The following is a 56864-nucleotide window of genomic DNA, read 5'->3' on the forward strand; positions in this document are numbered from 1 at the left end:
CGCATCCAGGCGTGGTTCAGGTACCGCTGGTTCTTGCAGGCCCGGCCGCGGCCCGCGTAGTAGACGCCGATGGCGCGGTAGCTGGACTCCCGCCAGCGCCGCATCGTGTCGGTGGACGGGGTGATGCAGGTGTCGAAGGCCCGGCCGTCGAACGTCGACACCTTGGCGGACGCCTGTGCTCCGGGCCGCGCGGGCCGCTCGGCCGCGGTGCCCGGGAGCGACGCCGACAGGTCCGCGGTCAGGGCGGTCAGGACGAGGACAAGTCCAATGATCAGCTTTCTGAGACGCATAGGGCGAGTGAACGGCCCCGACCGTGCGACACGGCCGGGACACGCGACGCGTTCAGCCGTCCGACCCCAGAATCAGCCCCGATGTGGGGACACCGGTGCCCGCCGTGACCAAGATGCGCGCGGCGCCTGGTATTTGGTTCACGGACGTGCCTCGCACCTGCCGGACGGCTTCCGCTATGCCGTTCATCCCGTGCAGATAGGCCTCTCCCAGCTGTCCGCCGTGCGTGTTCAGGGGGAGCCGCTCCTCGGCGACGAAGCCCGCGCCCTCCCCGGGCGGGCAGAAACCGAACTCCTCCAGCTGCATCAGCACGAACGGCGTGAAGTGGTCGTAGAGGATCGCGACGTCGATGTCGGCCGGGGCCAGCCCCGAGGTGCGCCACAGCTGCCGGGCCACCACACCCATCTCGGGCAGCCCGCTCAGGTCGTCGCGGTAGAAGCTGGTCATCTGCTCCTGCGCCCGGCCCGCGCCCTGGGCCGCCGCCGTGATCACGGCGGGTGGATGGGCGAGGTCGCGGGCCCGCTCCACGCTCGTCACGACGATCGCCTGGCCGCCGTCCGTCTCCTGGCAGCAGTCCAGGAGCCGCAGCGGTTCGACGATCCAGCGCGAGGCGGCGTGGTCCTGGAGCGTGATCGGTTTGCCGTGGAAGTACGCGGCGGGGTTGGTCGCCGCGTACTTCCGGTCGGTGACGGCCACGTGGCCGAAGACGTCCGGCGTCAGGGCGTACGTATGGAGATAGCGCTGGGCGGCCATCGCCACCCAGGAGGCCGGGGTCAGCAGGCCGAACGGCAGCGCCCAGCCGAGCGCGGCCCCCTCGGCGGACGGCTCGCGGCGCTGCACCCCGGAGCCGAACCTGCGGCCCGAACGTTCATTGAAGGCGCGGTAGCAGACGACGACTTCGGCCACACCCGTCGCCACCGCGAGGGCCGCCTGCTGGACGGTGGCGCAGGCCGCCCCGCCGCCGTAGTGGACGCGGGAGAAGAAGGACAGCTCGCCTATGCCGGCCGCCTGGGCGACGGTGATCTCCGGGCTGGTGTCCATGGTGAACGTGACCATGCCGTCGACGTCGGCGGGGGTGAGCCCGGCGTCGTCGAGGGCGGCGCCCACCGCCTCCACGGCCAGCTTGAGCTCGCTGCGCCCGGAGTCCTTGGAGAACTCCGTCGCGCCGATGCCGACGACGGCGGCCCGGCCGCCGAGACTGTCGCGCGTCCGGACACTCATGCGGCGCCTCCCGCGGGGACGGTCACCGTGACGGTGCCGGTGACGTGGTTGCCGATGCCGTTGGCGCCGACGATCCTGACGATGGCCGTCTCGCCGCCGGCCGTGGCCTCTACCCGCTCGACGGCCCCGGTCAGCACCATGGTGTCGCCCGGGTAGTTGGGCGCACCGAGTCTGATCGCCACCTTGCGCAGGACGGCGGTGGGGCCGAAGTGGTCGGTGACGTACCGGCCGACGAGACCGTTGGTCGTGAGGATGTTCATGAAGATGTCGGGGGAGCCCTTGGCCTTGGCCAGCTCCGTGTCGTGGTGCACGTCCTGGTAGTCGCGGGACGCGATGGCCCCGGCGACGATCAGGGTGCGGGTGATCGGGATCTCCAGCGGCGGCAGCTCCTCGCCCTCTGTCATGCCGTCTCCCCCTCGGCGATCAACTCGCCAAGCTCTTCGAGGACTTCGCTTCCACAGCCCAGATACGCGTCCAACTGCCGCCCCCACAGGAAGTGCCGGTGTACGGGATGGTCGAGGTCGGCGCCGGTGCCGCCGTGCAGATGCTGGCCGGTGTGCACCACGCGGGTGCCCGCCTCCGACGCCCACCAGGCGGCGGTGAGCGCGTGCGTGCCGTACGGCAGGCCGGTGTCGCGGCGCCAGGCGGCCTCGTACGCCGTGACGCGGATGGCCTCGGTGTCCATGTGGGCGTCGGCCGCGCGCAGTTGGACGCCCTGCTTGGCGGCGAGGGGGCGGCCGAACTGCTCCCGCTCGTTCGTATGGGCCACCGCCCTCGCCAGGGACCCCGCGCACACGCCGGCCTGCAACCCGGCGAAGGCCGTGCGTGCACCGGCCAGCACGTCCTCGTACGCGCCGGGCCCGCCCAGCCGCTCCCCGGGGGTCCGGTCGAGGACGAGCCGTCCCGCCGACCAGGGCGCGGTCAGCTCGACCGGCTCCACCCGCGCGTCCGCCACCCGCACCAGCCACAGGCTCCGGTCGGCCGCCGCCACCAGGACCCATGTGGCATCCCGCAGCCAGGGCACCCACGGCACCGTGCCGCTCAGCTCCCCCACGAGGGAGGAGGCGACCGCGGAGGTAGTGCCCGCTGACGTGGTGCCCGCTGAGGAGTCGACCGCAGAGGGGGCGACCGCAGAGGGGGCGACTGCGGAGACGGTGACCGCTGAGGGGGCGACCGCTGAGCCGGTGACCGCTGAGCCGGTGCCCGCAGAGGTAGTGCCCGCTGAGCCGGTGACCGCAGAGGGGGCGACTGCGGAGACGGTGACCGCTGAGGAGTCGACCGCTGAGCCGGTGGCCGCAGAGCCGGTGACCGCAGAGGAGGCGACCGCAGAGCCGGTGCCCGCAGAGGTAGTGCCCGCTGAGCCGGTGACCGCAGAGGAGGCGACCGCTGAGGCGGTGACCGTGGACCGGGCCGGGAAGGCCCCCGTCGCCACCTCGCTCCCCATGCCGGAGCCCGGGCAGCAGCCGGTCCCGCTGCTCGCGCGTGCCGTGCGCGGCCACCGCGAGCAGGCCGTAGACACAGCTCGCCGCGAACGGGACCTGCGCCGTGGTCCGCCCCTGCTCCTCCAGGAGCAGCACTAGGCCGAGCAGGCCGACGTCCTCCACCGCGCCCGGCAGGCCCGCCGCGCACAGCGCCTTCCACAGCTCGGGGTCCGACCCCGTCCCCGCCGCCGCGAGCCGCGCGGGGGTGGCGAGGTCGGCGAAGATCTCCGCGGCGAGAGCGCGGGCCGCCGCCTGCTCCTCCGTGGGCGTGAAGTCCATGTCAGACCTCGCCCCCCGCCGCGCCGTCGAGGGCCCGGAACACCGGCAGCTCCACCTCCGGGTCCACGCGCTGGAACGCGAGCCGGACCGGCATCCCGATGCGCACCTTGTCGTACGGCACGCCGGTCACATTGCTGATGATCCGCACGCCCTCCGCCAGCTCGACGAGCCCCACGGCATAGGGCGGGTCGAAGGCGGGGAACGGCGGGTGGTGCATCACGACGTACGAATACAGCGTGCCCTCGCCGCTCGCCTCGACCGTGTCCCACTCGGGCGATCCGCAGGCATTGCACCCCGGCAGCCAGGGGAAGCGGAGCCGGCCGCAGCCGGTGCAGCGCTGGATCAGCAGGCGGTGCTGGGCGACGCCCTCCCAGAACCCGGCGTTGTCGCGGTTGACGACGGGGCGGGGGCGGGCGCCCTTCGGTCTCTGCCGGGCCGGGGCGTACTTCAGGATGCGGAAGCGGTGGGTCCCGGCGATCTTCCCGGCGACGCGGACGTCCATCCGCGTCGTGACGAAGTGGCCCGTCCCCAGCTTGGTCGTCTTGCGCTCCGAGACCGACTCGATCACCGCCTCGAAGGTGATCTCGTCGCCGGGCCGCAAAGCCCGCAGATACTCCTGCTCGCAGTCGGTGGCGACCACCGAGGTGTACCCCGCGCCGTCGAGCAGCGCGAACAGCTCGTCGTGGGCGCGGAAACGCCCGCCGTTGGCGGAGAGGCCGCCCATCGTCCAGGCCTGCAGCATCGTCGGGGGCGCCACCGCGTCCGCGCCCGCATACGCGGGGTTCGTGTCGCCCATCGCCTCGCACCAGTGCCTGATCATGGGCCGGTTGACCGGGTCCTTGCCGCGCCCCGCCTCCTCCGCCGCCCGACCCTCGAACGCCTTCAGCTCCTCGTACGGAATGTCCTTCATCGTCGTCCCCTCCGCATGCCGAGCCGCATCGTCGCGACGATCTCGCGCTGCACCTCGCTCACCCCGCCCCCGAACGTGTTGATCTGCGCCGCCCTGTTCATCCGCTCCAGCTCGCCGGAGCCGCACGCCCCCGGTGAACCGGCCCGGACCAGTCCCGCCTCGCCCGTGATCTCCTGACACATTCGGTACACCACCACCGCGGATTCGGTTCCCATGAACTTCACGCCGCTCGCGTCCCCCGGCGGTGGCGCGCCGGCCCCCACATCGCCCACAAGACGCCAGCTCAGCAGGCGTGTCGCCGCCAGCCGGGCGTGCGCCTCGGCCAGCCTCGATCGAATCCACGGCGCGTCAACACGGCGTTCACCCGTCACCGGATCGGGGGTGCGCGCCCGGGCCAGGGCCGCCGCGTAGAAGTCCTCCGCCTGCATGCCGATCGCGGCGAGCGCCACCCGCTCGTGGTTGAGCTGGTCGGTGATGAGGCCCCAGCCGCCGTTCTCCTCCCCGACGAGGTTCGCGGCGGGCACCCGGACGCCGTCGTAATAGGTGGCCGTCGTCGTCAGCCCGCCGACGGTCTCGATCGGCGTCCAGGAGAAACCGGGCGCGTCGGTCGGCACGAGCAGGATCGAGATGCCGCGGTGCTTGGGGGCATCCGGGTCGGTGCGGCAGGCCAGCCAGATCCAGTCGGCGTTCTGCGCGTTCGAGGTGAAGATCTTCTGCCCGTCGATCAGCCAGTCGCCGCCGGGTGGCCGGTCATGGCCGGTGAACCGGTCATCGCCGTCCGCGCCCGCGCCTATGCCCGCACCCGCGCCACCGACCCGTACCGCCCTGGTCCGCAGTGACGCCAGATCGGTCCCGGCGGACGGCTCGCTGTAGCCGATCGCGAAGACGAGGTCGCCGCTGAGGATGCGGGGCAGGAAGGCGGCCTTCTGCTCCTCGGTGCCGTGCTTCATGAGGGTCGGCCCGACGGTGTTCAGGGTGACCATCGAGACCGGGGCGCCGGCCCGGTAGGCCTCGTCGAAGAAGACGAACTGCTCGTCGGGGCCGCGCCCTTGGCCGCCGTACTCGACGGGCCAGCCGAGGCCGAGCATGCCGTCGGCGCCGATGCGCCGCAGCAGACGGCGCTGCCCGGGCCCGTCCGCGCCGTCGGGCGGCCCTTCGGGCATCACGTCGCGGAAGTACGCGCGCAGTTCGGCGCGGAGTCGGCGCTGGCGTTCGGTGGGGGCGAGGTGCACGGGGGCGGCCTCTCCGTCTTCGTACCGACAAGGGTTTCTGACTGTCCGTCAGATGCCGCCACGGTGTCAAGAGATCACCCGGCATCGGCCGCCGCGGTCGACGGCCGGCGGCACGGGCCGACCGCACGGAGCCGCCCCGAACACACCTGTGCGGCGGCGCCGAAGCACCGCCGCACAGAGCGTCACACCCCACGTCCCACGCCCCTTCGAGCCGTCCCGAGCGGCTCAAAGGGCCGCCGGATCACCAGAGTTCGGTGAAGTTGACCGCGATGTTCTCGTTCGACTGGTGGATCGCCGTGAACGCGGACCCGTTCACCTGGGCGGTGTTGCTCTGGTTGGAGGCGCCGTTGCCGACGGCCTGCTGCTGGGTCGTGGACGAGTTGCCGTTGTTGTTGTGGCCCACGCCACTGCCGGTCACCGTCGCCACGCCCGCGTTCGATCCGTTGTCCGCGAAGGAGCCGTTGTCGGCCATCGCCACGCCCGAGAAGAGGGCCGCGGCCAGCGGCACGGCGGCGGCAGCGGCGATGATGCGGGCGGTACGGATGCTTGCCATGTCATTTCCTCCAGAGCAGGAGGTACGCACCGGCATGGGGCCGGCGGGTACCGGAAGTACGGCTTGTCCCAAGGCAGTTGGCCGACCGCCTCGGAGTGCTGCACGACGTCGCGAGTCCAGAGTTGCCCACCGAATCCCCGGCGAACCACCCTGGAAGCCCCGATTCCCCCGCAAGCGTGATGACATGTCGATAAACGCGCTTCACGCCCCCTCGGTCCCGGTTCGGTCCCGCGTGAGCGGCGTCGAAACGCAGCTCAGACCAGGCGCCGCACGGGGTGAAGCGTTCCGCCTGGCCGCCGCGACGACCCCCGCGAAGGGGGGCGCCGCCCCCTTCCGTACCGCACCCCCCACCCCGGCGGGCCGCCCCCTCTTCCCTTCTTCGAACGTGTGTACGAAAATGAAGTCATGGCCCCCACCGACCGCCATGCCCCCGGAGACCACGCCACCGGCGACCACAGCACCGATGACCACAGCACCGGCGACCAGCCCACCTCGAGCCGGACCACTGGTGACCAGCCCACCTCTGGCCGGACCACCTCTGACCGGACCACTGGCGACCAGGCAGCTGGTGACCGGACCGCTGGTGACCCCGTCACCGCCGACCGCCGCGCCGCCGCCCTAGCGCTAGCCCACGCGCTGTCCGCCGCCGAGCGGGGCCTCGCCGTGATCCCGCTCTCCCGCACCAAGCTCCCCGCCGTGCGCTCCCCCCACCACGACGCCCCTCCACCGACCCCCTGCCACGGCGAATGCGGCCGCCCCGGCCACGGCGTGTACGACGCGACGACCGACCCGCGCCGCATCCGGGAGCTCTTCGCCGCCGCCCCCTGGGCCACCGGCTACGGCATCGCCTGCGGGCTGCCCCCGCACCACCTCATCGGCGTCGACCTGGACACCAAGTCCGGTACGAACGCCCCGGCCGCCCTGCGCGAACTCGCGCTGCGCCACCTCTTCACCATCCCCGAGACCGTCGTCGTGACCACCCCGAGCGGCGGCCGCCACATCTGGCTCGCGGGCCCCGCCCACACCGTGATCCCCAACTCGGCCGGGCGGCTCGCCCCCGGCATCGACATCCGCGGCGCGGGCGGCTACCTCGTGGGCCCCGGCTCCCGCACCGAACACGGCGTCTACAGCACCGTGCCCGGCACCGCCCACCTGCCGCCCGCGCCCTGCCCGCCCGCCCTCCTGCGCCTGCTCACACCCCCGCCGCGCGCCCAGCACGCCGCACCGCACCACCCCGCCGGAGGCGCACCGGCCGGCCACCCGGAGGCGGTGGCCCAACGCGGCCAGGGGCTCGTCCAGTTCGTCCTCGCGGCGCACGAGGGCCAGCGCAACACGCGCCTGTTCTGGGCCGCCTGCCGCGCCTACGAGAACGGCATCGGCGAGGCACTGGCCCCGCAACTCGCCGACGCCGCCCTCCGCGTCGGCCTCGGCGAGCACGAGGCCCACTCGACGATCGCATCGGCGGCCCGCCTGACGGGCCACGCCTGATGGGCCGCACCTGACGGGCCACGCCTGACGGGCCACGCCTGGCCGCACCCCGCGCCCCTCCCATCCGCGTCTGCGTCCCCCGAATGGACGGCACGAACGTGTCCGGCGGCAGGGGCGGGCGTTGATCACGCAGGCGCCCGACAGGTGTGCTGCTCCTCTGCCGGAGCGACGTCGTGTTGTGTGTGGCCCGGCGGGGCGCCTTTGACAGGCACGTACTCAAGGAGAACAAGCATGTCCGCAATGAAGAAGACGACCGCTGTCGTACTGGGCACCGGTGCCCTCGTCATGGGCGGCGCCGGCCTGGCCGCCGCCGACGCCGGTTCCCAGGGTGCTGCCCTGAACTCGCCCGGTGTCATCTCGGGCAACGCCATCCAGGTGCCGATCCACATCCCGGTGAACGCCTGCGGCAACACCGTCGACATCATCGGCCTGCTCAACCCGGCCTTCGGCAACACCTGCGCCAACGACTGATCAGGCGCGTCACGCCGTAGGGCAGACCGACAGAGAGGGCGCGATCCCCACCGGGATCGCGCCCTCTCCGCTCATCTCCTCATCTCCGACCACTCCTCGACCAACTACGCCCGCCTCCCCGAAGGCTTCCGGCACCGGCACGTCAATCCGTTCACGAGCCCGCGGCATCGTCCCCTCGTAATACTCGTGCTACTCGTAATCCGTTGTACGAAGGGCCCCGAGATGTCATAACCTGGTCAGGCTTCTGATCCGGGGTCTCGGTGGCAGTCGCCGGACTTTCTGTTCCTTCTGCGTCGATCTTGAGGTGACGTCCTATCAACCAGGCCATGTAGCCGTCCGCGTTCCCCACGTGCTGTCTTGTCGCACGTGTGCGGGGGCGGACGTCGCGCTGGTCTGAGTTGCGTCGCCCCGCAGTTTTCTGTCTCTTTCTGTCTTTCCCGGGTGCAGCTCTGCCGTCTGCCCCGGGTTTCGTGGCTTTCCGGCCCCGGTGCGGCTTTCGGCAGGGCTCCCCCGATTCCTTTGGAACAGGAGTTCCCGTCGTGTCTTCCTCCGCGCTCGATGACGAGCCGCAGCACACCACCAAGTCCCCGGCCCGCCCAGCGCCCGGATCGTCGAAGATGGGCCTGGCCGCCTGGGTCGCCCTCCTGGTGCTCCTGGGCGCCGAGCTGATGGACATGATCGACCAGTCGGTCGTCCTCACCGCCCTGCCCGCCATCCAGGAGTCCACCGGCGCCGGACCGGACATGGTGCAGTGGCTGACCACCGGTTATTCGCTGCCCATCGCCGTCGGGCTGATCACCGGTGGACGCCTCGGCGACCTCTACGGCCGGCGCAGGATCCTGCTCATCGGCACCCTCGTGTTCACCGCGGCCTCGCTGCTGTGCGGCCTCGCCGCCGGACCGGGTGTGCTGATCGCCGCCCGCGCGCTCCAGGGCGTGGGGGTGGCCGTGATGATCCCGCAGATCCTGGCCACCCTTCATGTCACCTTCGAGGGACAGAACCGCAGCAAGGTCTTCGGCCTGTACGGGGCCGTCATGTCGCTCGCCAATGTCCTGGGCCCGGTGATGGGCGGTCTGCTGACCGAGGCGGATGTGTTCGGGATGTCCTGGCGGCCGATCTTCCTGGTCAACGTGCCCGTCGGCCTCGCCGTGATCCTCCTGGGACGCAGGTTCATCCCCGAGTCGACCGGGCAGCGGGCCGACCGGCTCGACCTCACCGGCATGCTGCTGTCCGCGCTGGCCACTGTCCTGATCGTCTTCCCGCTCACCGAGGGGCATCTGCACCACTGGCCGCTGTGGTGCTTCGTCCTGCTCGCCGCGGGCGTTCTCGTCCTCGGCGTCTTCCTGCGCCACCAGCGGCGCAAGCAGGGCAACGGACCCCTCGTGACCCTGTCCCTCTTCCGGAGCCGGCAGTTTTCCGGCGGCATGGCCGCGCAGCTGATGCACGGCCTGCTGTGCGGGCTGTTCTTCATGACCTGGACGCTCTACCTCCAGCGCGGCCTTGGCATGAGCCCCTTCCATGCGGCCCTGGCCTTCGTGCTGCTCTCCCTCGGAGAGCTGGGCGGCGCGACGGTCGTGGCGAAGAGCGGCGGGCGCTTCGCCCGCCGGCTGCCGCAGACGGGCGCTCTCGTCGCGCTCGCCGCGATGGCCGCCTACGCGCTCCAGATCGACGCGGGCCAGGCGGGTCTGACCCTGCCGGCGATGACCGCTCCGGTGGTACTGATCGGGTTCGGCCTCGGCCTGGTCGGCGGCCCGCTCGCCGACATGTCGCTGGCCGGGGTCCCCCACGAGGACGCCGGGTCGGCCTCGGGCCTGTTCAACACCGTCATGCACCTGGGCATCGCCCTCGGTACCGCGCTGACCGCTCTGGTGTTCTTCGCCACCACCGGCGGCTCGTTCGACGCGGGGCTCAACCGCGACGCGTTCATCACCGTGCTGTGGTGGACCGGCGGCCTCCTCGCCCTCCTGTGGGCCCTGATGTTCTGCCTGCCCAGGCGGGCGAACTGACGCGCCAGGCTTCCGCCGGGACGGGGGGCCTGGCCCACCCACGATGCACACATGGCCAGGTCGGCGTGGCGGGGCGACCTGGCCATGATCTGCCGGCAGCAGCCGGGCGGCGGTGGTGGCCGTAGTGGCGGTCCGCCTGGGTGAGCGGGTGTCAGCAGGTGCGTCCGACGTAGTGGGCGCCCTGGATCTTGCTGGCAGATCCCAGCCAGGTCGTGCCCGGGGCCACGCACCGCTCATAGTCGGGTGCCAGGGCGACCCTGACCTGGATGACGACGCGCGAACCGTCCGAGGTGCAGTGGTTGTAGTAGGCGTCGGAGTGGGTCTCGTAGAAGCCACAAGGGCCGGCTGTGGCGGTGCTCGCGTCGGCGGTCGCCGCTCCGAGAGGGGTGAGGAGGAGCGCGGCCGTGCCGAGGGCGCTGGTCACCAGATGGCGCATACGCAAGGGAAACTCCAGGTCACTGAGGAGACGCCCGCCAAGTCCTGATGCCTGTCGGGTCGTCGTGGTGCGATGGGGGGTTGCCCGCCGATCGGCCCTGGCAGTCACCGCGGCGGCCCGGTCACCCAGAGGATCGTTTCTCCACTGAGCCGAACGGGGCGGGGGTGAGGAAGCGGCCCGGTAACGGGAGTTGAGTACCGGCCCACCAGCACGGGCGGTAGGTTCCACAAGGGCGTCGGCCCGACGCATCACCGTGCACCCGACCGCGAAGAAGAGGGTCACCAGCGCCTGTTCAGGATCGGACGGTACGTCGGACCGGTCGCAGTCGACACCGGCCCACGAAAAAGGGTGCCTCTCAGTGAGAGGCACCCTTTTGGCCGGCGTCTGCGCCGGACTGCCGCGGTGGGTGTGGGATTTGAACCCACGGTGACATCGCTGCCACGACGGTTTTCAAGACCGTTCCCTTAGGCCGCTCGGGCAACCCACCCCGCGCCGTCCACCGGAAACGGGATCAGGACGGCGCGGGGACAAGACTAGCGGGTCAGCTGTCGCCCTTGCGCTGGCCCAGGGTCACGTCGACCGTGCGTTCCTTGCCGTCGCGCTCGAAGGTGATCTTGACCGTGTCGCCGGGCTTGTGTGTCCAGATCTGGCCGATCAGGGTCGGGCCGCTGTCGATCGCCATGTCGTCCAGCTTCGTGATGACGTCACCGGGCTTGAGGCCGGCCTTGTCCGCCGGGCCGTTCGGGGTGATCGGCTCGGTGCCGCCCGCGCTGCGCGGGCTGATCGTCGCGCCGGCGCCCTCCTGCTGCAGGGAGACCGAGGCGCCGATCACGGGGTAGACGGGCTTGCCGGTCCTGATCAGCTGCTGGGCGACCTGCTTCGCCTGGTTCACCGGGATCGCGAAGCCCAGGCCGATGGAGCCGGACTGGCCGCCTCCGCCGAGGCCGCCGCCGCTCTCCGCGGGCTTGATCGCGGAGTTGATGCCGATCACCGCGCCGCGCGCGTCGAGGAGCGGGCCGCCGGAGTTGCCTGGGTTGATGGAGGCGTCGGTCTGCAGGGCGCTCATGTACGAGCTCTTGCCGCTCTGGCCGCCGTCGCTCGAGGTCACCGGGCGGTTCTTGGCGCTGATGATGCCGGTGGTGACGGTGTTCGACAGGCCGAAGGGGGCGCCGATGGCGATCGTCGGATCGCCGACGGCCACGCGGTCGGAGTTGCCGAGGGCGAGCGGCTTCAGGCCCTCCGGGGCGTTCTTGAGCTTGATGACCGCCACGTCGTACCCCTCGGCGCGGCCGACGACCTCGGCGGCGTACTTCTTGCCGTTCGAGAACGTCACCTGGAGCTTGCCGCCCTCGGCGGCCGACGCCACCACGTGGTTGTTGGTGAGGATGTGGCCCTGCTTGTCGTAGACGAAGCCGGTGCCCGTGCCGCCCTCGCCGCCGCCGCTCTGCGCGTCGATGGTGACGACGCTCGGCAGCGCGTCGTTCGCGGTCCTCGCGACCGAGCCCGGGTCGCGCTTCAGGTCGGCGGGGGTGTCCGCCGCCGAGACGGTGGTCGAGCCCGTGTCGTTGTCGTCGCGCTCGGCCGCCCAGTAGCCGACGCCGCCGCCGATGCCGCCCGCGAGCAGGGCGGCGGCGAGCACCGCGGCGACCAGGCCGCCGCGCCGGCCGCCCGGCTTCGGCTCCTGCGGGTGGTACGAGGCGCCCCACCCCGACCCGGAGCCGCCGCCCGCGGCGTAGGAGGGGACGGCGGGCGGGGCGGGCGGCGGCCAGTGACCGGCGCCGGAGGCGCTCTGCGGAGCCCCCGCGGAGGCGTGCGCGTGGGCGGGGTGGGCGCCCTCGTGGGCCGGCTGCCCGGGAGAAGCGGGGGTGGCCGAAGAGTCTGGGGCGGCCGCGCCGGGGGCGTTCCCGGCGGCGCTCCCGGAGGTGGGGCCGGTGGCAGTGGATTCGGCAGGAACAGCGGGAGCGTCCACCGGCGCAGGGGGCACGGACGGGGCCTCGGGTACCGCGTTGCCCTCGTTCTCGGTGCTCACAGCTCTTCTCCTCGGTCCATGCTGTCGATGCGGTCGTTGGTGTCTTCGCGGTCGTCGCGTGTGTCGGGGTCGTCGCGTGCGTCGCGTGCGGTGTCGGTCACGGCCCGGCCGTGCCGACCGCGGGTCTGTCGCCTGTGCTCGTCTGTACGCATCTGCCTGCAGTCAGCTTTTCCCATGGGTCGTTAGGGCACCATAAGCCGAGCCTGTGTGTCCGGCCGCCCCGGCGGGCACCGTCCGGCGAGCCGTCGGGTACCCCGTGATGGCACCATGACGCGGTGACCCTCGCACGACAGCACCAGATCCAGGTCGTCGCCCACCGCGGAGCCTCCGAAGACGCTCCCGAGCACACGCTGGCCGCGTACAGGAGAGCGGTCGACGACGGCGCCGACGCCCTCGAATGCGACGTACGGCTCACCGCGGACGGCCACCTCGTGTGCGTACACGACCGGCGCGTCAACCGTACGTCGAACGGCCGCGGAGCCGTCTCCGCCCTCGAACTCGCGGATCTCGCCGCGCTGGACTTCGGCTCCTGGAAGAAGCACCACGGCGAGGCCGAGGAGGGGCCGGACTGGGAGGGGTCGGCGGGTGAGGGGTCGAGGAGGGAGGACACCTCCGTCCTGACCCTGGAGCGGCTGCTCGAGCTGGTGGCCGAAAGTAATGCGTCGGGGCGCCGTGTGCGGCTGGCGATCGAGACGAAACACCCCACCCGCTGGGCGGGTCAGGTGGAGGAGCGGCTGCTGCTGCTCCTCAAGCGCTTCGGTCTGGACGCGCCCTCCTCCGCGGAGGCCTCGCCGGTACGGGTCATGAGCTTCTCGGCGCGTTCGCTGCACCGCGTGCGGGCCGCGTCCCCGACGCTGCCGACCGTCTACCTGATGCAGTTCGTCTCACCGCGCCACCGCGACGGCCGCCTCCCCGAAGGCGTGCGCATCGCAGGCCCCGGCATGCGGATCGTGCGCAGCCACCCCTCGTACATCGCCAAACTGAAACGCGCGGGACACCAGGTGCACGTGTGGACGGTGAACGAACCCGAGGACGTCGAACTCTGCGCCGAACTGGGTGTCGACGCGATCATCACCAACCGCCCCAAGCAGGTTCTGACCCAACTGGATCGTCTGGGACTCCGTTAACAGCCGTTACAGGGTGTGCCCCGGCGCGTTCGGTCCGTATTCGATCGTTACGAGTGCGTCACCGGACGTGGATTGGCCGGTTTCCGGTCCAGTCCATTGGGGCATCCACACCGTGGCGTGGGGCGAAGGAGGTCTCGGGGGTGGCGTTGGTGGTGGCACGGGAGGTGCCCACGTCGTCGAGCATGGCCGTACCCCATGGCCCTGCGGGCGTGGGGGAAGCAAGACACCGGATGCGTGATCAGTTGCGCATGAGCGGAGTCTCGGAGTCGGTCGTCGACGATGCCGTACTGGTCCTGTCCGAGCTGCTCAGCAACGCCTGCCGGCACGGCAGGCCGCTGGGCCGCGGGATGGTCGGCGACGGAGACGTACGGGCGGCATGGCACGTCGACAAGACGGGCCGGCTCACGGTCGAGGTGACGGACGGCGGCGGCCCGACCCGCCCGGTCCCCGCCACCCCATCGGTCACGGCGCACGGCGGCCGCGGCCTCAACATCATCACGGCGCTCGCCGACACCTGGGGCGTCCGCGACGACGTGCACGGCGAGGTCACCGTCTGGGTCGTACTCGAAGCCGGGCACCACCACGAGGATTTCGCTACGCGCGTCGCCGCGCCGTCGGCGGCCGCGATATCCGAGCTCGGCATCGGGGACCCCTTCGACGACCTGGACTGACCGGTGCCCCGGGGCCGGGCCGCCGGGGGACGGGCACGGCGGCCGCGCGGGAACACGTCCCGACCGTCCCCGTGCCAACGGCTAGGCTCGCGCCCGTACGCAAGAGAGCCGCAGCCGGGAGACACCCAAGATGGCCAAGAAGCGCCCGCAGACCAAGGGCAAGCAGCAGCAGCCGCAGCGCGGGAACGGGTCCGGCGCCCAAGGCGCCGACGAGAACTACCCCGTGGTCGGCGCCCGCGAACCCTGCCCCTGCGGCTCGGGCCGCCGTTACAAGGCCTGTCACGGCCGGGCCGCCGCCCACGCGGTGACCGAGCTGGTGCAGCGCCCCTTCGAGGGCCTGCCCGGCGAGTGCGACTGGGTCGCCCTGCGCGAGCTGGTCCCGGCCGCCACGGTCGAGCTGACCCTCAAGGGCGGGCTCCCCGACGGCGTTCCCTCGGTCTCCCTCGCCACGGTGCTGCCGATGGCGTGGCCCGCGCTGCGCCGCGACGACGGCTCTGTCCTGCTCGGCCTGCAGAACGACACCTCATCCGGTGACATCAGCCGGGACCTCGCCGATACCCTGCGGCGCGCGCTGGAGGCCGAGCCGGGTACGCCGGTGAAGGCCCGCCGCGCTCCGGCCGACGGGCCGCGGCTGCAGGATCTGCTCGACCCCGAGGGCCCGTTCGAGCCGGCCGTGCACGAGGGCTTCGAGTTCTGGGTGCCGGACGCGGAGAACGCGACGCCGGAGGTCGCGGCCTCCCTGGAGCGGGCGAACGACGCCGCCATCCCGACCGTGCGGCTGACCGGCGTGGACGCCGCGTACTGGTGCGAGACCCCGGACAAGAACCACCTGCGCTGGGTCATGCCGCACCCCGAGGAGCAGCTCCTCGACGCGCTGGCCCGGCTGCACGCGGCCGGTACGTCGAGTCTCGGCGAGGGCACGCGGCTGGTCGGTTCCTTCCGGGCGCACGGGCTGACCGTGCCGGTGTGGGACCTGCCGAGCGGGGTCGGTGCCGCGGATGTCGAGAAGCCCGCGGCGGAGTTCGCCGAGCGGCTCGCGGCGGCGCTCGCCTCGACCTCCCCGCTCACCCCGGACGAGCGCAGGGCGCGCGGTGGCCTCACCAACCGTCAGGTCACCCTGAGCTGAACCGCGGACGTCGTGCGGGGACGGAGGCTCCCCGCACGCCTGTCCGGATAACTCGGATCGAATTTGCCATGGGCCGATCTCTTGTTACCGTTCAGGTAGCCCGGTTGCTGGTGCATCCCCCGTCGCCAGCAACCGGGCCTTTTCCATGCCCGGACGCCGGTTCGGCGCTCAACTCCCCTGCGGAGACGCGGAGTTGCTGCCCGAGCGCAGCAGCAGTCCGTCCGTCTCGCCCGCCGCGTACTCCGCCACCGCCGAGTACTGGGCCGCACCGCCCGCCGACCGCTCGCGCGGGGTCTCGCAGGTCGCCGGTTCGTCGCCCGCGCCCACCGCACAGCGCATCTGCACGGTGTGCGCGGCCGGGCCCATCAGGGTCAGCACGGCGGCCAGCTCCCTGCCGGTGACATTGCGGTAGTAGGTGCGCGCCCAGGTGTCGCCGCCCAGGCTGAGGACGCACGTCTGGGCCTCGATGCCGTCGGGCGAGGAGAGTTCGGGGCCGCAGTGGGCGGCGGTGGCCGTGCCGGGGCGCCGCAGCGCCGAGGTGTCCCGCACGGCGCCGGCCCGCCGGTGCGCCTCCGAAGGGGCGTTCGACGCGGCGGGCGCGGGGGAGGGGAGGGGCGACTTCGCGTCACCGTCGCCCACCGGCCCCGCGGACGCGCCGGCGAGCGGCAGCAGAACCGTGACGGCCACGACACCCATGAGCACGATGAGGCGGGGTTGCATGAGCCGAAGATAACGACAGCGGGCGCGCGGCCCGGCCGCCGCGCGCCCAATTCCCCTACAACTCGGGCGCGCTCACACCCGTACGAGTGAGGGCGTCGACGACGGCGTCCACCACGGCCTCGACGTCCGGCACCCAGGGGGCCGCCGAGCCGGGCAGCGGCGCGCGCTCCCAGCGGACCGGACCCTGGCCCGTCCCGGACGGGGGAAGGGCGAGGTAGCCGCCCTCGCCGTGGAAGCGCAGGGAGCCGGGGACATAGTCCTTGGTGTAGAGGAGCTCGCCCAACTGGGCCATGGAGTACGGCGCGACGAGCAGGTACAGCCGGGCTTCGGTGGCGACCACCGGGCCGAGCCTGATGCCGGCCTCGTCGAGCGCGGCGAGGGCGCGCGCTCCGGCGTCGGCGGGAAGGCTGACGGCGCACGGCGCGCGGCCGCCGGTGGCGAGCACGACGGGGGCGCACGGCCGGTTGGTCCACCACCAGCGGACCATGCGCGCGTCGGTGGTGGCGGCGAGGAGGCCGGGGTCGAGGGGGTGCGCGCCGGGCACCACGCAGTCGGGGTCGGGGCAGGCGCACCGGCTGCCGTCACGCCGGTCGAGGCCGACTCCGGGCAGGACGGGCCAGCGCCACGCGGTGGCGAAGGTCAGAGCCGCGCCGAGCTGTCCGGCACTCCTGCCGGGCTTTCTTCCGATTCGCCAGGACAGGAGCCTGCGTCGCCTTCCGAGGATCTCGCGCATGAGCGCTCGTTCCTTTCCGTTGCACGCCGGCGTTAGCCGGGGAGACTGCGGGCCACATCACACCATGTGTGGATCTCTTCGCTGTACGTACGAGCTGGCACATCTGACCCCAGCCTGCGGCATGGGGAACCACTCTGAACCGAGCGTTGACGTGGCGAGGGGTGGCGGCGCCTGGCGTTTGCCGTCCCGCGATATTGCTTGCCGCCTCCGCCACGGGAGGATGGGGCACGGTCGTCGTGAGTTAGGACGCCCGGGTCCTTGGTCAGGTTCCGGACGGGTCCCAACTGCCCCTGGCCATCACTGAGTACGTACCCAGCGCGACCCCTGCAACGCTTTACCGAACAACGTCAGTCGACCCCAATATGCCCTAACCCGGCGCTGTTTTCAGCCAACTTTTCAAGATCTTTTTCAATCCCCTCAATTCCCTCGGACACCAGGAATCCCGGCAGGACAATGCTGGACATCCCCTCACCAGTGCGTGTACATCTGGAGACATTGTTAGCGGCGCGGAATGACATGGGGGTTTGCGATGCTATCGAGCATTACGCACCGGCCGGAAAGCCGTCAGCCATGAACGCCCCTCACCTTCCGAAAGTGGCCGGAATCGATTCCACAGTTCCGCCACCGGCCCACACTGTCGCGCCCACCGCGCAGACCCCACCCGCCACGGCGTCCCCGGAGGGCACACCCCTGCCCGCCCCGCCCGGCGCCGTGCTCCAGGACCGCCTGGCCGGCTGGGTCTCCGACCTCACCACGCTGCACGAACTGACCGAGCGGCTCGCCCGCACGGCCACCCTCGACGAGGCCCTCCGGGAACTGCTTCGCGCCGGTGCCGCCCTGGTCGGCGCCCGGCGCGGGCTCGCCGTGGTGGAACCGCCCGACGGGCTCGGCCCCGACACCACCGTCGGCCTCGGCCTCGGCCACGCCGACCTCGGACTCATCGAGACGGTGCCGCGCGGCGCCACCTCGTACGGCAGGATCCTGGACGCCGCGGAGGGCCAGCCGGGTGGTGTGCCCGAGGAGATCGCGCAGCCCGACCTGCTCGCCGGGGACGGCGTCGACCCGCGCCACCGCGAGGTCGCCGCCCGGCTCGGCTACGCCGCCAGCTACGCCCTGCCGCTCGCCGCCGAAACGGCGGGCCGAATCGGCGCGGCGGTCTGGCTCTACGACGAGCCCGCGGAGCCGGCCGAGCGCCGCCGCCACCTCGCCGGGCTCTACGCGCGCCACGCCTCCGAGCACGTGGCGCGACTGCTCGAACTGGACCGGGTCCGCACGGCCGACGCCACCCTGCGCGAGGAGCTGATGCCCCCGCGGCTGCCCCGGGTCGCCGGGGTGCAGCTCGCCGCCCGGCACCGCACCGGGCCCCGCGGCGGCGGCGACTGGCACGACGCGCTGCCGCTGCCGGACGCGGCGCTCGGCCTCGCGGTCGGCTCCGTGACCGGCTCGGGGCCGAGCGCCGTCGCCGCGATGGGACGGCTGCGCGCCTCGCTGCGGGCGTACGCGGTGATGGAGGGCGAGGACCCCGTCGCCGTCCTCTCCGACCTGGAGCTGCTCCTTCGGCTGACCGAGCCCGCGCGCTCGGCGACGGCACTCTTCGCCTACTGCGAGCCCGCCCTGCGCAAGGTCGTCCTCGCCGGGGCCGGGCACAGCCCGCCGCTGATCGTCGGGGAGCGCCGCACCGAGTTCGTGGAGACCTCGCTCTCCGCGCCGCTCGGCATGCTCGCCTGCTGGGAGGCGCCGAGCGTGGAGATCAGCCCGGAGCCCGGAGAAACGGTGCTTCTCTACACCGACGGGCTGCTGCACCGCACCGGCGACCCGATGGACCGGGCCTTCGCGCGGCTGCACGCGGCGGCGGCGAGCGTGCCGCGGGAGATCAGGGACGACCCCGGGGCCATCGCCGACCACGTGCTGCACGCCGTCCTGCCGGACGGCCTGGACGCCGCAGACAGCGACGAGGACGTGGTGCTGCTCGCGGCCCGTTTCGAGTGAGGCGCCGGGCACGCGCTGTAAGTGGCCTTCCGGCTCTGGACCCCTTCCGTACGCCCGTACGATGGAGGGTGGTCCAGTGTCGTACAGAGGAGGCAGATCGTGTCGGAGGCGCTCAACCCGGCGGAGCCCATCGCCGCTACCGCAGCGGGCCCGGAAGAGACCGAAGAAGAGCCGATCAAGCAGCGCAAGAACGGCCTGTACCCGGGTGTCTCCGATGAGCTCGCCGAGAACATGAAGTCCGGCTGGGCCGACACCGAGCTGCACGACCTGCGCCCGATCCCGCAGGCCGAGAACACCGCCGCCCGGCGCGCCGCGCTCTCCGCGCGCTTCCCGGGCGAGCGCCTCGTGATCCCCGCGGGCAACCTGAAGACGCGGTCGAACGACACCGAGTACGCCTTCCGCGCCTCCGTCGAGTACGCGTACCTGACCGGCAACCAGACCGACGACGGCGTCCTGGTCATGGAGCCCACCGCCGACGGCCACGACGCGACCATCTACCTCCTGCCGCGCTCCAACCGCGAGAACGGCGAGTTCTGGCTCAACGGCATGGGCGAGCTCTGGGTGGGCCGCAGGCACTCCCTCGCCGAGGCCGAGAAGCTGCACGGCATCCCCGCGTCCGACGTGCGCGAGCTCGCCGGCAAGCTGCGCGAGGCCACCGGACCGGTCCGCGTCGTGCGCGGCTACGACGCCGGCGTCGAGGAGGCCCTGACCGACAAGGTCACCGCCGAGCGCGACGAGGAGCTGCGCGTCTTCCTCTCCGAGGCCCGCCTGGTCAAGGACGAGTTCGAGATCGGCGAGCTGCAGAAGGCCGTCGACTCGACCGCCCGCGGCTTCGAGGACGTCGTGAAGGTCCTCGACAAGGCCGAGGCCACCAGCGAGCGCTACATCGAGGGAACGTTCTTCCTGCGCGCCCGCGTCGAGGGCAACGACATCGGCTACGGCTCGATCTGCGCCGCCGGCCCGCACGCCACCACCCTGCACTGGGTGCGCAACGACGGCCCGGTGCGCTCCGGCGAGCTGCTGCTGCTCGACGCCGGTGTGGAGACGCACACGTACTACACCGCGGACATCACCCGCACGCTGCCGATCAACGGCCGCTTCGACCCGCTGCAGAAGAAGATCTACGACGCCGTGTACGAGGCGCAGGAGGCGGGCATCGCGGCGGTGAAGCCGGGCGCCAAGTTCCGCGACTTCCACGACGCGTCGCAGCGCGTGCTCGCCGAGAAGCTGGTCGAGTGGGGTCTCGTCGAGGGCCCGGTCGAGCGCGTCCTCGAGCTGGGTCTGCAGCGCCGCTGGACGCTGCACGGCACCGGTCACATGCTCGGCATGGACGTCCACGACTGCGCCGCCGCCCGCACCGAGGCGTACGTGGACGGCACGCTGGAGCCCGGCATGTGCCTGACCGTCGAGCCCGGCCTGTACTTCCAGGCGGACGACCTGACCGTGCCGGAGGAGTACCGCGGCATCGGCGTCCGGATCGAGGACGACATCCTCGTGACGGAGGACGGCAACAGGAACCTGTCGGCCGCCCTGCCGCGCACCTCCGACGACGTCGAGGCGTGGATGGCCCGGCTGAAGGGCTGAGCCGCAGCTCCCCCGCACACGCCTGAGGGCCGGCCTTCCCCGAGCGGGGAGGCCGGCCCTTCGCGTGTGATCAGTGATCGTCCCGCTCGTCCTCGCCCGCGACCTTCGCGGTGCTCAGGGCGATGCGGTTCCAGGTGTTGATGGTGAAGATCAGGGCGAGGACGCGGGCGAGTTCCTCCTCGTCGAAGTGGCGGGCGGCCTCGGCGTACACGTCGTCCGGGACGCTGCCCCGGTCGATGAGCGTGACCGCCTCGGTCAGCGCGAGCGCCGCCTGCTCCTTCGCCGTGAAGAAGTGCCGGGCCTCGCGCCACACGCCGACCATGTGCAGCCGCGCCTCGTCCTCACCCGCCTTGCGGGCGTCGGAGGTGTGCATGTGCAGGCAGTAGGCGCAGCCGTTGAGGAGCGAGGCGCGGATCTGGACCAGCTCGACCAGGGCGGGGTCGAGGCCGTCGCGGGCGGCGGCGTCGAAGCCGATGAGGGCCTTGAACGCCTTGGGCGCGGCCTTGGCGAAATTGAGGCGGGGGGCGGGGGTCTGGGGGGCGGCGGGGGCCGGGGCGGTGAGGGTCGCGTTGTTCGTCATGACCATGAATCTAGGCGCGGGAAAGACCTCGGCTAAGGTGCATTTCCATGCCGGAATCATGGGTCAATTCGGCGGAGCGCGTCGGCAGTGACCTGCATCTGGACCTCTCGGGTCCCGGCAGCCGCCGCTCCGTCCTCATCCGCGCCCTGCGGGACGCCGTACGCGAGGGGCGGCTCCCCCCTGGCACCCGGCTGCCGCCCTACCGTTCGCTCGCCGCCGACCTCGGTCTTGCCCGCAACACCGTCGCCGACGCCTACGCCGAACTGGTCGCCGAGGGCTGGCTGACGGCGCGGCAGGGCTCGGGGACGCGGGTCGCGGAGCGGGCGGCCGCGCCCCGGCCCGCGCGGCGCCCGAAGCCCGCGCCCGCCCGGCCCGCCGCCCCCGCCCACGACCTCCGCCAGGGCACGCCGGACACCGGCTCCTTCCCGCGCACCGCCTGGCTCGCGGCGGCCCGGCGGGCGCTCGGCGCCGCGCCCAACGAGGCGTTCGGGCCCGGCGATCCGCGCGGCCGCGTCGAGCTGCGCCGGGCCCTCGCCGAGTACCTGACGCGGGCCCGCGGGGTGCGCGCCGACCCCGAACGGATCGTGGTCTGCTCCGGGTTCGCGCACGCGCTGCGGCTGCTCTTCGCGGGTGCGCGCGGCGCGGGCGGCGGGGTGCTGCGCGGGCCGCTCGCCGTGGAGTCGTACGGGCTCGGCTTCCACCGGCAGATCCTGGAGGACTCGGGCGTACGGACGGTACCGCTGGGCCTGGACGAACAGGGCGCCCGTGTCGCGGAGTTGGCGGCCGGTCCGGAGCGGGGGCACGGGAGCGGGGCGCGGGTGCGGGGTGTGCTGCTCACGCCCGCGCACCAGTTCCCGACCGGCGGCCCGCTGCACCCTGCCCGGCGCGCGGCGGTCGTCGACTGGGCGCGCGCCGGCGGCGGCGTGGTCCTGGAGGACGACTACGACGGGGAGTTCCGCTACGACCGCGAACCCGTCGGCGCCCTCCAGGGCCTCGACCCCGAACACGTCGTCTACCTCGGCTCGGTCAGCAAGAGCCTCTCCCCCGCGGTGCGCCTCGGCTGGATGGTGCTGCCCGAACGGCTCGTCGACGGCGTGCTCGAGGCCAAGGGGGAGCGCGAGGCGTGGGCGAGCGTCCTCGACCAGCTCACGCTCGCCGACTTCATCGCCGCGGGACAGTACGACCGCCACATCCGGCGGATGCGGCAGCACTACCGGCACCGCCGCGACCGGCTCGTCGCCGCCCTCGCCGAACAGGCCCCGCACATCACGGCCACCGGCATCGCGGCGGGTCTGCACGCGGTGCTGCGGCTGCCGCCCGGCTCGGAGGCGTCCGCGGTCAAGGCCGCGTCCTGGCAGGGGATCGCACTGGACGGCCTGGCCTCGTTCCGGCATCCGCGGGCCACGACGGCGGCCGGGGACGGACTCGTCGTCGGCTACTCGGCACCGGCGGAACACGCGTACGAGGCGGCCGTCGAGGCCCTGCTCCGGGCGCTGCCGCCCGCCGATGAGTCGTACGGCGAGGACTCATGCGGCGAGGACTCATGCGGCGAGGGGGCGCCGGGTGAGGACGAAGGGGCCGGGAAATAGCGGAGGTTCGTTGATCGTTCCGGTTGGTGTGTCAGCAGTCAGCACGGGGAGGACCGGGGCCATGGGCAGCACGATCAGTACGGGTAGTGGGACGGCTGGTGGGAGCAGGACGGGTGGCGGGGGCAGTACGGGCAGCGGCGCCGATGCCGCCGGCGGTGCGGTGGGCGACGGGGTCAACAACTCCAATCCCTTCAACCGCCGCGTGATCGAGGAGTTCCGCGCGAACGGGGGGCGGGTCGGCGGCCCCTTCGAAGGCACGACCCTGCTCCTGCTGACCACCCGGGGCGCGAAGAGCGGGCTGCCCCGGACGACGCCCGCGGTCTATCTGCCCGACCCCCGCCCCGAGGGCGACCGCCTCGTCGTCTTCGCCTCCAACGGTGGCTCGGAGAAGGCTCCCGGCTGGTACCACAACCTCGTGAAGGAGCCCTTGGTCGTCGTCGAGGTCGGCACGGAGCGGTACGAGGCCCGTGCCACGCCCGTCGACCCGGCCGAACACGACGAGCTGTGGCGTCGGCAGATCGAACGGGACCCGAACTTCGCGGAGTTCAGGGCCCGCTCCCCGCGCACGATCCCGGTGATCGCGCTGACCCGCGCGAGCGGCGCGGAGGCGTCCGGTCAGTCCGCCGGGTAGGGCACCCGGCGGAGGCCTCTTGGCCGTCCCTCAGGCCGTCATCAAGGGCGCGTCCTCACGCCACTTGAGGATCTTGTCGAAGCTGATCACCGCGCCGCCCCTGCCCGGCTTGTTGCCGAGGTGGACGTGGTCGGCGAGTTCCTGGATGAGGTACAGGCCCCGGCCGTGTTCGTCCGTGTCGGCGGCGGCCGCGCGGGGCCCGGGACAGTCGTGCGAGGCACCGGGGAAGCCCGGTCCCGAGTCGGTCACCTCGATACGGCACTTCTCGCCGTCGAGGTAGGCCGTGACGCGGTAACCGCCCACACCGCCCGCACAACCCGCTCCACCGGTGTCACACGTATCGCCCGCTCCACCGGTGTCACCCGTATCGCCCACCTCACCGGCATCCCCCGGGATGCTCCCGCTCCCGGGGAGGCCGGTGCCGCCGTGTTCCACGGCGTTGGCGCACGCTTCGCTGAGGGCGACCGACAGGTCGTAGGAGACGTCCGGGTCCACGCCCGCGGTCTCCATCGTGCCGATCAACAGACGGCGGGCGAGCGGGACGCTCGCGGCTTCGCGCCGCAAATGGAGAGACCACCAGATGCTCATGCTCCAGCCTCCTGGCTGCGGCTCGACATACCGATACGTATTGCCACACACGCGCGGGGATAAGCGCACGGTTGACGTGATGCCGCCCATACGGCGGACGCGCGGCCCCCGCCGTCCGGTGTAGGAGGAGGGGGCGCGGGGCTCGCCACGGAGGGGGCGCGGGGCTCGCCACCGGGCGCCCAGACAGCCCCCACTCCGCCCCAACGCCCTGGAACGGGACCTTCCGGACCTGCCGTACACACCGCGTAAGTCCAGTGCGATGATGTCCCGGCCATGACTGCCCCCCACCAGCGCCAGCCGCGCGCCGGAGCCGATCTCCGGCTGCTCAGGGCCGCGATGTTCGCCGCGGTCTGCGTCGTGCTGTCCGCCGGGGGCCATGTGCTCGCCTCCTGCGCCGCCGTCCCGCTGTGGACGCTGGCCGCGGGTTTCGCCGTCGTCCTCGCCGTCGCGCTGCCGCTCGCCGGGCGGGCCCGTTCGCTGCCCGGCATCGCCGCGCTGCTCGCGGCGGGACAGCTCGGCCTGCACACCCTGTTCGGCCTCGGCCAGCACGGCACCACGGTCACCCAGAACGGTGACGGCACTCTGGTGGAGCGGGCCGCGCGCCTGGTCTGCGGGGCGGGCGCCGCGACGATCACGCCCGCGCAGGCCCACCGGATCCTCACCACCGCCGGGTTCGGCCCCGGCGGCACGGGTGCGGCCGGCATGGGCGGCAGGGCCGCCGCAGAAGCGGGGCACTCCGCCGCGCACACGCACGCGCACTCCGCGCTGGATTCGATGCCGGGCGCGGCAGGCGCCGGGGTCCCGACGGGGTCGATGAGGCCGATGGACGCCATGGCGCTCGTCCCCTCCCTGCCCATGCTCGTCGCCCACCTGCTCGCGGCGCTAGCCGCGGGCTGGCTGCTGCGGCGCGGCGACCTCGCGCTGCTGCGCCTCGTCCGCCTCGCCGACGGGGCGCAGGGGGTCGCCGAAGGAGCGCTCGTCCGTTCCCTGCGCTCGGCGCTCACCCTCGTACGCGCCCTGCGGGCGGGCCTGCCCGGCGCGCCCGAGACGGCCGGTCCGCGGGCTCCGCGCACCGCGCTGCTCGCGCCGCCGAAGCCGCGCACGGTCGCGCTGGAGGACGCGGTGATCCGGCGCGGGCCCCCGGCGGGCCACCGCGACGTCGAACTCGCCGCCTGACGCGACACACTCCACCGCTGCACGGAGGGGGTCGCTCGGCGCGCACGCGCGCGTGCCCGCTCGGCCGCGCGCACCCCTTCCGCATCCAGCACCCGGTACGGCGGCCCACCGCGCCGCGTACCGATCAACACTGACGAAAGTGGAGTGTTCCTGTCATGAAGATCTCCCGCATCGCCGCCGCCGGCACCGTCGCTGCCTCCGCCGTCCTCGTCCTCTCGGGGACCGCGTTCGCGCACGTCAGCGTCGCGCCCGAGGGCGAGGCCGCCAAGGGCGGGTACGCGACGGTGAACTTCAAGGTGCCGAACGAGATGGACGACGCCTCGACCAACAAGCTCGAGGTCTCCTTCCCGACCGACCACCCGCTCGCCTCCGTGATGACGGAGCCGGTCCCGGGCTGGAACGTCAAGGTCACCAAGAGCAAGCTCGACAAGCCGCTGGAGATCCACGGCAAGAAGATCGACGAGGCCGTCTCCAAGGTCACCTGGACCGCCGACGGCAAGGGCATCCAGCCGGGCACCTTCCAGAAGTTCCCGGTCTCCATGGGCCAGCTGCCCGAGGACACCGACCAGCTCGTCTTCAAGGCCATCCAGACGTACGACAACAAGGATGTCGTCCGCTGGATCGAGCCGCAGCAGAAGGGCCAGGAGGAGCCGGAGCACCCGGCCCCCGCCCTCACGCTGACCGCCGCGTCCGAGGGCCACGGCGCCGCCGCCGACACGAAGTCGGACGACAAGGCGGGCAAGACCGAGAGCGCCTCCTCCGACTCGTCCGACAGCAGTGACACCACCGCCCGCGTCCTCGGCGTCGTCGGCATCGTCGTCGGTGCCGCGGGCGTCGCGTTCGGCGTGCTCGCGGGCCGCCGCCGCGTCACCGGCTGAGCCGTCGGCCGAGCCACCCACGGGGTGCACCGGCGCGGCACACCGCCGCCCCGGTGCACCCCGGCCCCCTCACATCTGGGACATTTCCATATGCGCACGAAGAGCTCGATGAGCACCCCCAAGAAGGCCGCCGCCGCTGCCCTGCTGACCGCGGCCGCCCTCACGCTGACCGCCTGCGGCGGCGGCGACGAGAAGAAGCCGGTGGCGGAGGTCTCCGCCCAGACCGACTCCGGCAAGGCCGCCACGGTCCTGGACAAGCCGTACGAGAAGCCGAACCTCATCCTCACCGACACGCACGGCAAGAAGTACGACCTGCGCGAGGAGACCAAGGGCAAGCCGACGCTGATCTACTTCGGCTACACGCACTGCCCCGACGTCTGCCCGCTGACGATGAACAACATCGCGGTCGCCAAGAAGGCCCTGCCCAAGGCCGAGCAGGACAAGCTCAAGGTCGTCTTCATCACCACCGACCCCAAGCGCGACACCCCGGCCGAACTCGGCAAGTGGCTCAAGGGCATCGACTCCGACTTCGTCGGCCTGACCGGCGACTTCGCCACCATCCAGGCGGGCGCCCGGCAGCTCGCCATCAGCATCGAGCCGTCCAAGAAGGACAAGAACGGCAAGATCGTCTCGATGCACGGCACGCAGGTCATCGCATTCTCGCCGAAGACCGACGCGGGATACGTCCTGTACAACGAAGGCGCAGGCGCCGGCGACTACACCAAGGACCTCCCCAAGATCATCAAGGGACAGACCCCGTGAACCACCGCACCACCACGCGCCGCGCGCTCACCGCCGGCGCCATGGCGCTCACCGCCGCGCTCGCCCTGACGGCCTGCGGCGGCTCGGACGGCGACAAGGCCTCCGACACCGCCTCCGGCAAGGCTTCCGCGAACTCCGCGAAGGCCCCCGCGATCACGGCCGACGGCGCCTACATCCCCGAACCCACCATGGACGGCATGGCGGCCGGGTTCTTCACGCTCACCAACAAGGGCGGCGCGGACAAGCTCACCTCCGCCACCAGCGACCTCGCGGGCTCGGTCACCCTGCACAGCACCAAGGGCGGCGTGATGAAGGAGCAGAAAGCCTTCGACGTGCCCGCGGGCGGCCACCTCGACTTCGCCAGCGGCGGCAACCACGTGATGCTGGAGAAGCTCCGGCACAAGCCGAAGCAGGGCGAGAAGGTGTCCCTGACGCTGCGCTTCCAGAAGTCGGACCCGATCACGATCGAGGTGCCGGTCAAGTCGGCGACGTACCGGCCCGAGCGGCACGACACGTCACACAACTCGCACTGAGGGACGGACCGTTGATGCAGACCATCGCTCCCCGCTCCAGAGCCACGAACCGGACCGGAGCCGTCCCTCGCGTCTGGCGGCTCCTCCTCGTGCTCCTCGCCGCCACCGGCGCCTTCCTCGCCGGCGCCGCGCCGGCCTCCGCGCACGCCGCGCTGACCGGCAGCGACCCGAAGCAGGGAGCGGTGGTCAAGACGGCCCCCGCCCAGGTGAAGCTCACCTTCTCGGAGAAGGTCGCCATGTCGGACGGCTCCGTGCGGGTGCTCGACCCGGCCGGCAAGCGCGCCGACGCCGGCAAGACGACCGACCTGGGCGCCAACACGTACGGCGTGAAGCTGCGCCCCGGCCTGCCCGACGGCACCTTCACCGTCGCCTACCAGGTCGTCTCCGCCGACAGCCACCCCGTCTCCGGCGCCTTCACCTTCTCCATCGGCGCGCCCTCCGACACGAAGGTCGCGCTGCCCGACCAGGAGGCCGGCGGCGGCCTGGTCGGCGTCCTCTACGACATCACCCGCTACCTCTCGTACGCCGGGTTCATCGTGCTGGTCGGCGGCGCCGCCTTCGTCCTCGGCTGCTGGCCGCGCGGCGCCGGCGTGCGGCCCATGCAGCGCCTTGTGACGTCCGGCTGGGTCGTGCTGACCGCCGCCACCCTCGTCCTGCTGCTCCTGCGCGCCCCCTACACCGGCTCCGGGAAGCTCGCCGACGCCTTCGACATGGGCCTGCTCGGCGACGTCCTCAACACCAAGACAGGGGCGGCCCTCGTCTCGCGGCTGCTGCTCCTGGCCGCCGCCGCGCTCTTCATCGCCGTGCTCTTCGGCGCGTACGCGAAGCGTGAGGGCCTCGACGACACCGACGCCGACGCCGCCGCCGAGCGGAAGGACCTCACCTTCGGGCTCGCCATCGGCGGCACCGTCGTCGCCATCGGCATCGCGGCGACGTGGGCGATGGCCGAGCACGCGTCGACCGGCATCCAGTCGGGCATCGCGATGCCCGTCGACGTACTGCACCTGCTCGCCGTCTGCGCCTGGCTCGGCGGGCTCGCGGCGCTGGCGCTCGCGCTCTTCCGCACGACGGCGGTCGACGCGCGTGCCGTGCGGCGGTTCTCGGCCGTGGCGTTCACCAGCGTCGCCGTCCTGGCCGCCACCGGCATCTACCAGTCGTGGCGGCAGGTCGGCTCGTGGTCGGCGCTGACCGGTACGTCCTACGGGCAGCTGCTCCTCGTCAAGGCCGGCCTCATCGTCGTCCTGGTGGGGGTCGCCTCCGTGTCCCGGCAGTGGGTCGGGCGGATCTCCGCGGGGACGGGCGCCTCGGCCACCGGGACCGCGACCGCCGTCGTCGTCGAACAGCGCGGCAAGCAGACGGCGAAGAAGTCCGTCACCGTGCCCGCCTCCGCCGGGGAGACCGGCGGCGACGCCAAGCGCTCCGCGCAGCTGGCACGCCAGCGGGCCGCCATGGACACCGCCCGCGAGAAGCGCGTCAGGGACGCCGACCCGAACCGCTCGGGCCTGCGCCGCTCGGTGCTCGTCGAGACCTGCGTCGCCGTCGTCGTGCTGGCCGTGACGACGATCCTCACCTCCACCGAGCCCGGCCGCACCGAGGAGGAGGCCGCCAAAGCCACGTCCGCGGCGGCGGCCCAGCGCTCCGGCCCGCTCAGCGTCAAGGTGCCCTTCGACACGGGCGGCACCGACGGCAAGGGGACCGTGCGCCTCGACCTGGACCCGGGCCGTACCGGCAGCAACACCATGCACGTCTACGTCAAGCGCCCCAACGGCAGCGCCTTCGACGTCCCCGAGGTGAAGGTCTCCTTCACCCTCGCCGCCAAGGACGTCGGCCCGCTGCCCGTCGCACCCGACCACATCGCCACCGGACACTGGAGCGCGAACGGCGTGCAGCTCCCGATGGCAGGCAATTGGAAGATCACGGTGACGGTGCGGACCTCCGACATCGACCAGATCACCGTGAAGAAGAACGCGCAGATCGGCTGAACGGAATCACCATGGCGGACAACGGCATTTCCAGGCGGCGGCTGCTGGGCACCGCGGGCGCGACCGGTATCGCGCTCGGCGCGGCGGGCGGCGCCGTCGGGTACGCCGCGGCGCCCTCCGACGCCGCCGCTTCGGGCCCCGCCGGCTCGTCCGCGCTGGCGTCCCTGGGCAAGGACGAGGTGATGTTTCACGGGAAACATCAGCCCGGCATCACCACGCCCATGCAGTCCCGCGGCCATCTGGCCGCCTTCGACCTGGTGGCGGGGGCCGGCCGCAAGGAGGCGGCGGCCCTGCTGCGCCGCTGGTCGGCGACGGCCGCGCGGCTGATGGCGGGCGAGCCTGCCGACGGCGGGGACACGGCGGTCGCCCGCGACGCGGGCCCGTCCTCGCTCTCCGTCACCTTCGGCTTCGGCGCCTCCTTCTTCGCCCGCACGGGTCTGCACAAGCAGCGCCCGGCCGCGCTTGACCCGCTGCCCGACTTCTCCTCCGACCACCTCGACAAGGCCCGCAGCAACGGTGACCTGTGGGTGCAGATCGGCGCGAACGACCCGCTCGTCGCCTTCCACGCGCTGCGCGCCATCCAGCGGGAGGCGGCGGGGACGGCACGGGTCCGCTGGCAGATGAACGGGTTCAACCGTTCGCCGGGCGCCACCGCCCGCCCGCTGACCGCCCGCAACCTCATGGGCCAGATCGACGGCACGAACAACCCCAAGCCGTCGGAGAAGACCTTCGACGGCCGGATCTTCGTCCCCGAGAACGGCGATCCGGCGTGGATGGCGGGCGGTTCCTACGTCGTCGTACGCCGTATCCGCATGCTCCTCGACGACTGGGAGAAGCTCGGCCTGAAGGAGCAGGAGGCGGTGATCGGGCGGCACAAGTCGGACGGCTCCCCGCTGACCGGCGGCACGGAGACGACCGAGCCGAAGCTGGAGGCGACGGGCCCGGACGGCAAGGTCGTCATCCCGCTCAACGCGCACGCCCGCATCACCCGGCCCGACCAGAACGGCGGCGCCGCGATGCTGCGCAGGCCGTTCTCGTACCACGACGGCTTCGACGCCAAGGGCGAACCCGACGCGGGCCTGCTCTTCGTCTGCTGGCAGGCGGACCCGATGCGCGGCTTCATCCCGGTGCAGCGCAAGCTCGACCGGGGCGACGCCCTGTCGGAGTTCATCCGGCACGAGGCGAGCGGGCTCTACGCGGTGCCGGGCGGGGCGGCGAAGGGCGAGTACGTGGGGCAGCGGCTCCTGGAGGCGTGAGAACGCGCGTTCGTGGGGCGGGCGCCGCTTGGTGAGACACGTGAGCCGCGCCACGTCGGGCCCATTAGGGTGACGGTATGTCGGCGACGCGCTATACGTACCTGGGCCCCGAGGGCACCTTCACCGAGGCGGCTCTCCGCACGCTGCCCGAGGCGGCCACCCGGGAGCTGGTCCCGATGGTCTCGGTACCGGCCGCGCTGGACGCGGTCCGCTCCGGTGAGGCGGCGGCCGCGCTGGTGCCGATCGAGAACTCCGTCGAGGGCGGCGTCACCACCACCGTCGACGAGCTCGCCAAGGGCGAGCCCCTGATGATCTACCGCGAGGTCGTGCTGCCGATCGCCTTCGCGCTCCTGGTGCGTCCCGGCACGAAGCTGTCGGAGATCAAGACGGTCACCGGCCACCCCGTGGCCCAGCCCCAGGTCCGCAACTGGCTCTCCGCGCACCTGCCGGACGCGCTGTGGGAGTCGGCGGCCTCGAACGCGGACGGGGCCCGTCTGGTGCAGGAGGGGCGGTACGACGCGGCCTTCGCGGGCGAGTTCGCGGCGGCGACGTACGGGCTCGAACCGCTGGTCAGCGAGATCCACGACGCGGCGAACGCCGAGACCCGGTTCGTCCTGGTCGGCCGCGCCGCCCGGCCCGCCGCGCCGACCGGCGCGGACAAGACGTCCGTCGTCATCTGGCTGGGCGACGACCACCCCGGCGCGCTGCTCGAACTGCTCCAGGAATTCGCCGTGCGCGGCGTCAACCTCATGCGGATCGAGTCGCGGCCGACGGGCCAGGGCATCGGCAACTACTGCTTCTCGGTGGACGCCGAGGGACACATCACGGACCGCCGGGTCGGCGAGGCGCTGATGGGGCTCAAGCGGATCTGCCCGCAGGTGCGCTTCCTCGGGTCGTATCCGCGGGCGGGGGTGGCGACGGAGGACGTCCGGCCGCTGCGGCCCGGCACCACCGACAGCGCATTCATGGCGGCGTCGGACTGGCTTGCGCGCTGCCAGGACGGCCGTTTCTAGCCAGGCGCGACGGCTCCTGACGCTCTTCTCCTGCGGTCCTACCTGCAGATTTACGTTGTCCACAGAAGTTATCCACAGGGCTGGGGCTCGACCTGGGGACAAGTCGACAACGAAGCGCGACATGGTCGACAAATCGGCCCACAGCCCCCAACTCCGTCCACAGTCCCGCACGTCACCCCTCGTCCACTCTTTTCTATTGATCAACTCTTTGGAGCGAGGTATTTCCACTCGAAAGTGGGTGTGCGGGTGGTTTGGGAAGGGAATCCTTCGCCCGGCTTGCCGGTTTCGGAACAGGGCGTTCCGGCGTCCACAGATCTTTCGCACAGGCTGTGGATAACCGTCCGGAGCCGCTGATTCCTGTGGACAACGGCAGTGGACGGCGGGCCCAAGTCCCGCTTCCCACAAGGAGTTCCGGTCAAGGCGGCGGCCGCCATCTGCCCCGTTTCGGGGAATGGTGCCCTATTTATTGACCGAGGGCGAGGCCATGCCCGGCCGGGCTTTTCCGGCCGGGCCGATCTTGTTTCGGCCACCCCGGAGCCCTGAATTCACATCCCGGCAAATCGGGCATAACGCACGGAGTGGAATAGTGAGTCGTGGGCCGGAACCGCGCGACGGTAGCCTTGAGGGGTGATTGACCTTCGCCTGCTCCGTGAGGACCCCGACCGTGTTCGCGCCTCCCAGCGCGCCCGTGGAGAGGACGTCGCGCTCGTCGACGCCCTGCTCTCCGCCGACGAGCGGCGCAGGTCGTCCGGCGTCCGCTTCGACGAGCTGCGCTCCGAGCAGAAGGCGCTCGGCAAGCTGATCCCCAAGGCATCGCCCGAGGAGAAGCAGGAGCTCCTGAAGAAGGCCGGCGAGCTCTCCGCCGCGGTCAAGGCGGCCAACACCGAGCAGGACGAGGCGGACGAGGAGGCCAAGCGCCTCCTGCAGCAGCTGGGCAACATCGTCCACCCGGACGTCCCGGTCGGCGGCGAGGAGGACTTCGTCGTCCTCGACACCATCGGCACCCCGCGCGACTTCGCCGCCGAGGGCTTCGAGCCCAAGGACCACCTGGAGCTCGGCGAGCTGCTCGGCGCCATCGACGTCGAGCGCGGCGCCAAGGTCTCAGGCTCGCGCTTCTACTACCTCACCGGTGTCGGCGCCCTCCTGGAGCTGGCCCTGGTCAACGCCGCGATCGCGCAGGCGACGGAGGCCGGGTTCATCCCGATGCTGACGCCCGCGCTGGTCCGCCCGCGCGCCATGGAGGGCACGGGCTTCCTCGGCCAGGCCGCGGAGAACGTGTACCACCTGGAGAAGGACGACTACTACCTCGTCGGCACCTCCGAGGTCGCGCTCGCCGGCTACCACATGGACGAGATCATCGACGCCGACAAGCTGCCCCTGCGGTACGCGGGCTTCTCGCCCTGCTTCCGCCGCGAGGCCGGCACGTACGGCAAGGACACCCGCGGCATCTTCCGCGTCCACCAGTTCGACAAGGTCGAGATGTTCTCGTACGTCGACCCGGCCGACGCGGAGAACGAGCACAAGCGGCTCCTGGAGTGGGAGAAGCAGTGGCTGACCGGTCTCGGCCTGCCGTTCCAGGTGATCGACGTCGCCACCGGTGACCTCGGCGCCTCGGCCTCGCGCAAGTTCGACTGCGAGGCGTGGATCCCCACCCAGGGCAAGTACCGCGAGCTGACCTCCGCGTCGAACTGCGACGGCTTCCAGGCCCGCCGCCTGTCGATCCGGATGCGCGATAGCCGCGACGGCAAGAAGGTCCTCCAGCCGCTGGCCACGCTGAACGGCACGCTGTGCGCCGTCCCGCGCACCATCGTGGCGATCCTGGAGAATCACCAGCAGGCCGACGGCTCCGTGGTGGTGCCCGAGGTCCTCCGTCCGTACCTGGGGGGACGAGAGATCCTGGAGCCCGTCGCCAAGTGAGCCACCCTGCTCCCGTCACCCCCTCCTTCCCGTACAAGCTGGTCGCCACCGACCTCGACGGGACGCTGCTGCGCCCCGACGACACGGTGTCGGACCGTACGCGCCAGGCGCTCACCGCGGCCACCGCGGTGGGCGCGGCGCACATCATCGTCACCGGCCGCGCGGTGGCCTGGACCCGGCCCATCCTCGACGACCTCGGTTACGACGGGATCGCGGTGTGCGGTCAGGGCGCGCAGGTCTACCACGCGGGGGAGCACCGGCTGCTGACCTCGGTCACGCTCGACCGCCAGCTTGCGGGTCTCGCGCTGGCCAAGATCGAGGCGGAGGTCGGCCCGCTCTTCCTCGCCGCGAGCCGCGACGGCATGGACGGCGAGGTCCTGGTCGGCCCCGGCTACGCGGTCCAGGAGGGGCCGCTGCCGGCCACCCCCATCACCGACGTCTCCGACCTGTGGGCGGCCCCGCTCAACAAGGTGTACGTCCAGCACCCGGGCCTCGGCGACGACGCGCTGGCGGAGGTGGCCCGCCAGGTGGCGGGTGACCTGGTCGGCGTGACGATGGCGGGCGAGGGCATAGTCGAGCTCCTGCCGCTCGGCCTCTCCAAGGCCACGGGCCTCTCCCTGGCGGCGCGCCGCCTCGGCGCGAAGGCCGCGGACACGATCGCCTTCGGCGACATGCCCAACGACATCCCGATGTTCGGCTGGGCGGCCCACGGCGTGGCCATGGCCAACGCTCACGACGAGCTCAAGGCGGTGGCGGACGAGGTGACGGCGTCCAACGCGGACGACGGCATCGCGGTGGTCCTCGAACGGCTGCTGGGCTGACGGCCCCGGGCCGGGCGGGACAGGACCGCTCGGCGCGGTGTGACGTCTCGCGGAGGATGCGCGGATCGAACGCGCGCAGGGTCTCGGCCCTGACGACGGCTTAGCAAGCCGCTGCCTTACCACTCGGCCAATCCTCCAGGGGGAAGGGCGGCCCGCGCAGCGATGCGGATCCTGCGCGCTCGAAGCGGCCGCCCCGGGCAGCTCCCCCGTGTGCGGGACTCCACGAAGCAGGTGACTACTTCGGGGCCTTCCGCAGGCTGCCCTGCCGGGAACTCGGCGGTCTCGTACGGAGTGACACGCCGGCTCCTCTCCCGGACGGTGGGCGCCGGATCAGCGGCGCGGTGACGTCAACCACTCTGCCCGCGCCGCCAGTTGACCGCCACCGAATAAATCCGGCTCACTCCTCCCCGGCCAGCGTCAGCGACCGGAGCCGCTGTCCCGCGTACCAGGCGGCGAGCGCCGTCACGGCCACCAGGAGGACGGTCGCGGCCGGCAGGCCGACGTCCGAGGTGATCAGGTCGCCGTGGCCGACCTTCTGGGCCACGGCCAGGGACCACTGCTGCACGCTGAGCGTGCGCGCCCCTGCGACCAGCGACCCGAAGAGGGCCTCCCAGACCAGGGCGTAGACGAGGCCGAAGACCACGGCGTGCCGGGTGACCGTGCCGAGGAGCAGGAAGATCGCGGCATACGTGACGGACGCGACGAGCGCGGCGATCGTGTAGGCGATGGCGATCTGCTGGCCGTTGCCGTTCAGGATCATCCCCGCGATGAACGTGGGGATCGCGGAGAAGGCCATGGTCACGGCGATGGCGACGATCAGCTTGGTGAAGATGATCGTGGGCCGCTTGACCGGCTTGGAGAGGAGATAGACGACCGAGCCGTCGTCGATCTCCGGGCCGATCGCGCCGGTGCCCGCGATGACGCCGATGATCGGCACCATCGTGGCGAGCGCGAATCCGCCGAGGACGTCGACGGCCACCTGGTCGTCGGCGCCGGCGAAGCCCCGTACGGCCGCCGAGATGACGATCAGCAGCAGGGGCAGGGCGAAGAGGATCAGTGCCCGGCGCCGGCCGAGCAGGGCCCGGTAGGTGAGCCGGGCGACAGTGGGGTTGTACACGGTCACTCCCTTCAGGCCGCGACGAGGTAGGAGAAGACCGACTCGAGGGACTCGTCCGAGGGCGAGACCGTCAGGAGCCGGATGCCGTGCTCGCGGGCGACCCGGGGCAGCAGCGCGGTGAACCGGCCGAAATCGACCGCCTGGATGCGCAGGGCGCCCTCCTGGAGGTCGACTTCGATGCCGGCCGTGGACGGGTCGGCGATCAGCGCGGCGGCCAGTGCGCGGTCGTCGCTGGAGCGGACGAGGTAGCGGTGCGGGCGGTCGGTCATCAGGCGGCGGATCCTGCGGAAGTCACCGCTGGCGGCGTGCCGTCCGGCGACGATCACTTCGATGTGCGAGGCGAGCTGTTCGACCTCTTCGAGGATGTGCGAGGAGAACAGGACGGTGCGGCCCTGGTCGCCCATGGCCCGCAGGAGCTCCATCAGCTGCATGCGCTGACGCGGGTCCATGCCGTTGAAGGGCTCGTCGAGCAGGAGCACGGACGGGTCGTGGACGAGGGCGGAGGCCATCTTCACGCGCTGGCGCATGCCCTTGGAGTACGTGGAGATCTTCCGGTCCTGCGCATACTCCATCTGGACCGTGGCGAGCGCCTTCTTGGCGGCCCGCTCGTCCAGGCCCTGCAACTCGGCGTTGGCGACGACGAATTCGCGTCCCGTGAGGAAGTCGTACATCGCCTCGCGCTCGGGGACGATGCCGATCTCCTCGTAGATGCGTTCATTGCGCCAGATCGGCTTGGTGTCGAGGGTGACGCTGCCCGTGGAGGGGGCGAGGAAACCACCCATCATGTTGATGAGCGTCGACTTTCCGGCGCCGTTGGGACCGAGGAGACCCGTGACGCCGGGGCCGATGTCCATGGTGATGTCGTTGACCGCCACCACGTTGCCGAACCAACGGGAGACATGGTCGATGGTGATGGTGGTCATCAGAGGCCGACCTTCCGGTAGCGGCGCATCATGGCGCCGTAGCAGCCCGCGATGAGGCCGAGGACGACGAGGACGTAGACGAGGCCGAGGCCGGTCGAGGGGCCTTCCCCTCCGGGGAAGGCGGAGGTCGCGCCGAGAAAGGCGCTCTGCACCCCGTCGATGAGCGTGATCGGCGAGAAGAGGCCCAGCCAGGCGATGGCTCCGGTGCTGCCCTGTTCGTAGGCGATCGCCTGGACCGTGGAGACCGCGCCGTAGGTGATGGTCATGACGGCGATGACGGCGGCGATGCCGAAGCCGCGGCGCGGGGTGATCGCCGAGATGACCAGCGCGATCCCGGAGAAGAGCAGGGACAGCAGCACCACGGAGACCAGGCCCTGGCCGAAGCCCTTCGTCTGGTCGGCGAAGTCCAGCTTGGCGAGGAGCGCTCCTACGTAGAGCACGATCAGCGGCGCGGCCGTGAGGACGAAGAGGGCGGAGGCCATGGCGGCGAACTTGGCGAGGACGTAGTCGCCGCGCTGGATGGGGCGCGAGAAGTAGAGCGGCACGGTCTTGAAGCGCAGGTCGCGGGAGACGGTCTGCGGGGCCTGGGCGGCGAGGAAGAGGCTGATGACGGCCTGGAGGAAGAGCGCGTAGCGCGTGTAGTCGACGGGGAGCTCTTTGGCCTTGGTGAAGACGGCGACCGCCACCATGATCGCGGCGGGGACGCACATCACCGCGAAGAGGATCATCGGCAGGACCTTGGACTTGGCGGACCGGCCCAGGCCGTAGGCGCCGCGCAGGCTCTGCGAGAAGAGCGAGCGGCGGGCGTAGGCGCGGCCGAGGCGGGGGCCGTCGTAATTGCGGTACCCGATGTTGTGGATCCGGGTGGCGTCGGTGCGGGCGGGTTCAGTGCTCATCGCGCCGGCCTCCTGTCTGCTGTGCGGCGGCCGCGGGCTCGGGGACGGGCTCCTGGTGCGGCTCGTCCTTGAAGACCTCCGCGATGTGGTGCCTGCGCTGTTCCATCCGGACCAGGCCGAGGCCGAGGTCGGCGACGAGGTCGCGCACGACGTCGTAGGTCTCCTCGCCCTCGGCGGTGAGCAGGATCGTGTGCCCCGCGCCGGGCAGTTCGCCGCCGGTCGTGGTGTCGACGCCGCGGTCCCGGAGCGCGTCGCGCAGCGCGCGGGTGCCGTCGGGGTGGGCGTCGGTGTCCGTGACCTCGACGGCGAGCGTGGTGGTGGTCTGGGTGAAGTCGGTGGTGGAGCTGGACCGCAGGAGCCTGCCGCCGTCGATGACGACGACGTGGTCGCAGGTGCGCTCCAGTTCGCCGAGGAGGTGCGAGGTGACCAGGACCGAGATGCCGAAGTCGGTGTGGATGCGGCGGATCAGGGCGAGCATCTCGTCGCGTCCGACCGGGTCGAGGCCGTTCGTCGGCTCGTCGAGGAAGACCAGGCGGGGGTCGTGGACGAGGGCCTGCGCGAGCTTCACACGCTGCTTCATGCCGGTCGAGTAGCCGCCGATGGGGCGGTAGCGCTCCTCGTAGAGGCCGACGTGGCGCAGGGTGTCCGCGGTGCGCTCGCGGGCCGCGGTGGGCGGGAGCCCGGACATGCGCGCCATGTGGACGACGAACTCGGTGGCCGAGACGTCGGGCGGCAGGCAGTCGTGCTCGGGCATGTATCCCACGAGTTCGCGGATCTCACCGCCGCTGGTGGCGACGTCGAGGCCGAGCACGGCGGCGCGGCCCTCCGTGGCGGGGGACAGACCCAGCAGGATCTTGATCAGTGTGGACTTGCCGGCTCCATTGGCCCCGACGAGTCCGGTCACACCGGGCCCGATGTCCATGGAGAGCCGGTCAAGCGCGGTCACCCGTGGGAACCGCTTGCTCAGGCTTTCGGTCGCGATCACAGTCACGCTTCGACGCTAGTGGCGTGAACCACACGGGTCGTCAGCCCAGGGGCCTGCCCCGGCCTCACTCTCGGGTATTACGGGCCCGTAAGGGTCGTCCGGAAGTCGACCTCTGGGGGTTTCGCCGGAGCCGTCCCCGAGGCGTCGTCGGTCGTTCCCCGAGGTGTCCCGGAGCTGTCCCGCAGGTCGGTCGGAACCCTTGACGTAGCCGCCGGGCATTGTCACATTCATCAGTGTCAAGTTACGACCGCGTACGGCGATGGACCGGACACGGGATGGACCGGACTCGGGACGGACGGTGGCATGACCTCAGCGGTGGCAGGCGAACTCTCGGCGGAACTGCGAGGGTTCAGGGAAGTGCAGACCCTCGCGTATGAATGCGCGGAGGCGGTCGCGGCGCAGCTCAAGCCGGGGGTGACCGAGCGCGAGGCGGCGCGGATGCAGCGGGAGTGGCTGCGCGAGCGGGGTGTGCGGGACTGGTTCCACCTGCCCTTCGCCTGGTTCGGGGACCGCACGGCGTTCGTGAACTTCCGTGTTCCGCTGCAGTTTTTCCCCACCCACCGCAGGCTGGAGCCGGGGATGCCCTTCATCCTCGACATGGCCCCGGTCTACAAGGGCTTCACGGCCGACATCGGCTACTCCGGCTGCCTGGGCCTGAACCCCGTGCACGACAGGCTCCTCGCCGACCTGGAGGCGCACCGCGAGCTGATCCTGCGCGAGGTGCGCGAGCGCCGTCCGCTCCGCGAGATCTATGAGGACGTCGACCGGCTCATGGTCCGCCAGGGCTATGCCAACCGCCACCGCGCGTATCCGTTCGGCGTGATCGCGCACAAGGTCGACCGGGTCAAGGAGCGCCGCCTGACCCCGCACATCTTCGGGTTCGGCACGCAGTCGCTGAAGGGGCTGGCGAGCGACGCCCTGCACGGCCACCGCGACGGCTGGTCGCCGCTGTGGTCGCCGTACAAGTTCTCCGACCACCCGCCCCAGAAGGGGCTCTGGGCGGTCGAGCCGCACCTCGGATTCCGGGGTACGGGCGCGAAGTTCGAGGAGATCCTGGTCGTCACCGACTCCAAGGACCCCGAACAGAGCGCGTTCTGGCTGGACGACGATCTGCCGCATGTGCGGCGCTGGGCTGAGGAGAGGGCCGCCGCATGACGACCGGAGACATCACCGAGGGAACGGGCGCGGGCTCGGGCGCGGGCCGCGGCGCCGGAGGCCTGAAGGGCGCGCGCGAGCGTTGGGTGCGCACGGGCGGGGTGGAGCTGTGTGTCGCCGAGCTGGGCGACCCGGATCGGCCCACGATCGTGCTGGTGCACGGCTATCCGGACTCCAAGGAGGTGTGGAGCGAGGTCGCGGGCCGCCTCGCGGACCGCTTCCACGTCGTGCTGTACGACGTCCGCGGCCACGGCAGGTCGACGGCCCCGCGGCCGCTGCGCGGCGGCTTCACCCTGGAGAAGCTGACCGACGACTTCGTGGCCGTCATCGACGCGGTCAGCCCGGAGAGGCCGGTGCACGTCGTCGGGCACGACTGGGGCTCGGTGCAGTCCTGGGAGTTCGTCACCGTCAAGCGCACGGAGGGCCGCATCGCGTCCTTCACGTCGATGTCGGGGCCCTCGCTCGACCACTTCGGGCACTGGATCAAGCGGCGGATGTCCCGGCCGACGCCCCGCAAGGTCGGCCAGCTCCTCGGCCAGGGCGCCAAGTCCTGGTACGTGTACATGCTGCACACCCCCGTGCTCCCCGAGCTCGCCTGGCGCGGCCCGCTCGCCAAGCAGTGGCCGAAGATCCTCCGCCGTCTGGAGAAGGTCCCGCCGGGCGACTATCCGACGCCGTCGCTGCCCGAGGACGCCGCGCACGGCGCCTGGCTCTACCGCGACAACGTCCGCGCGCGGCTGCGCAGGCCGCGCACCGACGCGTATGCCCACGCGCCCGTGCAGCTCATCACGCCCTCCGGAGACATCTTCCTCTCCGAGCGGCTCTACGACGAGCTGGAGCAGTGGGCCCCGCAGCTGATCCGCCGCACCCTGCCGGCCAAGCACTGGGTGCCCCGCACCCGCCCCCACCAACTGACGGCCTGGATCGGCGAATTCGTCACGACGAACGAGGATGGCATGCCCGTCAACGACAGCGCCGCCACCGGCAGGCACGCCGACCGGTTCGGCGGCCAGCTCGTACTGGTCACCGGAGCGGGCAGCGGGATCGGGCGGGCCACCGCCTTCGCCTTCGCCGAAGCCGGGGCGCGCGTGGTGGCCGTCGACCGGGACGCGGAGAGCGCGGCCCGCACGGCGGAGATGGCCCGGCTGATAGGCGCCCCCGCCGCGTGGGGCGAGACGGTCGACGTCACCGACGAGCAGGCCATGGAGAAGCTCGCCGAGCGCGTCGCCACGGAGTACGGCGTGGTGGACGTCCTGGTGAACAACGCGGGCATCGGCCTCGCCGGCTCCTTCCTCGACACCAGCAGCGAGGACTGGAAGAAGGTCCTCGACGTCAATCTGTGGGGCGTCATCCACGGCTGCCGGCTCTTCGGCAAGCAGATGGCCGAGCGCGGCCAGGGTGGCCACATCGTCAACACCGCTTCCGCGGCGGCGTATCAGCCCTCCAGGACCCTGCCGGCGTACAGCACCTCCAAGGCGGCCGTCCTGATGCTCAGCGAGTGCCTGCGCGCGGAACTCGCCGACCAGGGCATCGGGGTCTCCGCGATCTGCCCGGGCTTCGTGAACACGAACATCACGGCGACCTCCCGCTTCGTCGGTGTCGGCGCCGACGAGGAGAAGCGCCGCCAGCAGAAGTCCGCCCGCCTGTACGGCCTGCGGAACTACCCGCCGGAGAAGGTCGCCGACGCGATCCTGCACGCCGTCGTCAAGAACCAGGCGGTCGTCCCGGTCACCCCCGAGGCCCGCGGCGCCCGCTTCATGTCCCGCCTCAGCCCGAAGGCCCTGCGCGCGATGGCCCGATTGGAGCCGCCGTTGTGAGCACCGAGGAGCACCACGCGATCGTGCCGCGCCGAGTCTCGTTCGACTGGGACGAGACACCGCTGCACTGGATACCGGACGAGCCGACCGCCACCCACGTCATCAACGTCCTGCATCTGCTGCTCCCGGCGGGGGAGCGGTGGTTCGTGAAGGTCTTCAAGGAGGGCCTGCCGCTGATCACCGATCCGGTGCTGCGGGACGACGTCAAGGGGTTCATGGGGCAGGAGGCCACGCACAGCGTGCAGCACGCGCACGTGCTGGACCACCTGGCCGCGCAGCGGCTCGACACCGCGGCCTTCACCCGGTACGTCGACTTCCTCTTCGAGAAGCTCCTCGGGGAGCGGCCGCCCCTGGGCGCGCCGGTGCCGACCCAGGAGTGGCTGCGGTTCCGGCTCTCGATCATCGCCGCGATCGAGCAGTTCACGGCGGTCCTCGGGAACTGGGTCCTGCACGCCGAGGGGCTCGACCGGGCCGGGGCCGACGAGGTGATGCTCGACCTGCTGCGCTGGCACGGCGCGGAGGAGGTGGAGCACCGCGCGGTCGCCTTCGACATGTTCCAGCACTGCGGCGGCCGGGGCCTTCCCCGGTACGCCCGCAGGATCGCCGGCATGACGGTCACCGCCCCCGTGATGCTGTACCTGTGGATCTGGGGCACGGCCTATCTGATCCGCCACGACCCCCAGTTGGCGGGCCGCCTGCGGTACTCCCTGGCCGAGCACAACAAGGCGGTCGGCCGGGGCCTGCTGCCCACCTGGCGCGAGATCGGCACGGCGATACCCCGCTATCTGCGACGGTCGTACCATCCCTCGCAGGAAGGCTCGTTGCGCAAGGCCGTCGACTATCTGGCGCGGTCGCCCGCGGCGCGGGCCGCGGCGGGCGCGATCGGCCGGGCGGCCACCGCCTAGGTCCTGGCACGGAGCGACACGAAGGGTGGGGAGCGTGGCCTACACGGAGCCCACGGAGGGCCGGGCGGCGCACCGCGCGGAGTACCGCATCGAGGACCTGGCGCACCACAGCGGCGCGACGGTCCGCACGATCCGCGCCTACCAGGACCGCGGGCTGCTCCCCCGCCCGGAGCGACGCGGCCGGTCGAACGTGTACGGGGACGCGCATCTGGCGCGGTTGCGGCAGATCGCCGACCTGCTGGACCGCGGGTACACCCTGGCCTCCATCAAGGAGCTCCTGGAGGCCTGGGATGCCGGGCGGGGTCTTGGCGGGGTGCTCGGTCTCGCGGCGGAGGTCGACGGGCCGTGGACGGACGAGAAGGCCGACCGGATCACCCGCGCCGAGCTCGACGCGGCCTTCGGCGGTGTTCCGGACGAGGCGGCGGTGGCCGACGCGGTCGCCCTCGGGGTGCTCGAACCGATGCCGGGGCGCGAGGACGAGTTCCTCGTGCCGAGCCCCCAAGAGCTCTCCGTGGCCGTGGAGTTGCACGCTGCGGGCGTACCGCTGTCGGCGATATCGGGGCATTTGCGGGAGTTGAGGGGGCAGGTCGAGCATATTGCCTCCCGTTTCCTGGAGTTCACGACCGAGCACGTGTTCGCGCGGTACCTCGGTCATCACCCGCCGACCGAGGCGGACGCGGCCGAGGCGGCCTCTCTCGTACGGAGGCTGCGGCCGCTCGCACAGCAGTCGGTCGACGCCGAACTGGCCCGGGCCATGCGCCTGTTCGCCACGCGGCACCTCCGCCGGCACTTGGAGCCCGACCAGCCCGCCCATCCGTCGGACGAGCCGCAGAGTGTGACACTGCCCGCCTCCACAATGCGGGCTGTTCAGGCCCTGGTTGGTCCGGAGAACGCGTCGGCGTTCATCGCGGCGGCAGCCGAACGGGAAGTACAGACAAGGAGATTGGATGCATTGGTCGCAACTGACGCTGATACGGCACATCTTGAGCAAATGCCGCCTACCGCCTGAGAGTTGTCCACAGAATTGCCAACTGACCTGTGGATAACTCGACTTGACTGTGGATCAAACCTTCGACCCGAAATTCGTCGATGAAAAGTCGGTGGACGAAAATCGAGTGCGCGGAGAACGGATCACCGAGACGCTGAAGCCATGAAGGAAAGACCCCCCGCCGGCGGCCACCTCACGGACGAGCGACGCGCCGTGAAGGTGTCCAAGTACCTGTCCAGACACCTGCGCCACAGCCCGGACCGGATCGGGATCACCCTCGACGCGAACGGCTGGGTGGAGATCGACGTGCTCCTCGCCGCCGCCGCGGCACACCGCTTCCCCCTCACCCGCGACGAGCTGGACCACGTGGTCGCCGCCAACGACAAGCAGCGCTTCGCCGTCGAGGACGGCCGCATCCGCGCCAGCCAGGGCCACTCCGTCGACGTCGACCTCGGCCTGCCGCCCGCCACCCCGCCCGCGTACCTCTACCACGGCACCGTGGCGACCCGACTGGACTCGATCCGCGCCGAGGGGCTGCGCCCCATGAACCGGCACGCCGTGCACCTCTCGCCCGACCGCGAGACCGCGGCACGCGTCGGCGCCCGCCGCGGCCGTCCCGTCGTCCTCTCCGTCGACGCGGGCGCGATGCACCGCGACGGCCACGTCTTCCAGGTCAGCGCCAACGGCGTCTGGCTCACGGCCGCCGTCCCGCCCGGCCGCCTGCGCTTCCCGGGGCCGCGCTGACGCACGGCGGGAGGCTCAGCGCAGCTGGTGCGCGGCCTCCGTGGCGATCTTCTCGAACACCGACTGGTCCGCGGCGAAGACGGAGTCCGGGATCGGCCAGTGGACGACGAGCTCGGTGAAGCCCATCTCCTGGTGGCGGCCCGCGAAATCCACGAAGGCGTCGACGGACTCCAGCGGACGGTTCCGGTCCGGCGTGAACCCGGTCAGCAGGATCTTGTCCAGCTCGGACATGTCCCGCCCGGCCTCCGCACACGCCTTGCCGAGCTTCTCGATCTGACCGCTGATCGCCTCGCGGGACTGCTCCGGCGTGCCCGTCTCGTAGAGCTTCGGGTCCCCCGTGGTCACCCACGCCTGCCCGTGCCGGGCGGCGAGCCGCAGCCCGCGCGGGCCGGTGGCCGCGACCGCGAAGGGCAGCCGCGGGCGCTGCGCGCAGCCCGGGATGTTGCGCGCCTCGGTCGCCGAGTAGAAGGTCCCCTCGTACGTCACCGACTCCTCGGTCAGGAGCCGGTCGAGCAGCGGCACGAACTCCCCGAACCGGTCGGCGCGCTCACGCGGGGTCCAGGGCTCCTCACCGGCCTTGAGGAGCGTCGTGGCGTCGAAGCCGTTGCCGCCGGCGCCGATGCCGAGCGTGACGCGGCCGCCGGAGATGTCGTCGAGCGCGATGAGTTCCTTGGCCAGCGTCACCGGGTGCCGGAAGTTGGGGGAGGTAACGAGCGTCCCCAGGCGCAGCCGCTCGGTCGCCGTCGCGGCGGCGGTCAGCGTGGGCAGCGCGCCGAACCACGCTTCGTCGCGGAAGGAGCGCCAGGCCAGGTGGTCGTAGGTGTAGGCCGCGTGGAAACCGAGCTCCTCGGCGCGCGTCCACTGGTCGCGGGCCCCCTCGTGCCAGCGGCGTACGGGCAGAATCACGGTGCTCAGGCGCAGACTCATGTCACAGAGCTTACGGCGGTGGCCACGGCCGGTGCTTCGGGCCTCCGCCCACTGCCCCCCCGGCCCTTACACCGTCCCGCGCCCGCCCAGGGGGCTCCCGCGCCGCCGGTGAGGTACTCAGATGTGCGCCCCAGCGCACGCCCGTGCACGCGGATACGGGACAATCGTCGACGTGACCTCAGCTACCCCAGGGCCCCAGAGCCCGGCCTCCAGCGCCCCGGCACCCACCGCACGGGCGGCCGGGGTCCCGGCCGGGCCGCGACCGCGGCCCCGGCTGATCGCGACGGATCTCGACGGCACGCTGCTGCGCGACGACAAGACGGTCTCGGACCGCACCGTCGCCGCGCTCGCGGCCGCCGAGGAGGCGGGCATCGAGGTCTTCTTCGTGACCGGCCGCCCGGCCCGCTGGATGGATGTCGTCAGCGCCCACGTCCACGGCCACGGCCTCGCCATCTGCGGCAACGGCGCCGCCGTGGTCGACCTGCACGGCGGCCCCGGCACCCACCACTTCGTCAAGGTCCGTGAGCTGGCCAGGGAGTGCGCCCTCGACGTCGTGCGCAGGGTGCGCGCCGCCGCGCCGGGCACGTCCTTCGCCGTCGAGCGGACCGGGGGACTGCACCACGAGGAGACGTACCCGCCGCTGCACATGGAGCCGGCCCAGAGCGTCGCGTCCGCGGAGAAGCTGCTCGCCGAAGATCCCGCGGACTCCTCGGACCTCGCCGCCGCGGACCAGCCCGTCCTGAAGGTGCTCGCCTTCCACCCCGGCCTCGCGCCCGACGAGTTCCTGGTGCTCGCCCGCGCGGCCATCGCGGACCGCGCCACGGTCACCCGGTCGAGCCCCAGCGCCCTCCTGGAGATCAGCGGGCCGGGCGTCTCCAAGGCCAGCACCCTGGAACTGTGCTGCGCGGAACGCGGCATCACCCCCCAGGAGGTCGTCGCCTTCGGAGACATGCCGAACGACATCGAGATGCTCGCCTGGGCGGGCACGTCCTACGCGATGGGCAACGCCCACCCGGACGTCGTCGCCGCCGCCTCCGGACGCACGGTCGCCAACAACGACGACGGTGTCGCGGTCGTGATCGAGCGGATCCTGCGGGACCACCACGGCCGCGCCGACGGCTGAGGCCCATCCGGGCGCCGGCCCGTTCAGAGCCTGACGCCCCGCTCGGCCAGCCACTTCAGCGGATCAACGCCGGACCCCAGGTCGGGCGTGAGCCGCGCCTCGAAATGCAGGTGCGGGCCGCTCGAATTGCCGGTCGTGCCGACCTGCCCCACCCACTGGCCGGGGCGCACCCGGTCCCCCTGGTCGACGGTGACGGCCGCGAGGTGCGCGTACTGCGTGAAGTACCCGCCCCTGTGCCGCACCACGACCTCGATGCCGAAGCCGCCGCCGCACGAGACCCGCTCCACCCGGCCCGCGCCGACCGCCCGCACGGGCGTCCCGATGTCGGCCGCGAGGTCCTGCCCGGTGTGCCGGTGCGCCCAGCGCTCACCGGCGCTGTCGAAGCCGGCGGAGAGTTCGTACGACGTCAGGGGCGCGACCCACGCGCGCGTGGCGGGCCTTCGCGGCTGGTCGAGACGGACCGCGCCCCGGCACGTGCCCGCCGCGGCCGACCGGTCGGCCTCACCCTGCAGCGTCCACCGCGCCGCCTCCAGCTTCCGCTCGATGGTGTGCTTGAGCCGCGCGAGGCGTACGGTGCGCCGGTCCAGCAAGCGCCTGGCGCGGTCCGCCCGGCGCTTGGCGACGGCGAGGCCGGCCGCCGCCCGCCGGGTCTTGGCGACGGCGCCGTTGACGGCGAGGTCCGCCTGCCACATGGCGCGCTCGCCGCGCATCAGGGCGTCGGGGCTGTCGGCGAGGAGCAGCTGCACGGTGTAGGGGAGGCCGCCGCCGGTGCGGTACTGGGCGCTCGCCAGCCGGCCGAGGTCGCCGTGGAGCGCCTGCGCTTCGTGGCGCTCCCGGGAGAGGAGTCGGTCCAGTTTCCGAACCTTCGTCTTCTGGGTGCGGGCCGCCCGGCGTCCCTCTTCGTAGCGTGCGGTCGCCGAGGAGGCCTCTTCGTAGAGCCGTGCCACCTCGGCGCTGGTGCCCGGCCCTTCCGATGCGGCGGCCGGGGTGGGGACGGGCGGCAGTACCCAGAGCAGCGCGCACAGCAGGACCGGCACGCCGAGGAACGGGTGCGGGCGGCGGTGGCGGCTCAGGACCATGCCAGGGATCGTTGCCCGCCGCGGCCGCACGGGTCCCGCGCGACTCGTGCGGGCGGGGGGCGCGGTACCCCGTACGGCTCACCCGCGTACCGCCGAACAGGCGCGCGCCCCGCCCCCCCGGCGGCCCCACGTCAGTACGGCGCCTGCCACACCACCGTCGTGCCGCCCCCGTCCTCGCCGATGCCGGGCCCGTACCAGCTGTCGCCGCCCAGTGACTCGGCCCGTCGCTTGAGGTTCTTCAGGCCGCTGCGCCGGCCGCCCTCCGCGATGCCCACGCCGTCGTCGGCGACGGTGAGCCGCACGCCGTGCTGCCCGTCCGGGAGGACCACGGTGGAGTCGACGACGACGTCGATGCGGGCCGCCTTCGCGTGCCGGAAGGCGTTGGACAGTGCCTCGCGCAGCGCGGCGATGAGGTTCTTTCCGGTCAGTTCGCCGACCACCGTGTCGACGGGGCCCACGAAGTGGTGCGAGGGCTTGAAGCCCAGCGGGACGGCGGCCATGTTGATCTCGCGCAGGACGCGGGTGCGCAGCCCGGACGGCGCCTCGGCCGGCCCCTGCTGGAGCGCGAAGATCGCCGTACGGATCTCCTGGATGGTCACGTCCAGTTCGTCGACGGCCCTGCCGACACCGACCTGCACCTCCGGCACGACCGACCTGCGCTGGGCGCTCTCCAGCATCATCCCGGTGGCGAAGAGGCGCTGGATGACGAGGTCGTGCAGGTCCCTGGCGATCCGGTCGCGGTCCTCGTAGACCGCGAGGCGCTCCCGGTCCCGCTGGGCCTCGGCCATCATCAGCGCGAGCGCCGCCTGCGAGGCGAACTGGGTGGCGAGCGTCCGCTCGGCCTCGCTGAACGGCCGTCCCCCGCGCGCGCGGGGCGTCACGAGCGTGCCGAGGACCCGGCCGTCGCTCTGCAGGGGCAGCATCATGACGGGGCCGAAGGCGCGGGCGATGTCGGTCATGACGCGCGGGTCGGTGGCCATGTCGTCGATGAAGACGGAGTTGCCCTCCAGGAGGTCCGCCACGATGCGGCTCTCCGGCGGCACGATGACGCCGAGGGCGCCGGTGGGCTCCTCCGAGGAGACTGCGACGACCTCCATGCCGCCCTCCTCGTCGGGCAGCAGCACGATGCCCGCCGCCGAGTCGGCGAGGTGCCTGGCCTGCTCGGCGACGACGGCGAGCGCGTCCTCCGCGTCGCTGCCGGACAGCAGGGCCGTGGTGACCGCCACGGAGCCGTCGATCCAGCGCTCGCGCTGTTTGGCGGCTTCGTAGAGGCGTGCGTTTCCGATGGCGATGCCCGCCTCCGTGGCGAGGACGCGCACCATGTGCACGTCGTAGTCGTTGAAGTCCGCTCCGTCCCGCTTCTCCGTCAGGTAGAGGTTGCCGAAGATCTCGCCCTGGACGCGGATCGGGACACCGAGGAAGGTCCGCATCGGGGGGTGGTGGGCCGGGAACCCGCAGGACCGCGGGTCGGCGGCGAGGTCGGCGAGGCGCAGGGTCCGCGGCTGGTGGATGAGGGCGCCCAGGAGCCCTTTGTGCCCGTCGGGCAGGTGCCCGATCCGCTCGGCGGTCTCCGCGTCGATGCCGTGGTAGACGAAGTCGGAGAGGCCCTGGCCGTCTTCGGCGACGACGCCGATCGCGGCGTAGCGGGCGTCCGCGAGCTCGGCGGCCGTCTCACAGATGCGGTCGAGGGTGGTGTGCAGTTCGAGCCCGGTACCGACCGACCGCATCGCTTCGAGCAGCTGCGGCACCCGGGACGTCAGCTCTGGGGAGAGCCCTTGCAGACTGCGGGTCGCCCGCGTGGCCGCGTCCGCCGAGGGCGGCGAGGCGTCGGGGGGCGGGGGATCGGCGGAGGCCGAGGGTGCTGACATGCCTTTGAGCCTAGTAAGTCCTATTTGCAGGGGAAAGTCGAAGCAGGGTTGGGTTTCCGGGGCGGGTTTCCGGGGCCGCCCCTCATCCCGTCACCAGCAGGTCCGCGGCCCGCTCCACCTCCCGCATCCGACGCAGCGGCCCCTCCGCCGCCGTGAGCTCCGCGTAGGTGCCGCGCTGCGCCACCCGCCCGGCCTCCAGGACGATCACCTCGTCCACGGCGTCGAGCCCGGCGAGCCGGTGCGTGATGAGCAGCGTCGTGCGGCCCTCGGTCGCGGCCAGCAGGTCGGCGGTGAGGGCGTCGGCGGTGGGCAGGTCGAGGTGTTCGGCGGGCTCGTCCAGGATGAGGACGGGGAAGTCGGCGAGGAGCGCGCGGGCCAGCGCCAGACGCTGCCGCTGCCCTCCGGAGAGCCGGGCCCCGTGCTGGCCGACCGGCGTGTCGAGCCCCTCGGGCAGGGCGTCGGCCCACCCGCCGAGCCGCGCCCGCTCCAGGGCGTCGCGGAGCTCCTCCTCCGTGGCGTCCTTCTTGGCGAGCAGCAGGTTCTCCCGCACCGAACTGTCGAAGATGTGGGCGTCCTGGGCACACAGCCCGACCATGCGGCGCACGGCGTCACCGTCCAGCGCGGCGGCGTCCGTGCCGCTGAGCGTGTACGTCCCCTCGTGCGCCCCGAGGAAACGCAGCAGCACCTGCGCGAGCGTCGTCTTGCCGGAGCCGGACGGGCCGACCACGGCGATCCGCCGCCCGCGCTCCAGCGTGAGGCCGACGCCGTCGAGCGCGTCCCGGTCCTGCCCCTCGTACCGGGCGCGCAGCCCCTCGACGCGCAGCGGGAAGGGCGTGTGCGGTACCGGCGCGGGCACGGCGGGCTCGGCCACCGGCACGGGCGCGTCGAGGACTTCGTGGACCCGCTCGGCGCTCTTCTTGACCCGCTGGCGGTACTGCACGGCGAGCGGCAGCCCCAGCACCGCCTCGAAGGCGGCGAGCGGCGTCAGCACGACAGCGGCCAGCGCCACTCCGCCGAGCCGCCCGTCGTGCACCGCCTGCACGCCGACGAATGCGGCCGCGGTCACCGTGAGCCCGGTGACGAGCGCGGAGAGCCCGTCGCCGAGCGCGGTGGCCGTCGCACCCCGCGAGGCGATCCGGGTCAGCTCGGCGTCGGCCTCCCCCGCCCTGGCGGTACGCCGCCCCAGCGCACCCGCGACGGTCAACTCGGCGGTGCCCGTGAGCAGATCGGCCACGCGCGTGGCGAGCACCCCGCGCGCGGGGGCCAGCTTCCGCTCGGCGCGACGGGCCACGGCACCGCTCACCAGCGGTACGCCGACGCCCGCGGCGAGCAGCCCCACGGCGAGCACCGCCCCCGCCTCGGGCAGCAGCCAGGCGGTGAAGCCGGCCGCCCCCGCGCTCACGACGGCCGCCGCGCAGGCGGGCAGCAGCCACCGCAGCCAGTAGTCCTGCAGGGCGTCGACGTCGGCGACCAGCCGGGAGAGGAGGTCACCGCGGCGCGTACCGCGCAGCCCTGCAGGGGCGAGCCGCTCCAGGCGCCGGTAGACGGCGACCCGGGTGTCGGCGAGCATCCGCAGCACGGCGTCGTGCGAGACGAGCCGCTCGGCGTATCGGAAGACGGCGCGGCCGATGCCGAAGGCGCGGGTCGCGGTCACGGCGATCATCAGGTACATCACCGGGGGCTGCTCCGAGGCCCGCGAGATCAGCCACCCCGAGGTGGCCATGAGCCCGACGGCGCTCCCGAGCGCCAGACTGCCGAGCAGCAGGGCGAGCGCGAGCTGACCGCGCCTGGCGCGCGCGGCGTGCCGGACCCGGGCGAGCACCCTGCCGCCCGCGCGGCCTCCCGCGCGCGGGGCACTCTCGTCAGCGGGCACGGCCGGCCCTGTCGCCGGGCCACCCCGCTCCGCTTCCGGAGCGCCCACGCCACCGTGGCCGGCATCTACGGCGTGCTCGGCGTCTCCGACGTACCCCGAGGCGGCCGAAGCGACCGGAGCGGCCTGAGCAGTCGGAGCAGCCGGAGCAGTCGCGTCGAGCCGTACGACCCGGTCCGCGACGGCCAGCAGGGCGGGCCGATGCACGACCAGCAGGACGGTCCGCCCCACCGCCAGCCGGCGGACCGCCTCGACGACCCCCGCCTCGGTCGTCCCGTCGAGCGCCGCCGTCGGCTCGTCGAGAAGCACCACGGGCCGGTCGGCGAGGAACGCCCGTGCCAGGGCGAGCCGTTGGCGCTGCCCGGCGGAGAGCCCGGCCCCGTCCTCACCGAGGACCGTCCCGACGCCCGCGGGCAGCGCGTCCACGAACTCCAGGGCGCCCGCGTCCCGGAGCGCCTCCCGCAGCCGCGCGTCATCCGCGTCCGGCCGCGCCAGCCGTACGTTCTCCGCGACGGTCCCGGCGAAGAGGTGCGGCCGCTGCGGCACCCACGCGATCCGCTCGTGCCACCGTTCGGGCGAGACGTCGGCCAGGTCGACGCCGCCGACGCACACCCGGCCCGCGGTGGGGCGCACGAAGCCGAGCACCACGTTCAGCAGGGTCGACTTGCCCGCCCCGCTGGGCCCCACGAGCGCCACGGTCTCGCCGGGCGCCACCTCGAAGGAGGCCCCACGGACCACGTCGTCCGTCCGCCCCGGGTACCGGACCGTCACGCCCTCCACGCTCAACGTGCCCGAGGGCGCCGCCCCGGTCCCGGCGGCCGGCACCGGAGCCTGAAGGACCTCGAAGATCTCCTCGGCGGCCGAGAGCCCCTCCGCCGCCGCGTGGTACTGCGCCCCGACCTGGCGCAGCGGCAGGTACGCCTCGGGCGCGAGGACCAGGACGACGAGCCCGTCGTACAGCTCCATCTCGCCGTGGACGAGCCGCATGCCGATGGTGACCGCGACCAGCGCGACCGAGATGGTCGCGAGCAGTTCCAGGGCGAACGACGAAAGGAAGGCGATGCGCAGCGTCCGCATCGTCGCCTGCCGGTACTCGCCGGTGATCCTGCGGATCGAGTCGGCCTGGGCCTTGGCACGGCCGAAGACCTTGAGCGTCGGGAGCCCCGCGACCACGTCGAGGAAGTGGCCCGAGAGCCGGGAGAGGAGCCGCCACTGGCGGTCCATGCGGTTCTGCGTGGCCCAGCCGATCAGGATCATGAAGACCGGGATGAGCGGCAGGGTCACGACGATGATCGCCGCCGACACCCAGTCCTCGGTGACGATGCGGGCGAGCACCGCCACCGGGACCACCACCGCGAGCCCCAACTGCGGCAGGTAGCGCGAGAAGTAGTCGTCGAGCGCGTCCACCCCGCGGGTGGCGAGGGAGATCAGCGAACCCGTGCGCTGTCCCCCGAGCCACCCCGGGCCGAGGGCGCCGGCCCGCTCGAGGAGTCGCCCCCGCAGCTCCGACTTGACGGCCGCGCTCGCCCGGTGCGCGGCGAGCTCGGTCAGCCACGAGACGAGACCCCGCCCTACCGCGACGACGGCGAGCAGCACCAGCGGTGTGCCCAGGTCGGCCGCGGAGAGCCCCTTCTGGAAGGCACCGACCACGATCTCGGCGATGAGCATCGCCTGACCGACGACCAGTCCCGCCCCGGCCAGCCCGAGAGCCACCACCGCGACGAGGAAGAAGCGTGTGGCCCGGGCGTATCGAAGCAGGCGCGGATCGATTGGTTTCACGTGAAACACACCCTCCGAAGGTCAGGCGGCCGGCAGGACGGAAGGGGTCAGTGCGCCGCGTCCGCGATGTGCTGCGTACCGATCCGTTTGCGGAACACCCAGTACGTCCACGACTGGTAGAGCAGCACGACCGGCGTCGCGACCCCCGCGCACCACGTCATGATCTTCAGTGTGTACGGGCTCGACGAGGCGTTGGTGACCGTAAGGCTCCACTCCTCGTTCAGCGACGAGGGCATGACGTCCGGGAAGAGCGTCAGGAAGAGCATCGCGACGGCCGCCGCGATCGTGACCCCCGACAGGGCGAACGACCAGCCCTCACGCCCGATCTTGATGGCCGCGATGGCTCCGACGAGCGCGACCACGGCCACGATCATCGCGACCAGACTCTTGCCGTCGCCGTTGTCGGCCTGCGTCCAGCTCAGGAAGCCGAGCGCGAGCACCGCCGTGACCAGCCCGAGGCCCAGGGCCGTCTTCCGGGCCCGCACCCGGATGTCGCCCACCGTCTTGAGCGAGGCGAACACCGCTCCGTGGAAGGTGAACAGCGTCAGGGTGACGAGGCCGCCCAGGATCGCGTACGGGTTGAGCAGGTCCCAGAAGCTGCCCACGTACTCCTTGTGGGCGTCGATCCGCACACCGCGCACGATGTTGCCGAACGCGACGCCCCACAGCACCGCCGGGATCAGCGAGGTCCAGAAGATCGCGTGCTCCCAGTTGGTCTGCCAGCGCTCCTCGGGCCGCTTGGCGCGGTACTCGAAGGCGACACCGCGCACGATCAGGCAGACCAGGATGAGCAGGAGCGGCAGGTAGAAGCCGGAGAAGAGCGTCGCGTACCACTCGGGGAAGGCGGCGAAGGTCGCGCCGCCCGCCGTGAGCAGCCACACCTCGTTGCCGTCCCAGACGGGGCCGATGGTGTTGATGAGCACCCGCTTCTCGACGCGGTCGCGGGCGAGCAGCTTGGTGAGGACGCCGATCCCGAAGTCGAAACCCTCCAGGAAGAAGTAGCCGATCCACAGGACGGCGATCAGTACGAACCAGACGTCGTGAAGTTCCATGTCCTCGTCCCTCCTTCCTTCAGTACGAGAAGGCCATCGGCCGGTCGGAATCCGAGTCGGCATCGGAGTCCGAGCCCTTGCCCGAGCCGGGGCCGCCGATCTTCGTGGGCGGGTTGAGGTCCGCCTCGGTCAGCTCGGGGGGACCCGACCTGACGTACTTGAGCAGCAGCTTCACCTCGATCACGGCGAGGATCGCGTAGATCAGCGTGAACCCGATCAGCGAGGTGAGGACCTCGCCCTGCGAGACGCCGGGGGAGACCGCGTCCCTGGTGCGCAGCACGCCGTAGACCACCCAGGGCTGTCGCCCCGTCTCGGTGAAGATCCAGCCCCACGCCGTGCCGATGAGGGGGAAGATCAGCGTCCACTGCGAGAGCCGCCACCACCACGTGCCGAGCCGCGGCGCGAGCTCCTTGTTCTTGGTGAGCATCAGCTTGGGGATCTCGTCCGCGCCGGTGCGGTGCTCCGGCGCCAGCCAGAACTTCTTGCGGGTCAGCCACAGGCCCGCGGTGCAGAGCGCCATCGAGACCCCGCCGAAGCCGATCATCCAGCGGTACGACCAGTAGGCGGTGGGGATGTTGGGCCGGTAGTCGCCGGGCCCGAACTTGTCCTGCGCCTCCTTGTTGAGGTCGTTGATGCCGGGGATCTCGGCGTCGAAGTTGTTCTTGGCGAGGAAGGACAGAACGCCGGGGACCTGGATGGCCACGTCGTTGTGGCCCTTCGCGACGTCGCCGTAGGCGAAGAGCGAGAACGGCGCCGGCTTCTCGGACTCCCACAGCGCCTCGGCGGCCGACATCTTCATCGGCTGCTGCTCGTACATGACCTTGCCGAGGGTGTCGGCGCTGATCACGGTGAGCAGCGTGCCGACGAAGGCGGCGAGCAGGCCGAGCCGCATCGACATCCGCATGGTGCGCACGTGCCGCTTCTTGCGCAGGTGGAAGATGGCGATGCCGGTCATGAAGGCGCCGCCGACCAGGATGGCCGCCGAGATGACGTGGAAGAAGTTGACGAGCGCCGTCTCCTGGAAGAGCACCTTCGCGAAGTCGGTGAGCTCCGCGCGCTTGGTGCCGTCCCGCTCCACGATCTTGTAGCCGACCGGGTGCTGCATGAAGGCGTTGGCGGCGATGATGAAGTACGCCGACAGGACGGTGCCGATCGAGACGATCCAGATCGTGGCGCAGTGCAGCTTCTTCGGCAGCTTGTCCCAGCCGAAGATCCACAGGCCGATGAAGGTCGACTCGAAGAAGAAGGCGATCAGCGCCTCGAACGCGAGCGGAGCGCCGAAGACGTCACCGACGAAGCGCGAGTAGTCGGACCAGTTCATGCCGAACTGGAACTCCTGGACGATGCCGGTGACGACACCCATCGCGATATTGATCAGGAACAGCTTTCCCCAGAACTTGGTCGCTCTGAGGTAGTGCTCCTTGCCCGTCCGCACCCACGCGGTCTCGAGGATCGCCGTGAGGGCGGCGAGCGAGATCGTCAGGGGGACGAACAGGAAGTGGTAGACGGTCGTGATGCCGAACTGCCATCGCGCCAGGGTTTCCGGCGCCAGAGCCAGGTCCACTGCGTCTTCTCCTTACTCACCGCGGGCCAGGAGGCGATGCGCCCCTTTTGTCCCGCTGATCTCCGGATGAACCGGGACACGCTTGTGAACGCGTTCACATTCACAAGCATTATGTCGTACGGGCTGTCGGGGCCCAAAAGGGGGGTCCCCTTTTACCGTGGGTACGGCTCGACTTACTGGGGGTACGGCACGACCCGGCGGGGAGAACGCGAAGAAGGCCCCGGAACGTCGTCCGAGGCCTTCCCCATCTCTTCAACATATTGTTGAATCCACGCCATGCAGATACGGATCTCCTGGCCCGCCGGGCACCTGACAGCGACGCTGGATGACACCCCGACCGCCCAGGCCCTGGGCAAGGTGCTGCCGCTCGCCTCCACCGCCCACACCTGGGGTGAGGAGGTCTACTTCGACACGGGCGTCAGCACCCCGCGCGAGAGCGGCGCCCAGCAGGTCGTCGAACCCGGCACCGTCGCCTTCTGGACCGACGGCGACGCCCTCGCCCTCCCCTACGGCCCCACACCGATCTCGCGGGGCGACGAGTGCCGCCTCGCGAGCCCGTGCAACCTCCTCGGCCGGCTGGACGGCGACCCCCGCCTGCTGGCCACCGTGCGCAGTGGCGACCCCATCCGGGTCGAGGCCGTGGAGGACTGACGGAGGCCTGCGGAAGGCCTCCGTCAGCCACGCCGGCTACAGCTCCTTGCGGAAGGCCTCCGCCGCCTGCAGGAAGATGTCGTTGGCCTCGGTCTCGCCGATCGTGGCCCGCATCCCCTCGCCCGCGAACGGCCGCACGACCACACCGGCCTTCTCGCACGCCGCCGCGAAGTCCATGGTCCGGTCCCCGAGCCGCAGCCACACGAAGTTCGCCTGCGTCTCCGGCACCGTCCAGCCCTGGCCCCGCAGCGCCTCGACCACGCGCGTGCGCTCGGCGACCAGCGCGCCGACCCGGCCCATCAGCTCGTCCTCGGCGCGCAGCGACGCCACCGCCGCGTCCTGCGCCAGCTGGCTCACGCCGAAGGGCACCGCCGTCTTGCGCAGCGCGGCGGCCACCGGCTCGTGGGCGACCGCGAAGCCGACGCGCAGACCCGCGAGGCCGTACGCCTTGGAGAAGGTGCGCAGGACGCAGACGTTCGGGCGGTCGCGGTAGATCTCGATGCCGTCCGGCACCTCGGGGTCGCGGATGAACTCGCGGTACGCCTCGTCCAGGACGACCAGCACGTCACGCGGCACCCGGTCCAGGAAGCGTTCGAGCTCCGCCCTGCGGACGACGGTGCCCGTGGGGTTGTTGGGGTTGCAGACGAAGATGAGCCGGGTGCGGTCGGTGATGGCGTCGGCCATGGCGTCGAGGTCGTGGACCTCGCCGTCCGTCAACGGCACCCGCACGGAGGTCGCGCCGCTGACCTGCGTGATGATCGGGTACGCCTCGAAGGAGCGCCACGCGTAGATCACCTCGTCGCCCGGGCCCGACGTCGCCTGCAGCAGCTGCTGGGCGACGCCGACGGAGCCGGTGCCCGTGGCGATGTGCGAGACGGGCACCCCGAAACGCTCGGCCAGCTCGCTCATCAGGGCCGTGCACGCCATGTCGGGGTAGCGGTTGAACGAACCGGCGGCGGCGAGCGCGCTCTCCATGACGCCGGGCAGCGGCGGGTAGGGGTTCTCGTTCGAGGACAGCTTGTAGGCCACCGGACCGTCGGCCGCCGCGGGCTTGCCCGGCTTGTAGGTGGGGATCCCCTCCAGCTCGGCGCGCAGCCTCGGGTTCGTCTCGCTCACCGCAGTCCTCCTCGTAGCCAGTCACAGCCGTTCGAATACTGCTTACCTTATGAGGATTCGACGCCCCTGCGAATGGGCTTCCCGCATCGGCCCCAGAACGATCGGGCAAAGGCGTACAAGGCGCACGAAGGCGTACGGAGAGGGGGGAGCGCCCCGTGCTCCCCCGTGCGCCGGTGGCTCGCTCCGTGGCGCGCGTCCCCCGTGAAGGTGAGTTGAGACCTCTTCGAGACCTGGC

General features: G+C 71.9%; 49 protein-coding genes, 2 tRNA genes and 2 pseudogenes (1 of these 53 cut by a window edge). 26 read left to right on the forward strand and 27 right to left on the reverse strand.

Going from position 1 to position 56864, the window contains the following annotated elements; translation table 11 throughout:
• The 8 genes and pseudogenes from ACZ7DY_RS22730 to ACZ7DY_RS22765 all read right to left on the reverse strand — a co-directional run.
• Positions 1-290: the beginning of a DUF1906 domain-containing protein gene (locus ACZ7DY_RS22730; protein WP_471137879.1), read on the reverse strand. Its footprint begins 556 nt before the window's first position; the window shows 290 of its 846 coding nt (coding positions 1-290); it begins with the start codon at positions 288-290; the stop codon falls past the left edge of the window.
• A gap of 52 nt (positions 291-342) precedes the next feature.
• Entirely contained in the window at positions 343-1509 is a 1167-nt protein-coding gene (locus ACZ7DY_RS22735; protein ID WP_471137881.1) for a lipid-transfer protein, read from the reverse strand.
• A complete protein-coding gene (locus tag ACZ7DY_RS22740; RefSeq protein ID WP_471137883.1) occupies positions 1506-1913 on the reverse strand; it encodes a MaoC family dehydratase in 408 nt (135 codons plus the stop codon). Before ACZ7DY_RS22740 ends, ACZ7DY_RS22735 begins: the two co-directional genes overlap by 4 nt.
• Positions 1910-2560 (reverse strand): annotated as a pseudogene (locus tag ACZ7DY_RS22745) (acyl-CoA dehydrogenase family protein); the annotation flags it as partial. The gene ACZ7DY_RS22740 and the pseudogene ACZ7DY_RS22745, both read right to left, overlap by 4 nt.
• Before the next feature lie 351 nt (positions 2561-2911).
• Positions 2912-3269: pseudogene (locus tag ACZ7DY_RS22750) on the reverse strand (acyl-CoA dehydrogenase family protein); the annotation flags it as partial.
• Between the two features lies 1 nt (position 3270).
• Positions 3271-4179, reverse strand: a complete 909-nt coding sequence (locus ACZ7DY_RS22755; RefSeq protein ID WP_471137884.1) for a bifunctional MaoC family dehydratase N-terminal/OB-fold nucleic acid binding domain-containing protein — start codon at positions 4177-4179, stop codon at positions 3271-3273.
• On the reverse strand, positions 4176-5411 hold the full coding sequence (locus ACZ7DY_RS22760; RefSeq protein WP_471137886.1) for an acyl-CoA dehydrogenase family protein: 1236 nt from the start codon (positions 5409-5411) through the stop codon (positions 4176-4178). The genes ACZ7DY_RS22755 and ACZ7DY_RS22760 overlap by 4 nt, the downstream gene beginning before the upstream one ends.
• A 241-nt stretch (positions 5412-5652) precedes the next feature.
• Entirely contained in the window at positions 5653-5964 is a 312-nt protein-coding gene (locus ACZ7DY_RS22765; protein ID WP_471137890.1) for a hypothetical protein, read from the reverse strand.
• Positions 5965-6369: 405 nt separating this feature from the next.
• On the opposite strand from ACZ7DY_RS22765, the gene ACZ7DY_RS22770 reads away from it, so the two are divergent.
• From ACZ7DY_RS22770 to ACZ7DY_RS22780, 3 genes are all read left to right on the forward strand, one after another.
• Positions 6370-7452, forward strand: a complete 1083-nt coding sequence (locus ACZ7DY_RS22770) for a bifunctional DNA primase/polymerase (protein ID WP_471137892.1) — start codon at positions 6370-6372, stop codon at positions 7450-7452.
• Positions 7453-7683: 231 nt separating this feature from the next.
• Positions 7684-7923 (forward strand): chaplin, encoded by a 240-nt coding sequence (locus tag ACZ7DY_RS22775; RefSeq protein ID WP_471137893.1) that lies wholly within the window; start codon positions 7684-7686, stop codon positions 7921-7923.
• Between the two features lie 539 nt (positions 7924-8462).
• A complete protein-coding gene (locus ACZ7DY_RS22780) occupies positions 8463-9929 on the forward strand; it encodes an MFS transporter (protein ID WP_471137895.1) in 1467 nt (488 codons plus the stop codon).
• Positions 9930-10080: 151 nt separating this feature from the next.
• Here ACZ7DY_RS22780 and ACZ7DY_RS22785 read toward each other — a convergent pair whose 3' ends face one another.
• The 3 genes from ACZ7DY_RS22785 to ACZ7DY_RS22795 form a co-directional block, all read right to left on the reverse strand.
• On the reverse strand, positions 10081-10365 hold the full coding sequence (locus tag ACZ7DY_RS22785; protein ID WP_471138689.1) for a DUF6355 family natural product biosynthesis protein: 285 nt from the start codon (positions 10363-10365) through the stop codon (positions 10081-10083).
• A 400-nt stretch (positions 10366-10765) separates the two neighbouring features.
• Positions 10766-10852: transfer RNA gene (locus ACZ7DY_RS22790), tRNA-Ser, on the reverse strand.
• Between the two features lie 54 nt (positions 10853-10906).
• Entirely contained in the window at positions 10907-12394 is a 1488-nt protein-coding gene (locus ACZ7DY_RS22795) for a S1C family serine protease (protein ID WP_471137896.1), read from the reverse strand.
• Positions 12395-12669: 275 nt separating this feature from the next.
• Between ACZ7DY_RS22795 and ACZ7DY_RS22800 the strand changes: the two genes are divergently transcribed.
• The 3 genes from ACZ7DY_RS22800 (at position 12670) to ACZ7DY_RS22810 (ending at position 15318) form a co-directional block, all read left to right on the forward strand.
• Positions 12670-13521, forward strand: coding sequence for a glycerophosphodiester phosphodiesterase (locus tag ACZ7DY_RS22800; RefSeq protein ID WP_471137898.1), 852 nt, complete (start codon positions 12670-12672; stop codon positions 13519-13521).
• A 53-nt stretch (positions 13522-13574) separates the two neighbouring features.
• Positions 13575-14192, forward strand: a complete 618-nt coding sequence (locus ACZ7DY_RS22805; RefSeq protein WP_471137899.1) for an ATP-binding protein — start codon at positions 13575-13577, stop codon at positions 14190-14192.
• Between the two features lie 130 nt (positions 14193-14322).
• Entirely contained in the window at positions 14323-15318 is a 996-nt protein-coding gene (locus ACZ7DY_RS22810; protein ID WP_471137901.1) for a DUF5926 family protein, read from the forward strand.
• A 168-nt stretch (positions 15319-15486) separates the two neighbouring features.
• Here ACZ7DY_RS22810 and ACZ7DY_RS22815 read toward each other — a convergent pair whose 3' ends face one another.
• Positions 15487-16038 carry a hypothetical protein gene (locus ACZ7DY_RS22815; RefSeq protein WP_471137902.1) on the reverse strand — a complete coding sequence of 184 codons (552 nt, stop codon included), beginning with the start codon at positions 16036-16038 and terminating at the stop codon, positions 15487-15489.
• A gap of 55 nt (positions 16039-16093) precedes the next feature.
• Complete coding sequence (locus ACZ7DY_RS22820; RefSeq protein ID WP_471137904.1) at positions 16094-16771, reverse strand: bifunctional DNA primase/polymerase; 678 nt, start codon at positions 16769-16771, stop codon at positions 16094-16096.
• 453 nt (positions 16772-17224) lie between these two features.
• Here ACZ7DY_RS22820 and ACZ7DY_RS22825 point away from each other — a divergent pair, with 453 nt between their 5' ends.
• Together ACZ7DY_RS22825 and ACZ7DY_RS22830 are read left to right on the forward strand one after the other, a co-directional pair.
• Positions 17225-18760 (forward strand): PP2C family protein-serine/threonine phosphatase, encoded by a 1536-nt coding sequence (locus tag ACZ7DY_RS22825; RefSeq protein ID WP_471137906.1) that lies wholly within the window; start codon positions 17225-17227, stop codon positions 18758-18760.
• Between the two features lie 99 nt (positions 18761-18859).
• The gene (locus ACZ7DY_RS22830; RefSeq protein WP_471137908.1) at positions 18860-20344 is read left to right on the forward strand and encodes an aminopeptidase P family protein; all 1485 of its coding nucleotides are present in this window, start codon (positions 18860-18862) and stop codon (positions 20342-20344) included.
• A 70-nt stretch (positions 20345-20414) separates the two neighbouring features.
• Here the strand turns inward: ACZ7DY_RS22830 and ACZ7DY_RS22835 are convergent, their stop codons facing one another.
• Positions 20415-20930 carry a carboxymuconolactone decarboxylase family protein gene (locus ACZ7DY_RS22835; RefSeq protein WP_471137909.1) on the reverse strand — a complete coding sequence of 172 codons (516 nt, stop codon included), beginning with the start codon at positions 20928-20930 and terminating at the stop codon, positions 20415-20417.
• A 41-nt stretch (positions 20931-20971) separates the two neighbouring features.
• On the opposite strand from ACZ7DY_RS22835, the gene pdxR reads away from it, so the two are divergent.
• Together pdxR and ACZ7DY_RS22845 are read left to right on the forward strand one after the other, a co-directional pair.
• Positions 20972-22513 (forward strand): MocR-like pyridoxine biosynthesis transcription factor PdxR, encoded by a 1542-nt coding sequence (gene pdxR, locus ACZ7DY_RS22840; protein WP_471137911.1) that lies wholly within the window; start codon positions 20972-20974, stop codon positions 22511-22513.
• A 61-nt stretch (positions 22514-22574) separates the two neighbouring features.
• The gene (locus tag ACZ7DY_RS22845; RefSeq protein ID WP_471137913.1) at positions 22575-23144 is read left to right on the forward strand and encodes a nitroreductase/quinone reductase family protein; all 570 of its coding nucleotides are present in this window, start codon (positions 22575-22577) and stop codon (positions 23142-23144) included.
• Between the two features lie 30 nt (positions 23145-23174).
• Here ACZ7DY_RS22845 and ACZ7DY_RS22850 read toward each other — a convergent pair whose 3' ends face one another.
• Positions 23175-23732 carry an ATP-binding protein gene (locus ACZ7DY_RS22850; RefSeq protein WP_471137914.1) on the reverse strand — a complete coding sequence of 186 codons (558 nt, stop codon included), beginning with the start codon at positions 23730-23732 and terminating at the stop codon, positions 23175-23177.
• Positions 23733-24005: 273 nt separating this feature from the next.
• On the opposite strand from ACZ7DY_RS22850, the gene ACZ7DY_RS22855 reads away from it, so the two are divergent.
• The 9 genes from ACZ7DY_RS22855 to ACZ7DY_RS22895 all read left to right on the forward strand — a co-directional run bounded on the left by ACZ7DY_RS22855 (position 24006) and on the right by ACZ7DY_RS22895 (position 34070).
• A complete protein-coding gene (locus tag ACZ7DY_RS22855) occupies positions 24006-24908 on the forward strand; it encodes a hypothetical protein (protein ID WP_471137916.1) in 903 nt (300 codons plus the stop codon).
• Positions 24909-25063: 155 nt separating this feature from the next.
• Positions 25064-25786: a YcnI family copper-binding membrane protein gene (locus ACZ7DY_RS22860; protein WP_471137917.1), complete on the forward strand. Its 723-nt coding sequence runs from the start codon at positions 25064-25066 to the stop codon at positions 25784-25786.
• Positions 25787-25894: 108 nt separating this feature from the next.
• A complete protein-coding gene (locus ACZ7DY_RS22865; RefSeq protein WP_471137919.1) occupies positions 25895-26548 on the forward strand; it encodes an SCO family protein in 654 nt (217 codons plus the stop codon).
• Positions 26549-26589: 41 nt separating this feature from the next.
• Positions 26590-27081, forward strand: a complete 492-nt coding sequence (locus ACZ7DY_RS22870; protein WP_471138690.1) for a copper chaperone PCu(A)C — start codon at positions 26590-26592, stop codon at positions 27079-27081.
• Positions 27082-27095: 14 nt separating this feature from the next.
• Positions 27096-29063: a copper resistance CopC/CopD family protein gene (locus ACZ7DY_RS22875; protein WP_471137921.1), complete on the forward strand. Its 1968-nt coding sequence runs from the start codon at positions 27096-27098 to the stop codon at positions 29061-29063.
• A gap of 11 nt (positions 29064-29074) precedes the next feature.
• Positions 29075-30319 (forward strand): iron uptake transporter deferrochelatase/peroxidase subunit, encoded by a 1245-nt coding sequence (gene efeB / locus ACZ7DY_RS22880; protein ID WP_471137922.1) that lies wholly within the window; start codon positions 29075-29077, stop codon positions 30317-30319.
• Positions 30320-30396: 77 nt separating this feature from the next.
• Positions 30397-31332, forward strand: a complete 936-nt coding sequence (gene pheA / locus ACZ7DY_RS22885) for a prephenate dehydratase (RefSeq protein ID WP_471137923.1) — start codon at positions 30397-30399, stop codon at positions 31330-31332.
• Between the two features lie 627 nt (positions 31333-31959).
• Entirely contained in the window at positions 31960-33249 is a 1290-nt protein-coding gene (gene serS, locus ACZ7DY_RS22890) for a serine--tRNA ligase (RefSeq protein WP_471137924.1), read from the forward strand.
• Complete coding sequence (locus tag ACZ7DY_RS22895) at positions 33246-34070, forward strand: HAD family hydrolase (RefSeq protein ID WP_471137926.1); 825 nt, start codon at positions 33246-33248, stop codon at positions 34068-34070. Before serS ends, ACZ7DY_RS22895 begins: the two co-directional genes overlap by 4 nt.
• Positions 34071-34120: 50 nt before the next feature.
• Here the strand turns inward: ACZ7DY_RS22895 and ACZ7DY_RS22900 are convergent.
• From ACZ7DY_RS22900 to ACZ7DY_RS22920, 5 genes are all read right to left on the reverse strand, one after another.
• Positions 34121-34207, reverse strand: a tRNA-Ser gene (locus tag ACZ7DY_RS22900).
• Positions 34208-34467: 260 nt separating this feature from the next.
• Positions 34468-35187, reverse strand: a complete 720-nt coding sequence (locus ACZ7DY_RS22905; protein WP_471137927.1) for an ABC transporter permease subunit — start codon at positions 35185-35187, stop codon at positions 34468-34470.
• A gap of 11 nt (positions 35188-35198) precedes the next feature.
• Entirely contained in the window at positions 35199-36110 is a 912-nt protein-coding gene (locus tag ACZ7DY_RS22910) for an ABC transporter ATP-binding protein (RefSeq protein WP_471137929.1), read from the reverse strand.
• A complete protein-coding gene (locus tag ACZ7DY_RS22915; protein ID WP_471137930.1) occupies positions 36110-37006 on the reverse strand; it encodes an ABC transporter permease in 897 nt (298 codons plus the stop codon). Before ACZ7DY_RS22915 ends, ACZ7DY_RS22910 begins: the two co-directional genes overlap by 1 nt.
• Positions 36996-37991, reverse strand: a complete 996-nt coding sequence (locus tag ACZ7DY_RS22920) for an ABC transporter ATP-binding protein (RefSeq protein ID WP_471138692.1) — start codon at positions 37989-37991, stop codon at positions 36996-36998. The genes ACZ7DY_RS22915 and ACZ7DY_RS22920 overlap by 11 nt, the downstream gene beginning before the upstream one ends.
• A gap of 303 nt (positions 37992-38294) precedes the next feature.
• Here ACZ7DY_RS22920 and ACZ7DY_RS22925 point away from each other — a divergent pair, with 303 nt between their 5' ends.
• The 5 genes from ACZ7DY_RS22925 to ACZ7DY_RS22945 all read left to right on the forward strand — a co-directional run bounded on the left by ACZ7DY_RS22925 (position 38295) and on the right by ACZ7DY_RS22945 (position 43600).
• Positions 38295-39146: a M24 family metallopeptidase gene (locus ACZ7DY_RS22925; protein WP_471137932.1), complete on the forward strand. Its 852-nt coding sequence runs from the start codon at positions 38295-38297 to the stop codon at positions 39144-39146.
• A complete protein-coding gene (locus ACZ7DY_RS22930; protein ID WP_471137934.1) occupies positions 39143-40963 on the forward strand; it encodes an SDR family oxidoreductase in 1821 nt (606 codons plus the stop codon). Before ACZ7DY_RS22925 ends, ACZ7DY_RS22930 begins: the two co-directional genes overlap by 4 nt.
• A complete protein-coding gene (locus tag ACZ7DY_RS22935; RefSeq protein WP_471137936.1) occupies positions 40960-41868 on the forward strand; it encodes a metal-dependent hydrolase in 909 nt (302 codons plus the stop codon). Before ACZ7DY_RS22930 ends, ACZ7DY_RS22935 begins: the two co-directional genes overlap by 4 nt.
• Positions 41869-41902: 34 nt before the next feature.
• The gene (locus ACZ7DY_RS22940) at positions 41903-42877 is read left to right on the forward strand and encodes a MerR family transcriptional regulator (RefSeq protein ID WP_471137938.1); all 975 of its coding nucleotides are present in this window, start codon (positions 41903-41905) and stop codon (positions 42875-42877) included.
• Positions 42878-43018: 141 nt separating this feature from the next.
• On the forward strand, positions 43019-43600 hold the full coding sequence (locus ACZ7DY_RS22945; RefSeq protein ID WP_471137939.1) for an RNA 2'-phosphotransferase: 582 nt from the start codon (positions 43019-43021) through the stop codon (positions 43598-43600).
• Between the two features lie 15 nt (positions 43601-43615).
• Here the strand turns inward: ACZ7DY_RS22945 and ACZ7DY_RS22950 are convergent, their stop codons facing one another.
• A complete protein-coding gene (locus tag ACZ7DY_RS22950) occupies positions 43616-44527 on the reverse strand; it encodes an LLM class flavin-dependent oxidoreductase (RefSeq protein ID WP_471137940.1) in 912 nt (303 codons plus the stop codon).
• Positions 44528-44699: 172 nt separating this feature from the next.
• Here ACZ7DY_RS22950 and ACZ7DY_RS22955 point away from each other — a divergent pair, with 172 nt between their 5' ends.
• Positions 44700-45650, forward strand: coding sequence for a Cof-type HAD-IIB family hydrolase (locus tag ACZ7DY_RS22955; protein WP_471137941.1), 951 nt, complete (start codon positions 44700-44702; stop codon positions 45648-45650).
• Between the two features lie 23 nt (positions 45651-45673).
• Here ACZ7DY_RS22955 and ACZ7DY_RS22960 read toward each other — a convergent pair whose 3' ends face one another.
• The 5 genes from ACZ7DY_RS22960 to ACZ7DY_RS22980 form a co-directional block, all read right to left on the reverse strand.
• The gene (locus tag ACZ7DY_RS22960) at positions 45674-46729 is read right to left on the reverse strand and encodes a M23 family metallopeptidase (RefSeq protein ID WP_471137943.1); all 1056 of its coding nucleotides are present in this window, start codon (positions 46727-46729) and stop codon (positions 45674-45676) included.
• 131 nt (positions 46730-46860) lie between these two features.
• A complete protein-coding gene (locus ACZ7DY_RS22965; RefSeq protein WP_471137944.1) occupies positions 46861-48597 on the reverse strand; it encodes a sensor histidine kinase in 1737 nt (578 codons plus the stop codon).
• A gap of 82 nt (positions 48598-48679) precedes the next feature.
• A complete protein-coding gene (cydD, locus tag ACZ7DY_RS22970) occupies positions 48680-52246 on the reverse strand; it encodes a thiol reductant ABC exporter subunit CydD (RefSeq protein ID WP_471137946.1) in 3567 nt (1188 codons plus the stop codon).
• 47 nt (positions 52247-52293) lie between these two features.
• Complete coding sequence (gene cydB, locus ACZ7DY_RS22975) at positions 52294-53298, reverse strand: cytochrome d ubiquinol oxidase subunit II (RefSeq protein WP_471137948.1); 1005 nt, start codon at positions 53296-53298, stop codon at positions 52294-52296.
• Positions 53299-53317: 19 nt separating this feature from the next.
• Complete coding sequence (locus ACZ7DY_RS22980) at positions 53318-54862, reverse strand: cytochrome ubiquinol oxidase subunit I (protein ID WP_471137949.1); 1545 nt, start codon at positions 54860-54862, stop codon at positions 53318-53320.
• Between the two features lie 276 nt (positions 54863-55138).
• Between ACZ7DY_RS22980 and ACZ7DY_RS22985 the strand changes: the two genes are divergently transcribed.
• On the forward strand, positions 55139-55513 hold the full coding sequence (locus ACZ7DY_RS22985; protein WP_471137951.1) for a cyclophilin-like fold protein: 375 nt from the start codon (positions 55139-55141) through the stop codon (positions 55511-55513).
• A 36-nt stretch (positions 55514-55549) separates the two neighbouring features.
• Here the strand turns inward: ACZ7DY_RS22985 and hisC are convergent, their stop codons facing one another.
• The gene (gene hisC, locus ACZ7DY_RS22990; protein WP_471137953.1) at positions 55550-56629 is read right to left on the reverse strand and encodes a histidinol-phosphate transaminase; all 1080 of its coding nucleotides are present in this window, start codon (positions 56627-56629) and stop codon (positions 55550-55552) included.
• Positions 56630-56864: the final 235 nt, after the last annotated feature.

It is taken from the genome of Streptomyces sp. NPDC037013 (assembly GCF_055607265.1).

Excerpts from the sequence above, each read along its gene's own strand:
- ACZ7DY_RS22835 (WP_471137909.1), bottom strand. The coding sequence starts at position 20,930 with ATGGTCATGACGAACAACGCGACCCTCACCGCCCCGGCCCCCGCCGCC.
- ACZ7DY_RS22770 (WP_471137892.1), top strand. The coding sequence starts at position 6,370 with ATGGCCCCCACCGACCGCCATGCCCCCGGAGACCACGCCACCGGCGAC.
- ACZ7DY_RS22960 (WP_471137943.1), bottom strand. The coding sequence starts at position 46,729 with ATGGTCCTGAGCCGCCACCGCCGCCCGCACCCGTTCCTCGGCGTGCCG.
- pdxR (WP_471137911.1), top strand. The coding sequence starts at position 20,972 with ATGCCGGAATCATGGGTCAATTCGGCGGAGCGCGTCGGCAGTGACCTG.
- ACZ7DY_RS22820 (WP_471137904.1), bottom strand. The coding sequence starts at position 16,771 with ATGCGCGAGATCCTCGGAAGGCGACGCAGGCTCCTGTCCTGGCGAATC.
- ACZ7DY_RS22735 (WP_471137881.1), bottom strand. The coding sequence starts at position 1,509 with ATGAGTGTCCGGACGCGCGACAGTCTCGGCGGCCGGGCCGCCGTCGTC.
- ACZ7DY_RS22930 (WP_471137934.1), top strand. The coding sequence starts at position 39,143 with ATGACGACCGGAGACATCACCGAGGGAACGGGCGCGGGCTCGGGCGCG.
- pheA (WP_471137923.1), top strand. The coding sequence starts at position 30,397 with ATGTCGGCGACGCGCTATACGTACCTGGGCCCCGAGGGCACCTTCACC.
- cydB (WP_471137948.1), bottom strand. The coding sequence starts at position 53,298 with ATGGAACTTCACGACGTCTGGTTCGTACTGATCGCCGTCCTGTGGATC.
- ACZ7DY_RS22765 (WP_471137890.1), bottom strand. The coding sequence starts at position 5,964 with ATGGCAAGCATCCGTACCGCCCGCATCATCGCCGCTGCCGCCGCCGTG.
- ACZ7DY_RS22855 (WP_471137916.1), top strand. The coding sequence starts at position 24,006 with ATGACTGCCCCCCACCAGCGCCAGCCGCGCGCCGGAGCCGATCTCCGG.
- ACZ7DY_RS22740 (WP_471137883.1), bottom strand. The coding sequence starts at position 1,913 with ATGACAGAGGGCGAGGAGCTGCCGCCGCTGGAGATCCCGATCACCCGC.
- ACZ7DY_RS22850 (WP_471137914.1), bottom strand. The coding sequence starts at position 23,732 with ATGAGCATCTGGTGGTCTCTCCATTTGCGGCGCGAAGCCGCGAGCGTC.
- ACZ7DY_RS22945 (WP_471137939.1), top strand. The coding sequence starts at position 43,019 with ATGAAGGAAAGACCCCCCGCCGGCGGCCACCTCACGGACGAGCGACGC.
- ACZ7DY_RS22860 (WP_471137917.1), top strand. The coding sequence starts at position 25,064 with ATGAAGATCTCCCGCATCGCCGCCGCCGGCACCGTCGCTGCCTCCGCC.
- ACZ7DY_RS22755 (WP_471137884.1), bottom strand. The coding sequence starts at position 4,179 with ATGAAGGACATTCCGTACGAGGAGCTGAAGGCGTTCGAGGGTCGGGCG.
- ACZ7DY_RS22785 (WP_471138689.1), bottom strand. The coding sequence starts at position 10,365 with ATGCGCCATCTGGTGACCAGCGCCCTCGGCACGGCCGCGCTCCTCCTC.
- efeB (WP_471137922.1), top strand. The coding sequence starts at position 29,075 with ATGGCGGACAACGGCATTTCCAGGCGGCGGCTGCTGGGCACCGCGGGC.
- ACZ7DY_RS22965 (WP_471137944.1), bottom strand. The coding sequence starts at position 48,597 with ATGTCAGCACCCTCGGCCTCCGCCGATCCCCCGCCCCCCGACGCCTCG.
- ACZ7DY_RS22810 (WP_471137901.1), top strand. The coding sequence starts at position 14,323 with ATGGCCAAGAAGCGCCCGCAGACCAAGGGCAAGCAGCAGCAGCCGCAG.
- ACZ7DY_RS22775 (WP_471137893.1), top strand. The coding sequence starts at position 7,684 with ATGTCCGCAATGAAGAAGACGACCGCTGTCGTACTGGGCACCGGTGCC.
- ACZ7DY_RS22845 (WP_471137913.1), top strand. The coding sequence starts at position 22,575 with ATGGGCAGCACGATCAGTACGGGTAGTGGGACGGCTGGTGGGAGCAGG.
- ACZ7DY_RS22915 (WP_471137930.1), bottom strand. The coding sequence starts at position 37,006 with ATGAGCACTGAACCCGCCCGCACCGACGCCACCCGGATCCACAACATC.
- ACZ7DY_RS22985 (WP_471137951.1), top strand. The coding sequence starts at position 55,139 with ATGCAGATACGGATCTCCTGGCCCGCCGGGCACCTGACAGCGACGCTG.
- ACZ7DY_RS22875 (WP_471137921.1), top strand. The coding sequence starts at position 27,096 with ATGCAGACCATCGCTCCCCGCTCCAGAGCCACGAACCGGACCGGAGCC.
- ACZ7DY_RS22865 (WP_471137919.1), top strand. The coding sequence starts at position 25,895 with ATGAGCACCCCCAAGAAGGCCGCCGCCGCTGCCCTGCTGACCGCGGCC.
- ACZ7DY_RS22815 (WP_471137902.1), bottom strand. The coding sequence starts at position 16,038 with ATGCAACCCCGCCTCATCGTGCTCATGGGTGTCGTGGCCGTCACGGTT.
- ACZ7DY_RS22825 (WP_471137906.1), top strand. The coding sequence starts at position 17,225 with ATGCTGGACATCCCCTCACCAGTGCGTGTACATCTGGAGACATTGTTA.
- ACZ7DY_RS22910 (WP_471137929.1), bottom strand. The coding sequence starts at position 36,110 with ATGACCACCATCACCATCGACCATGTCTCCCGTTGGTTCGGCAACGTG.
- ACZ7DY_RS22950 (WP_471137940.1), bottom strand. The coding sequence starts at position 44,527 with ATGAGTCTGCGCCTGAGCACCGTGATTCTGCCCGTACGCCGCTGGCAC.
- ACZ7DY_RS22870 (WP_471138690.1), top strand. The coding sequence starts at position 26,590 with ATGGCGCTCACCGCCGCGCTCGCCCTGACGGCCTGCGGCGGCTCGGAC.
- ACZ7DY_RS22925 (WP_471137932.1), top strand. The coding sequence starts at position 38,295 with ATGACCTCAGCGGTGGCAGGCGAACTCTCGGCGGAACTGCGAGGGTTC.